This window comes from Changchengzhania lutea, assembly GCF_006974145.1.
GTDB classification, from domain to species: Bacteria; Bacteroidota; Bacteroidia; order Flavobacteriales; family Flavobacteriaceae; genus Changchengzhania; species Changchengzhania lutea.
Window position 1 is genome coordinate 1,536,715 of the sequence record NZ_CP039456.1, and the last position, 57,671, is coordinate 1,594,385.

Here is a 57,671-nt window from a genome sequence, read left to right on the forward strand (position 1 = left end):
CAAGGCTTTTTCCAAAACTAGCCGATCTAAAAAACTGTTTCCACTCTAAGCTTAAAAAATGTTTAATCATAGTTCGGATTAGTTATGTTTTTGTGCAATCCCTTGAACTTCCATTCCCCAGGATTGTCCAAACATCATTGCCTTTTGTGTTAATTCCAGTTGTTTGCTTGCAAGCTTTTTGCCTAAATCGGTATTATAAAAATCTACTAATTCATGAATTTCATCTTGAGTAAAAGCCTCCATGTATAAAGCAGCCATTTTTTCGTATAACGGCGGCAATGTGGCTCGAGCTTCTTTTGAAAAGGCCTCTTTATTAACCTCTGGAACCATAGCGCCTATTTGACCTATGGCTTTTTCAAAAGCATCACCAGCGCCAGTAAGCTTAAGAAATTCAATGGTCTCATTTTTAAAATTGGTCTCTTCTTGCGCTTGAGCTTGGGCTGATATAACAACTATAAATAGGCATACAAGTAATACTTTTTTCATTCTTATTGTTTTTTGATGGTTATTATTTGTGTTAATCGGATGATATTATTGGATTAGTAAACTTTTTGTTCCATTTGTTACATGCAAAATAAAAAATAACAAATCTACTTTACTATTTTTGTCAAAAATATTTACATGTCATCATTTCACAAACTTACAGTAAAAGCCATTGAAAAGGAAGCTCTAAAGGCCATTAGCATCAGTTTTAATTTGCCTGAAAACCTCAAAGACACCTTTTGTTTTAAAGCAGGACAATACATCACTTTAAAGAAAGAAGTTAATGACCAGGAAGTTAGACGCGATTACTCCTTATGTTCTTCACCAAAAAGTGGTGAATTAAAAGTTGCCGTAAAAGAAGTTCGTGATGGTACGTTTTCATCCTTTGCAAATAAGGAATTAAAGGAAGGCGATACTCTTGAGGTAGCGCCGCCAAAGGGGCGTTTTGTGTTTGAACCTAATGATTCTAAAACAAAAAACATTGCTGCTTTTGCTGCAGGTAGCGGTATTACACCCATTTTAAGCATTATTAAATGTGCTTTAGAAGAAGAAGTTTATAGCAAAGTCATTCTGGTTTATGGAAATAAAACTACTGAAGAAACGATGTTTTTAAATGAACTTTTAGAACTTCAGCATCAATATAAAGACCGATTTTCCATTCAGTTTGTATTTAGTCAAAAAGATGAAGACGATGCTATTTTTGGTCGTATAGAAAAGAGCACCGTTAACTACGTAATGAAAAACAAGCACAAGCATGTGGATGTGGACGCATTTTATCTTTGTGGTCCCGAGGCTATGATTCACTTGGTTAAGGACGTACTTACAGGTCATGGTGTTGATGCAGCGCGTATTCACTTTGAACTTTTTAAAGCTGCAAAAACGGCTGATATCCATACGGATTCTATTGCAGATGGTAAAACCAAAATTACGGTAACGGTTGATGATGAAACGACCACGTTCGAAATGTCTCAAAAACAAACTATTCTTGAAGCAGCTTTAGATGAAGATTTAGATGCGCCATACTCCTGCCAAGGTGGTATTTGCAGTAGTTGTATAGCCCGCGTTACGGAAGGTGAAGCGACCATGAGACAAAACAATATTTTAACAGATAGCGAAGTTGCTGAGGGATTAATATTAACCTGTCAAGCGCATCCAACAACCTCAACTGTGGTTGTAGATTATGATGATGTTTAGTTCCTAAAACCTATTAAATATGGTTCAGGTATTTCATACGATAACAAAACGCTTTTAGAGAATTGATATAACTTTATTCACGATTGTTTCTGGTGAAATACTTCCAGCAGCGCCTTGGTAATTTTCTGGACATTTATTTCCGTAAACTGAAGTGGGTATTTTTGGAAAGGCATCTCTATCTGCTAATAAGGCATAATGGTTTGGTTGATTGAATGGCGCAAAACCTGCATAAGGATGCGTAACACCCCAGATAGTAACCACCTTTTTACCTAACATTGCCGCCATATGAGCATTACCGGAATCCATTGAAATTATAACATCCAGATTGGACATTAAATCTAATTCTTCATCTAAATTTAATTTTCCGGCGATATTAATGGTGTTTTCAAATTCATTTTGAAAATCATCTAGAATCTCTATTTCTTTTATGCCGCCGCCAAAGAGAATGAGTTTATAGGTTTTAGATAGTATGCCAATAAGGTCTTTCATTAAATGTAACGGATACATTTTACCTTGGTGAGCCGCAAACGGGGCAATCCCAATCCATTGCTGTTGACTTGACCCAATTAGAGCAGAAATTTTTGGACTCAAATTAGCTTTATCAGGAAATGTGGGCTTACTTAAATCTAAAGGAAATCCTAAGGTCTCAAATACGTCCGCATAACGCTGATGCGTTGTTTTTAGTTGACTAAATCGTTTCCCATTTATTAGATTTTGTTTTTCCTTCCGACCCTTATCAATAGAGATGAACCGTTTACATTTTAAAAACCGCCTTAAAACTTTACTCCTCAAAACATTGTGTAAATCTGCTGTAGCATAAAACTGATTTTCTTTATTTAATTGGCGTGCCAATTTGTAAAGTCCAGAAACACCTTCATGTTTTCCTTTAAGGTGCGCAGGACATACAGAGACACGTTCTAAGTTTCTAAAAAAAGGCGCAAAAAAAGGCCTAGTAAGTACGGTGACTTTTATGTTGGTATATTGATTAGTTAGTGCACGTAACACTGGAACTACTATAGCCACATCGCCCATGGCAGAAAGACGAATAACTAAAATATGTTTAGGGTTTTCCGGCATGCAAAGGGAACTGATAAAATTCTAAAAAAGTAATCGCAGAAGCTTATTTTTGAGAACGCAAAATAGGATTTAGCTCGTCATCATTATACATTTTCATCTGCTTATATACCTTCATGTATTTGTCTCCATTTTCAATATCAGTCAATAAGGTATCGATAGCTGTAGATAAATCATTGCGCTGCTCTAACAAAATGTTAAGCTTTGTATTACAAGCCGCTCTATGTGCATCTGAAGCATCAAGTCGCGTCGCTTCCTCATTCATATGATAGATCTTTAAAGCTAAAATAGACAGCCTGTCTACTCCCCATGCTGGACTCTCGGTATTAATTGTTGCATCTGTTTTTGGAGTAACATGTTTGTACTTCTCAAGAAAGTAACTGTCAATATACTCCACCATATCGGTTCTATCTTGATTGGAGGCGTCAATTTGTCTTTTTAATGTTAGCGCTGCTACTGGATCTATCTGCGGGTCACGAATAATATCTTCGTAATGCCACTGCACGGTATCAATCCAACTTTTTCTATACAAAAGGTGGTCTATCAAACTGTCTTTTGGGTAAGCATTTTCAAAAGCTTGATCCACCGTATTGATGTCATGGTATTTTGCTATAACTTCTTGAAAAATTTTATTGGCTTTATCTGTAAACATATTCTATAATTTAAAGTGTAAATATACTTCATATTTCGTTAACTTTACTACTCAAAACTTTGACAATAACCTATGCATATTCATAATCTATCGAATCAAAATTCCATATTAAACACCTTCATTTCAGAAATAAGAAACATTGATATTCAAAAAGATAGCATGCGTTTTAGAAGAAATATTGAACGTATTGGTGAGATTTTAGGATACGAAATGAGCAAAAACCTAAGCTATAAAAGTGCTTCTATTAAAACCCCTTTAGGCACTTCTACGAGTAATATGTTGAATAATGACATCGTTCTTTGCTCCATATTAAGAGCTGGAGTCCCTCTGCATAATGGCTTGCTAAATTATTTTGATACTGCCGAAAATGCCTTTATTTCGGCCTATAGACACCATAAGCATGACCCTGAAAGTTTTGAAATTATTGTTGAATATTTAGCATGCCCCAATCTGGAAAACAAAACACTTGTTTTGGCAGATCCTATGTTGGCCACAGGGCAATCTATGTTGGCGACTTTTGAAGCTTTAAAGCCATTTGGAACACCAAAGGAAGTGCACTTAATTAGCATAGTTGGTGCTCAAGAAGGCGTTGATTTTATAAATGAAACCTTTAATGAAAATACCCATTTGTGGATTGCGGCTATAGACGAGAAGCTTAATGACAAAGGCTATATTGTTCCTGGATTAGGCGATGCTGGCGATTTAGCTTTTGGGGAAAAATTACAGCATTAATAAAACAAAAGGCACTATAATCAATACTGCTAAAAAAAATTCCTTAAACCATTTATCGTCAATGCTTTCTATATAATTGGTTATAATGATTGCTAGTGGCCCAAGCAGGAATAAAAATTCGGAACCGTTCTTTTCTGGGGCAAGAATCATAAGTATAAAGGCTAAAAAAGCAGCTATTAAAATAATATAATAGGATGGCCTTAACCCCTTCTTTTTCTGTTTAATATTCTTAATGTAAAATAGCGAAGACCAAATGCCAAATGAAAACAGTAAGGTTATCGCAATTATAAATTGTGTTGTATTATATGTGCTAAAATTGAAACTCCATTGAGGCAAACTTCTAAAGACCTCAAAAAAACCATCATACCAAATGATTGAAATAGCTACACCTATAACAAAAACACACAATATGCCTGTAAAAGGAATAACCCAATGATTGACTTTATTATCTGTGTACAAGAAGAGAGACACTATAATGAGTACAAAAAATAGAATAGACCAAAAATAAAATAGCGTTGCAAGAGCTATCCAGAAGGCAGCATCAAATAATTTCTTTTTTACATCTATTTGAGACCGTAAGCTAATCATTCGTCTTATTCCCAATAGCACGAAAAAGTTAGAAATAATGATATAATTATTGGTAGTAACCTGTACTATGACCAGTAAAAACAAACTGTACAACAACATCTCATAATTGCTTTTTTTTGTTAATTCATTTTTTCCAACAATAAAGTTGAGCAGTAAAACAGAAAGGTAGCATAAGCCAAATAAGGCCATTTGCTTAAAAACAAATAGTATAGTAACGCCATTAATACCTAAATTAAATCTTCCGATTACGAAAGCCATCAGCGTAATAAAAAAAACTACGATAAAATTTATTGGCTTAGATTTACTAAAAATGCTTGTAATCATTAATGGTTTTTGTATTTTTGCTTTGTAAATATACTAACTATGAAAGATTTCTTTTACGCTATAGAAGATTTATTTGTTGATGTGCTTTTTGCGCCGTTTGATGCCTTACGCGCTTTAGAACTAGAGAGCTGGTTTGCTGCTAACATCGTATCTTGGCTTTTCATAATTGTTGGTTTTTTAGCCATGCTTTATTGGATGAAGCAGCTTAAAACTTCCGATGACAATAATGAAGAGGATAAAAGTATCTCTGCGCACAGTTACTTATAAATCATACCCTATATCTTTACGATAATACATCTTATCAAAATGTAGTTTTTCTATATTTTGATAGGATTTTTTTATGGCCTCTTGATACGCATTCCCATAAGAGGTTATCGCCATAACACGTCCGCCAGAGCTCACTATTTTTCCATCATGCCATTGTGCACCGGCATGGAAAACAATAGAATCTTTAATAGTATCTACTCCTGAAATTTCCTTTCCTTTTTCGTAAGCTTCTGGATAACCTCCAGATACTAACATAATAGTTGTAGCCGTCCGATCATCAATCTCTATGTTAATTTGATCTAAGGTACTATTCGCCATGGCTTGCAGAATTTCTACAAAGTCGGTTTTAATTCTTGGCAGCACCACTTCAGTTTCGGGATCGCCCATTCTTACATTATATTCAATAACTTTAGGATCATCTCCAACTTTTATCAATCCAATAAACACAAAACCGATATAAGGTAAATTATCTTTTTTGAATCCTTCAATGGTTGGTTTTACAATGCGTTCTTCTATTTTGTTCAAAAAGTCGGGTGTAGCAAACGGTACTGGAGAAACCGCGCCCATACCGCCCGTATTTAAGCCTGTATCGCCTTCGCCAATGCGTTTATAATCTTTTGCTGTTGGAAGGATTTTATAATTTTTACCATCCGACAGCACAAAACAACTCAATTCAATACCGTCTAAAAACTCTTCAATAACCACTTTTGTACTTGCTTTTCCAAACTTGGCATCGACAAGCATACTTTTTAATTCGGCTTTAGCCTCTTCTAAATCATTCAAAATAACAACGCCTTTTCCCGCAGCCAAACCATCTGCTTTTAAAACATAAGGAGGCTTTAATGTTTCTAAAAAAACATAGCCATTGTCAACAGTTTCTTTAGTAAAACTCTTATATGCTGCTGTTGGTATATCATGACGATACAAAAACTCTTTAGCAAACTCCTTACTGCCTTCTAAGGTTGCAGCCGCCTTTTGTGGTCCAATAACCGAAACATGTTTTATGGCATCGTCATTTAAAAAGAAATCATGAACACCATTTACTAGGGGGTCTTCTGGCCCGACAACCACCATATCAATGTGCTTCTCAATAACTAGGTGTTTAATAGCTTCAAAATCTGTGACACCGATATTCACATTGGTCGCTACTTCGGCGGTACCAGAGTTTCCTGGTGCCACAAATAACTTTTTACACAAGGGGCTCTGAGCAATTTTCCATGCAAAAGTGTGTTCTCTTCCGCCTGAACCTAGAATTAAAATATTCATTATGATTGGTTTTCTTATGGATGGTAAAAATAAATGCTTTTACATTGATAACAGAATTATTTTAAATCTTTTACGGAAGAATTTCAGGGTTTTAGTTCTTAAATATTTCTTTACTTTACAGTATTAATTAAAGATTACATTTTTGAAATTCTTCACACTTTCATTAAAACTGAATGGCTTTCCTTTAAAAGAGGCTAAAGCCGAATTAAAAGCGATCCAAAGTTTAGGAGATGACAATTATTCAGAATTTATAGAGAGAAAAAAAAAAGCCATTGTAAATTATCATTTACACCATAACCCATATTATAAAAACCTTGCAAAGCTTGCAAATCCATCAGATTGGTCTAGCCTTCCAATAATGACTAAGTGTGATTTACAGGTTCCCTTGCCTGACAGGCTTTCTAAAGGGTATTATTCAAATAGTGTATACACCAATAAAACCTCCGGATCTTCTGGCCATCCTTTTATTTTTGCAAAAGATAAATTCTGCCATGCACTTACTTGGGCTGTATTTATGGATCGATACAGTTGGTTTAATTTAGATTTGGATCGGTCAAAGCAAGCTCGATTTTATGGGATTCCTCTAGATAAAAAAGGCTATTATAAAGAGCGTTTCAAGGATGTGCTAGGTAAACGGTTTCGGTTTTCGGTTTTCGATTTAAGCGCTAATCAAATGGAACGTACTCTTGAAAAATTTAAAACAACGCCATTTGATTATATGAATGGGTACACAAGCGCTGTTGTTCAACTTTCAAAATATCTAGAGGAAGAAGGCATTATTTTAAGTACTATATGTCCATCTTTGAAGGCTTGTATTGTAACCTCTGAAATGCTTTTTGATGATGATAGAGCCCTTTTAGAATCTCAATTTGGCATTCCTATTGTTAATGAATATGGTGCTGCAGAAGTAGGCCTAATCGCATTTCAAAATAAACATAACGAATGGCAGGTGAATAGTGATGATTTGTTTATTGAAATTTTAGATGAGGACAATAATGCTTTGCCTTACGGTAAAACAGGCCGTGTGGTTATCACATCACTCTACAACAAGGCAAATCCCTTTATAAGATACGACCTTGGAGATATGGGTAAACTTTCTACAGACAGCACCTTAAAAAAACCCATACTAGAATCCCTAGTTGGGAGAACCAACGATTTGGTGAAACTCCCCAGTGGTAAAACTGCAGCAGGCTTAACATTTTATTATGTTACCAAAACCGTGATTGAGAAAGACGGTAATGTCAAAGAATTTACTATTGAGCAACTAACACTCAATGAATTTATAATAAGCTATGTGAGTTTGAAAGTGCTTTCTGAAAAAGAAAAAACGAAAATAAAAACAGCTATTTCTGAATATTTAGAACCTAATTTAACCGTTACTTTTGAACAAAAGCAAAGTTTAGACCGATCAAATAGGGGCAAACTAAAGCAATTTAAGTCTTATTTGTAACATGAGTTCGATATGATATAAGGTTAAATTTAGTTTCTTGAAAACAAGACATCTAAGTTATTTACACGTGATTGGTTATCCCCTTGAGGGGATTATAGGGGTGTAATACATATCAAATAACACCTCCCTAGCCCTCCTCAAGGAGGGAATACACTTCACAAAGCTATATTCCTAATAATTATTTGGGGCTAACGTTTGTCTTAACAACCTGTTTCGATTTTACAAAAACATGTTCTTTTAAGAAAACCAGCATGCAGTAGATTGATTTTATTGTAGAAAACCCTAATCCTTTATAATATACCCAATAATTATGTTTTAATAAATTTAATTTGTTTGAGGACATGGAATTGTTTCTAATTCTGTAATATGCTAAGGATTCTTCAATTCCTTTGGCGGGTTTCCCAGACTTTTCAATAGCAGCTAACCACAATAACCAATCTTGTCTTTTAGGTAGGTTAGGCGATGTGATTTTTCCTAATGTTTTTACATGGTAGACTCCCGTTAGATTCCCTATATAATTACTTTTGAGTAATTTTTTATAACTTAAAACCGGTAGAGATTTTACGCATTTATTTAGTGTATTGCCCAACTCATCAATCAATTCATAACTGCTGAAACTCACCACACAGTTTTCGGCTCTCATAAAAGTGATTTGTGTTTCTAGCTTATGTGGTAGCCATAAATCGTCGGCATCTAAAAAAGCTATATAATCGCCTTTTGCATCGTTTATTGCCTTATTACGGGATATGGCAGCGCCTTGATTTCTTTCATTTATAAGAAGCTTTATGTTTGAATTTAGTTTTTGGAATTCCTTGATAATGTCCACCGTATTATCATCTGAACCATCATCAACTATTAGGAGTTCCCATTCCGAATAAGTTTGATTTAAAACACTATGAATAGTTTCCGAAATGAATACCTCAGAGTTATATGTTGGGATTATAATGGAAACTAAAGGATTCAATATGTATTAATAAGCCTTTTCTTCACCTTTTAGTGCATTCACAAAAGTTTGGATCATAATTTTTAAATCTAATAATAGCGACCAGTTTTCGATATAAAAGATATCGTATTTAACGCGGTTAATAATATCTTTATCTCTTTCAATCTCCCCTCTAAAACCACTTATTTGTGCCAACCCAGTAATACCTGGCTTCACAAAATGACGTACCATAAATTTATCTACTCTCTGGGCGTACAAGTTGGTATGGCTCACCATATGCGGTCGTGGGCCTACTACGGACATGTCTCCAAAAAGCACATTATAAAACTGGGGCAATTCATCGATACTCGTTTTTCTAATGAATTTGCCCACTTTGGTAATTCTTTGGTCTCCTTTTTTAGCTTGATATAAGTGGGCATTTTTATTGGGTGTCATAGATCTAAATTTATAACAATCAAACTCTTGGTAATTAAAGCCATTCCTTGATTGCTTAAAAAAGACAGGGCCTTTAGATTCCAATTTTATGAAAATTGCCAGGATTGGTGTTAACCATGATAAAATAAAAATGATAATGAACGATGAAAAGATAATATCGAACAGTCTTTTTATAAATTTATTGAAAGAGTCCTGTATTGGGATCGTTCTTAGCGATATAATAGGGATATAATCATAATATTCATATTTAAGTTTTTTAGTATAGATGTCCTTATTATCTGGTATAAATTTTAATTCCCTTAAGTTATTATCAGCAAAATCAATAAGTCTATTTATCTGTTTATTTGATAACTCCGCTACTGAGGAATAGATTTCATTAATGTCGTTATCAACTATAAAAGCAAAACACTGTTGAAGTGAAAAATTATCATCTTTCGTAGTAAATTGCTTTTTAAACCTATATCCAAATTCTGGTCTTGTTTTAAAAATTTTAATGAGCTGGCGGGTTTTTTCATTTTCTCCAATAACAATGACGTTTCTTAAATTTCCTCCCAGCTCAGACCTGTATTTTTTTAACACATAAAATAGCAAAATTTTCACAAAACTTACTAAAGCAAATACTAATAACAAATAGTTTCCTAGGGCTAATCTGCTAATTTTAGGCTGCTTAAAAAAACCGATGAACGCATAAAGAACAATGAAAAAAAAAACAATTTGAATTAAAATGAGCGTAATAATTTGGATGAGTCTAGTATGTCTTTGTATCTCATAAAAATGATTTCTAAAAGCTATAATTACCCAGCACAGTGAGACGTATAGCGTAAAGGCATAGATATTTATAATATTTATTTCAAATAGGAAAATAGCACCATTAATGATTCCCAAATCTATGATAAGTGACATGGGTTTTAAAAAACCAGAGTACCTTCCTTGTTTGAATTTATTCAATTTAATTTTTTATATGGTGTTTGAAGTCCTTGTGCTCACTCTTGTATAAATCCTCTGATGATAATGTTTTGAAATACGCAAAGGTTTTTTTAAGCCCTTCTTCTCTATGGATTTTTGGTTCCCAATTAAGTATTTTTTTTGCAAGACTAATATCGGGCTGTCGTTGAAGCGGATCATCTTTAGGCAAGTCATGGTATACCACTTTTTGTGTAGTGCCCGTGAGCCTAATAATTTCTTCTGCAAAATCTCCTATAGAAATTTCATAAGGGTTTCCAATATTAACTGGGTAGGCATAGTCACTAAATAGTAACTTATAAATACCTTCTACTTGGTCATCTACATAGCAAAAGGAACGTGTTTGGGAACCATCCCCAAAAATAGTTAAATCTTCCCCTCTTAAAGCTTGTCCCATAAATGCCGGTATAACGCGTCCGTCGTTAAGACGCATCCTTGGACCATAGGTATTGAATATACGCACAATTCGTGTTTCTAAGCCATGAAATCTGTGATATGCCATGGTTATGGATTCCTGGAATCGTTTCGCTTCGTCATATACACCTCTAGGGCCAATAGTGTTCACATTTCCATAATAATCTTCTGTTTGTGGATGTACCAAAGGATCTCCATAAACTTCAGAAGTCGATGCAATTAAAATTCTAGCATTTTTAGCTTTTGCTAATCCAAGTAAATTATGCGTTCCCAACGAGCCTACTTTTAATGTTTGTATTGGGATTTTTAAATAATCTATAGGGCTGGCGGGTGATGCAAAATGTAAAATATAATCTAACCCTCCTTCGATATTTATAAACTCTGTAACATCGTGCTCTATAAACTTAAAATTTGCATTTTCTTTTAAATGCTCTAAATTCCTTATGTCTCCAGTAATGAAATTATCCATTCCTATAACGTGAAATCCTTCAGAAATAAACTTATCACATAAATGTGACCCCAAAAATCCTGCTGCTCCTGTTATTAAAACTCTTTTCATTTTCTTTTTTTTAATCTTTAATTTTTTTAGGTATCAAGTCTAAAGGAATTACTTCAAAGTTATTACTTCTTTTTTGATAATCTTCTCCTCCATAAACAACTTTTCCTCCTTTATAACCTGTTAAATGATTCCAATATTTTAACCCTTTAAAATAATCATTAGTAATTGTTTTTCCTGACTTTATTTCAATAGGAATTAATTTATTAAAATTATCTATCACCACATCAATTTCATTCCCTTTACTGTTTCTCCAAAAATATAAATTATTAGGTTTCCCTTTATTAAATCGCTCTTTTAAAAGTTCTACAACAACCATATTTTCAAACAAATTTCCTTTAAAAGGATGTAAATCTAACTGTTTTGCATTTTGCACTCCCAGTAAAGCACTAGCTAAACCCACATCATAAAAATATAATTTAGGCATTTTAACAACACGTTTATTAAAATTACTCGAATGTGGTTGTAATCTAAATAGAATAAAACTAGCCTCTAACACCCCAATCCAAGATTCTATGGTCTTACTATCTACTCCAACTTCGAGGGCCAACGTATTCTTATTTAATAATTGGCCTATTCTACCCGCGCATAATTTTATAAACCTTTCAAAGACAACTAAATTTTCAATACCTTTTAATTGCCTCACATCTCTTTCTATATAGGTTCTAATATAATTTGAAAACCATTTTTGAATTTCAAAAGGTTTGTCATATAATGGCGGATAAAAACCCTTAAACAACTTTTCTTGAACAGTTTTTGGCGCTATATCTTTTATTTCAGCTAACGAAAAGGGTAATAAGGTTAAGTAGCCAACTCTTCCTGCTAGACTTTGTGTCATGCTTTGTTGCAATAAAAAATTGTTAGAGCCTGTTAGTATAAACTGAGCTGATTCATTGCTCTCATCTAATATTTGTTGCAAATATGAAAATAGCTTTGGCGTTCGCTGTACCTCATCTAGTATAGCACCGTTAGAATAGTGTTCCAAAAACGCCTTTGGATCTTCTAAAGCAAAGTTTCTTGTGTCCAGATTTTCTAAACTTACATAAGGCTTGTCTGGAAACGCATATTTTACCAATGTTGTTTTTCCTGACTGTCTAGGTCCAACTATTGCTATGGCCTTGTATTGTTTAGACAAATTTAAAAGCTCTTTATGTGCTTCTCTTAAAATCATATACAAAGATAAGTAAAAACGAACAGTTTAGGAATCCAATTCCGAAATTGTTCGGTTAACATGAATTGACCTTCTGATGGAAATCAATGAGTGATGAATCTTAAATAGTAAAAAAAAATATTAACAATTTGAGAGATTCTTCGCTTCACTGAGTTATACTCTGAATGACAGTACCCTTTTAATAATGAAAATGCCATGTCATTCAGAAAGAGCACAGCGATTGAAGAATCTTATATCATGGGAATTCAAACACTATAATAACACAATGCAACAGCTTTGAGATTCTTCGCTTCCCTGCCTTGAGCTCTGAATGACATTAAGACCCACTAACAATTTTATAACACACAAAACCTATTTTTTCTAAAGACTTTATATCTAAGACTCCTCTTCTATCAAAAATAAAAGCAGGTTTTTGCATATTTTTATATATGCTGTCCCAATCGTAATTTTTAAAGGCATCATAAGGATCGTTGTGAACCTTTAGTAATGTCTCATTTTCTAAAGACGTACGCGTGTTTAAATAGTCTAAATCTGCATAAATTGTTTCCTCTGAAACTTTGGGATCGTATACAGAAAGCATGGCTTTTTCGTTCAAAAGACTATCAGCTACTTTAATTGCCGGTGATTCTCGGGTATCATTAGTATCCTTTTTAAACGCCCAACCAAGACATGCTATATTTTTGCCTGAAACGGTATTATAAAGTGTACTGACTATATTATCCGAAAAACGATTTTTCTGGTGCTCATTCATTATGATGACTTGCTCCCAATAATCGGCAACTTCATTTAGCCCATAACTTTTACAGGGCAAACTCACACTTTTTTCAGCCATTTTGTTTACTTAAAAACACACTTAATTATCTGATATTTAGTTAGATAGCTGTTGTTTTTCATTTTAAATTATTGTATATTATACTGATAATCAATAATTTAAGTGTTTTAAAAACAATGAACAAATTCAAGTCTATATTCAGTAAGATAAACGATCCTAGAAGCGATATAAACAAGCTTCATAACTTAGAAGACATCCTTCTTATTGGTATAATTAGTGTGATTTGTGCGGCAGATTCATGGAAAGATATGGAAACTTATGCCAAAGCAAAAGTAGATTTTTTGCGTTCATTTCTTGATTTGCCAAATGGTACGCCCTCTGATGACACCTTTAACCGAGTGTTCTCTTCCATTGATTCAGAACAATTTGAAACCTGTTTTATAGATTGGGTCTCTAATTTGATTGATATAACGGCTGGCGAGGTTATTCCCATTGATGGTAAAACCTTGAGAGGTGCTAAATCTAATGGTAAGAAATCCCCTTTTCACATGGTAAGTGCTTGGGCAAGCAAAAACAATATGGTTTTAGGACAGGTCAAGGTTTCTGAAAAATCCAATGAAATTACGGCCATACCAAAACTACTGGAACTAATTACTGTAAAAGGATGTGTAGTTACCATTGATGCCATGGGCTGTCAAAAGGCTATTGCAGAAACTATTATTAAACAAGAAGCAGATTACATCTTAGCTGTAAAAGAAAACCAAAAGCAATTGCATCAAGATATTCTAGACGAATTTCGCTTTGGCAAGACTATAGATAGCCATACCGATGAAGATCTGGGACACGGCAGGATAGAAACACGAAAATGTAGTGTTATCAATGACTTTAAATTTATTGAAGACCAAGATAAATGGACAGGGCTGGAAAGTATAGTAAAAGTAGAAAGTATTAGAGAATTTAAAAACTCCGACAAGCCAACAGAAACAGCTACAAGATATTATATATCAAGTGTGAAAACAGATGCAAAAGCACTACAGAAAATGATACGCTTACATTGGGGAATTGAAAACAAACTACATTGGGTACTCGATGTGGCTTTCTCTGAAGACGCCTCAAGAAAAAGAGCTGGTAATGCTGCCCAAAATTTCTCTATACTAAGCAAAATTGCACTAAACTTGCTAAGAAAAGATAAACAAACCAAGCAAGGACTAAAAGGAAAAAGGCTAAAAGCGGCTTACGATAACAACTATCTTATTAAGATCTTAGGAATAAAAGTGTGAGTTTGCCCTGATAACTTTTAGCAATATACACTAAATTCAAAATATCTTTTTGAAAACATGATCCTCCAAATCCTACTGAAGTATTTAAAAATTTAGGACCTATTCTTGAATCCATCCCAATGGCCTTTGAAACCTCCCTTGCATCTGCTCCTGTTTTTTCGCATATTTCGGACATAGCATTTATGGATGATACACGCTGTGCTAAAAACGCATTGGCGGTTAATTTTGAAAGTTCTGAAGACCAAATATTTGTATTTAATATTTTTTCCTCAGGTATCCAATTTTTATAAATATCGCATAAAGCCTGCACCGCCATTTTACCTTCTGTAGTATCATTATCACCACCAATTATTAATAAGAGCATAAATTAGTTCTTATGCTGAAAATTTTACGTATCTTTATTGTATGAAAACAAAGGTGAAGAAGCGTAAGAACCAAGATGCCCAAGAGGAAACACGGTTGCGTGTGGCCGATTATCTCCGCAAGAAATTGGGCACCCAGAGACAGGCCGCCGAGATTTTCGGTATCACCGAGCGTTCGGTAAACAAGATATGGGCGCGGTACAGGGCCGGCGGCAAGCGCGCGCTGTGCAGCAGGAAACGTGGTGTGCAGGGCGGCATGAAACTCAAGAAGGACCAGGCCCATAAGGTGCGGGAACTTATCAGGGAAAAACTTCCCGAGCAGTTGAAGCTCCCCTTCGGACTTTGGACAAGGGAAGCCGTACAGCAGCTGATATCGCAGAAGTTCGGCGTCGAGCTGTCGCGCTGGCAGGTAGGGCGCTACCTGAAAAAATGGGGGTACACTCCCCAAAAGCCCATAAGAAAGGCGTTCGAGCAAAAGCCGGAAAACGTACGGAAATGGCTGGAGGAAGAATATCCGGCGATAGAAAAAAGGGCAAAGGCAGAAAGAGCGATAATATACTTTGGGGACGAGACGGGCTGCAGGAGCGACCACCAGGCAGGCAAGAGCTATGCCCCTAAAGGAAAAACGCCTATAATAAAGGCAACGGGGAAAAGATACACGGTCAATATGATCTCCGCAATAAGCAACAGGGGGCATCTGCAGTTCATGTTGATGGAGAAGGGCTTCAACAGCGAGGTCTTTAAGATGTTCTTGCTACTGATGATAAAGTATAGCAATAAAAAGATATTTTTCATTACCGATAACCATCCCGCCCACAAGACCATCAAACTTGACCAATGGCTAGAGGAGAACAATGATAAGATCGAAGTATTGTTCATCCCGCCCTATTCCCCGGAACTGAATCCCCAGGAATACGTCAACCAAGATCTGAAGACCAATATTATCGGCAAGAAAAGGGCGATCAACAAGGAACAGCTAAAGGAAAATATCAATGATTTTATGAACAAAAGAAAAAAGGACAAACCACAAGTGAAAAAATATTTTCATCACAGACACGCCAGATATGCTGCCTGACAATCTTATAAGAACTAAATAACCTAACGATTAATAACACACGATCTGGATTTAACACATCCTGAAAAGCTGTTCCTTCGGCCAAAAATTCTGGGTTTGATAGTATTTGAAACTCAACACCGTTGCCTGTGTTCTCTAAAATGCTTTTTATGGCAGATGCTGTTCGAACTGGAAGTGCTGATTTTTCAACCACAATTTTATCGCTTTTAGACACTCTTGCTATCTGGCGGGAGCATAATTCAATATATTTTAAATCGGCTGCCATTCCTTTTCCTTTACCATAGGTTTTGGTAGGTGTGTTTACGGAAATAAAAATCATTTCGGCTTTATCTATTGCTTTTTCAACATTGGTAGAGAAAAAGAGATTTTTACCGTGCGTTTCTTTTACAATGCTTTCTAGCCCTGGCTCGAATACAGGTAGTTCATCTAAATTATTTGAATTCCATGCAGCTATTCTTGCTTCATTAATATCGACTATGGTTACTTTTATACCCGGACATTGTTTAGCAATCACGGCCATGGTTGGCCCACCAACGTAACCTGCGCCAATGCAACATATATTTTTTACTATCATATTATTTAAATTATTTATGCAAAAAAATTAAAGAACATCTATGAAGGTTGCTTTTTTATTAATTGTATGTTAACAAAAATCATTTGTATTAAATTTAGTTTCAAGAGACAATTATGTCAAGTTCCTTGAAGCCTTTCCTCTGTTGAATAATCAGAAATGAACAAACAATAAAAAAACACAAAAAAAGAAATTCCAGAATATCGTTCAAACATCGATTCAAACAAAAAATTTATTATAATAATTAAGGCAAAATTAATCGCAATCAATTTTAAGTTTTCATTGTTGTATTTGAAAACCTTACATAAAAAAGAAATAAGTAAAAAAATAAAAACAGAAAAACCAATAATGCCTAAATCTAAAAGTATTTGTAAATATTGATTGTGAGCGTGGTACTTTTCAGTTTTATCATACCATTGCCTTTTTACTGCGAATACTTCATAAAGCCTATTATGTGAGCCTCCTGCCCCAATACCAATTAATGGGTTTTCTTTTATTAAATCCAATGCAGATGCCCATAACATCACTCTAAAATTATAATCATTGGATTTTATGTTTCTAATTTTTTTGAAATCTTTTACCTTTAGATCAGATTGATTTATAATGAATCTTTTTTGTTGGAAATTCTTAAATCGTGGATTCAAAATGAATATAGGAACAGAAAATATAAAAAATAAAAGGATATAAATTCGAGCATTCCTCTTATTTTTTATGACAGTATAAACTTTTATCATTAAAATAGGAAAAAGTATGATAAATGAAGCTTTATTCAAGACCTGAAAAATGCCAAAAAATAAAAAAATAAGAAAAGCATTTTGTATTATACTGCTTTTAAAAATCTTGTAATAAAATAAGATGGCAATAGCAAGCAGAAAATACATTGAAAAATAGACTGCTTGATGTATAAAAGAAAAATTATAGCTGAAGAAAAAATTTTGGTCATAAACTAGAGAATCATAGAAAGTCATACTTTTATCTATTCTCGAATCAAATATAAAATTGGAAAAATCCATTGAAGAATAAAAGGCATTTATTTCACAAATAATCAAGGCAGATATACATCCCAATACAAAATATTTTAAAATTAAATTGAAATGATTTTTGTAACTTTTATTTAACATAAAAATAATTGGGAAGACCAATAAAGAAGCTTTCTGTTCAATAATCCCTAACTGCATTTCCGAAGAATATAATAACGATATACAATAAAGAACATAAAGACAAATGGGAAGAACAAGCCCTGTTTTAAAATAAAAAGAAGAAAATTTAAAACTGATTATGGTAACAATTAATAAAAGTCCAATATTAATTGTTGAAATCTTTTGACTTATAGGAAAAAAAAAAGCAAAAGATAAAAATAAAAACGTCTTTATCAAACCAATTCGATAATTATACTTTTTATTTACAACGGTTAAATTATTACTTTCAACTGAGCATACATAATTTTTTTCTTTTTTAAAAATTGCGTCTCGTATTATAGAATAAGCTGTATTTTGATTAAACTCAGAATTTATATTAAAATATGACATCTTTAATTAAAACTATTTATATATTCCTAATCATTCATAATCCTGTAATATGTGAATTACGAGCCTATAAAAGATTCTCTCTCTCCAAAATTCTTCTATTAAGTTTATAAACAAAAATCACTTAGATCTAATTATAAGTGTTTTTTCTTTATTTTATGATAATTACCTACAAAATTCCGTTTTACATTATCCTCTTAATGAAAATTCATGATTGAATAAAATTCCCATTATCTACATAAGCCTTTTGAGATTTTATGTTTTAATTTTATAATTATTTAGAGTCTGTTCAAGATTTCGTCAATTATTTTTTATGCCTCTTTTTGCGCATTATTTCGTTAAAATTTTGAACCGTAACTAGGCTATGTTTAAAAATTTTGCCTCATACTGCAACAAAAATAGCCTATAAAAATTCTAATCACAAATTCTTAAACAGACTCTTAGTATGTAAGAAAATTATTCTTTCCATTAAATACAATTTTTTTATTAAGTTGTAAAACTAATAAATTTTATTGCTAATTTTTTTCATTTTTAATTAAGAATGGCAGCAATTTAACAAAACTCCAATAACGCGGAATATTTTTTTTAGGTTCTTCAAAAGCACGGTATAACCATTCAAGTTTCAAATTTAAGAACAATTTAGGCGCTCTATTTACAGAACCTACACTTGAATTAAAATTAAATATTGCACCAAACCCAAACATCACACCTTTCTCTAAATACGGCAAAAGCATACTCATAAAAATCTCTTGCTTTGGTGCCCCTAATGAAACCCATATAATATCAGGTTTATCTTTATTTATTTTTTCGGCTATTCCTCTATAATCAAACTCTTCCACTTTTCTAAATGGCAACTCTTGAAAAATCATAGAATTTATTTTAGGATCTATTTTAGAAAGATTATTTTTTAGTCCATCAAGTACTTCTTGTGTATTACCTAAAAAATATTGTCTATACTTGCACATATTTACATACTTAATAAATAAATCTGCTCCAATATATGATTTAAAAGGTTTCTTGTGTATAAAACCTAATATTTTTGCTAAAATAGATCCATCACAAATATTAACTAGTGCACTATTCAAGACTTTTAAAAACTTTTCATCTCTATTTGCAACTGTTAAATTATTTGATTCGACAGAACAAACATATCCCTTTTTATTAGTTACAATAGTTTCCTGAATTATTGAATCGACTCTTTTTGAATCAAATTCAATTTTTATATTAAAATATTTTTTTTTTGTATTCATAAATTAAATAGCAACCCCCCAATAAATAAATTGTACATCTTTAATGGCTTTTAAAGAATGTATTGCATTTACTGGAACTTTAACAAAAGTATCTGATGTACAAAAAATTTCTTTTTTTTCAATAGTTAAAATGGCTTCCCCTTTTTTAAAAAAGTAAAACTCTTCCATTGTTTCATGTTTATGTAAGTCAATCATTTCCCCAGAATCTAACTTACCTATAGCCGCTTGCATTAAATTTGATTCACATTGAGCATTTATTATTAGAATTTTCTTTTCTCCAATGTTATGATTTGTTTTAACAGAGTCAATCTCGTTTAAAACTTTAGTGACAATATTACTTTTCATTTTCAATTTGATCCAATATCCATTTATATTGTTTTTTCAACCCTTCTTCTAAATCTACTTTTGGTTCCCATCCTAAAATAGATTTTGCTTTTGAAAAGTCTGCACTACGCGCCTTATCACCCTCTGGTTTTGTAACATCATAAAAAATGTTAATGTCTTTACCTGAAATTTTAACAACACTTTCTGCTATTTGTTTAATAGAAGTACATACTGAAGGTCCTAACTGGATATGTCCATGTCCCCATCCCTTTTCTAAAGCCAAAACAAGACCATTAACAACATCATCAACATGTATAAATGCACGTCCTTGCTCTCCACTTCCCCATACATTAAACTCTTCAGTAGGATAATTAATAGCTTTTCTAATTAACGCTGGGATAACCTGACTTCTTTCTCCATAATCACAAGGTGAACCATAAACATTATGAAACATTAACGTACAGGTTGGTATTTCTGTTTCTTTTTCTAACAACTCTGTTTCATACTGCCCCATTAGTTTGCTCCACCCATAAGCTGACTCAGGCAGTGCTGGGTATAATTCTTCTTCTCTTAAAGGTATTACATCTAATGAATTTTGTCTTGTTAAAGGAAAAGAACAAGCTGTACCAACATATATAAAACCTTTCAGTTTTTTACTCGACTTTCTAACGGAGTCAATAATATTTGAGTTTATTAAATTGTTTTGCCTAAATAAACTTCCTTGATTTGCAAAAACATAATCAATGCCTGCCACTATATCTGCTAAATGGTAAACGTAATCAAATTTTGCAATTAAAGAATCACAAATATTAGGAATAGAAAGATCTAAATTATAAAAATTGGTATCTAAATCAATTACTGGTTCTCCATTATTACTGTTTAAATAATCTAACTTTCCACGCCACAAGTTATCTACAACTCCTACTTCATGACCTTCATCAACTAATTTTTTAACCAGATTAGAACCAATCATTCCTGCTCCTCCTGTAACTAATATTTTTTTCATATTTTAATTATTTTCTAAATTTTATTAAAACAGCTGGATTTCCTCCAACTATGCTATAAGGCTCAACATCTTTCACTACTACAGAACCCGCTGCAACAATAGCACCTTTACCAATTCGTCTACCGGGTAATATTATTGTTCTTGCTCCTATCCAAACATTATCTTCAATATTCGTTTTAGGATAAAATGTCTCTCCCTGCTCTATTATAGGCAAATCAATTTTATCATAAACATGTCCTGAATGTAAAACATATACTTCAGGTGCAATTAAGACATCATTACCTATTGATACATTACGTAAACGTGAACGCTCACTTATCTGTGTATTGTTTCCAATTGATACATCGTCAAACTTACCAAATAGTACTTTTCCCTGAATCAAAATATTTGAACCACATTTTTCTTTTAAAACTTTTTTTATTAAAAAGGCTCTAACTTTAGAAAAAAACATTCCAGCAGGAAAGTACCAGTGTGGAGTAGTATACCCTATGAAATAATAAAAAAAAATCCAAATTGTTTTCATTATAATTTAATTAATAATTCCTTTTAAAATTCTTAAAGGTGTAAAATATTTTTTTATTAACAAACACCTAAATCATCTATTCGATACTTTTCTTAAAATAATTGGATTACGTTTTTATAGTTAACGCTTTATTCATTTTATCAATCATGTTTTCAATATTACCTTCATTTTGAACTACTAAAAACGCATTTTGAGCAAATGAGAGTCTTGCTTTATCATTTACTAATAAATATGATATTTTCTCTGCCAATTCTTCAATATTATTTTCAGCCACCATATAACCATTTACTTCATTTTTAAGAAAATGGATTTCAGGACTATGATAGGATAATTTTTCTGTAATAAAAGGCAATCCATAAGAAAAGGCATGGATAATTGCTAACCCTACATAACCTGGCATTATATATAGCTGAGCTACTGAAAACCATTTTGCTAAAATAAGATCATCAAATAAATCACCTAAAAAAACAGAATTATTAGGTATACGCTGTCTAGCTATATCAGTTAAGTGATTATATTCTGAACCACCCCCAATCACAACCAATTTTATAGAAGGTATATGTTGAGCTACCAATTCAGTAGCATAAATTGCATTCTCAACTTTTTTGTTTTTATTCAATTGACCACTAAATAAAATAATCTTGTCATCTTTTTTTAAATTTAATTCAACTAAAATATCTTCATAACTCATTTGCTGCTTTAAAGTTTCTTTTTGCTCAATTAGTTTTGAAGTATCAAGCGTGTTAGGTGCTACAAAAATTTTTTTTGAAGATATTCCATTGGAAATTAAATAATCTCTTCCCTTGTCTGCAAAGACTATTATAGAATCTCCTTTATTTAAAAAAAATAAAACGTATTTCCTTTTTAAATATTTTATAAAATTAGGGAGCTTACTTATTCCATGATCATAACCATGAGTCCACCAAACAAATCGGATGCCTAAAATTTTACAAAGAAATATTGCTAAATATTCTGTTAACTGAGTTGAATTATTAACACATAATACTGTATTGGGTCTATTTTTAATTATATACCATAAAATCCCTGGCATAAGACTAAATTTATAATTTTGTGGGAATATCGATTTAAATAATTTATAAATGACTCGGTCATTTCCTTTTAAATAAGGTTTAATTTTCCCTGTTGTAAGAATTTCAACTTTACAATCATAAGTTTGAGCATATTTTGTTAGTACTTCTAACCTATACTTTTGCCAATTTGCCCATTTTGAAATAAAATAAATATTCCCGTTTTTATCTTTTTGCATATTTGAATTGAATATTGAATTGATGAAATATTTTAAACTAAACTTAAATATTATTAATTTGAAACGGAAACTTAGATATATTTTTTAAGGCCCTTTCGAAAATGACACAATACTATTTGACAATAATTCCAATAATGGAGCATAAGTCCATGTGCCATAGACTAATTTATATAAAAAATAAAAACTTAAACCAATACACATAACATAAACAAAAAATGTATTAATGACATTTTCTTTTTTAAACATTAAAGGAATAATAAATGGTAAAAAGAAAATCAAATAATAAAACATTCTAAGACTTAGTTCTGACTGATGCGTATTGAAAAGAATAAAAATGGATAAAAACCAACTTATAGCAAAAAAATGTCTAACACTTTTTTTTTCGGAAGAATTTACATAAAATGAATTATAGAGAACTGTAATAACCATCATTATTAAGATAATTATTATATTAATAATAGGAAATTCTCCAAGATCATATGTGGTATCTCCACTCGCTCTTTTTAAAATATATGACAGCATTGGATATTTACCATCTAAAATTTCGTATAATATACTAGCGATAAATTGATAAGATGTTAATATTATTAACAATGATATATTTAATGCTTTTTTATTTTTAAAATCTCCTAAAAAACTTAAATAAACTAAAGGAAACATTAAAGCAGATGAAGAATGAGTAAATACACCTATAATTATTAACCACCACTTATTTTTATTATAAAATATTTTATTTACTGCAAAATAAATAAATATTGAACTTGCAATAAATTGCCTAATCAAATGGGCTGATAAACTAAATATTAGAGGGAAAAAAGCAGCAATCATTAAACCTAAAATTATTTGAATTCTAGAGGCTTTAATTTTTCTAAAAAATAAAAGAATTGATTTAAATATGAAAAAATATGAAAAAAAAGTAAATGAGATTACCCAAGCATTAAGGCTGCCGTTTGATAAATGATATAAAATATAATCAAAAATATAATAAATAGGTTCTTTCCTTTGATGAATAAGATATGCCGGAAAATTAAAATCACCAGATTGCAAATACCTTAATCCATGATTTAACAAATCTGATTCTGGAACTTTAGTTATATTTATTAGAGACAATAAAATTGATAAAAAAATGATTAATAAATTATAAAATTTATCGTTTTTATATTTTATTATAAATAATAAGTTCACTAAAGCAAATACACCAAAAAACGGATTTAAAGAAAAAAGGATAATTAAAATAAGATAAATTGATTGATTATTTTTCATCATTTTTAAGTGTAATATGTTTTATATTGCAATTTTTTATCATATAACACAATATTAAAAAAATCCAATTAAATGAACTTTCTATTTCTACTTTATTAACTTATTATTTTAATAAGAATTTTAGTTCTTTAATATTAAGATTCATTCAATATATCTAGATGTTTTTTTATGTTTATAATTGCATTTCTTTCAAAATAATCACTTGTCTTATTTTCAATATTTATATTGTAAGTTCTCTTTAGTATTTCAACAACTTCAATGTCGTTATTCGTAAAATGTATTTGTTCACTTTCTTTCAAATCTTCAAAATACTCCCAACCTGATAATTTTAAAATAACCACTTTACAATTAAAATATAAAGCTTCAATTAAAGCAGTTGAATTAATTCCAATCACAAAAGTACTTTGTTTAAATAATTCATATAATTGAATATTATCATTATCAATTATTTCTACATTTTGAGCAGTAAAATTATTTTTATATTTCAATTTTGCATTAGAATATTCACCCGGATGAGCTTTGAATATAATTTTGTAAGATGGCATTTGTAATGCTATTTTGTTGGAAAAATTAGCCAGATCAGTCCTTAACTGTGAAAGTATGACAATTTGCTTTGGATTTTTGTTTACATTAATATTAGACTCTTCTATTTCAATATTTGCAAATCCCACTACTTTAACATGTTCTTTTTTTATTGGAAAACTTACCCCATTTATCCAAGCCTTCCCCCAAGCTAAAAAAGCATCTGGAAACGAAGGCACTTCAATCCCTTTAGGAAAATTGTAACCGATATGATACCCACTTATGGTTCCGTGTTGCAATTCAGCAACTGGTACCCCCCTCTCTTTTGCAATAATGGTAATTAGTTGGTTTAAAAAACTGTAAGAAACAACCATTAATATCTTCTTTGGATTTATTATAGTAATTAATTTTTCAAGTTTAGGAATTAAGTAGTTGTATCTTTTAACTTTTCTATAAGCCAACTTACTAATGGAAAATGAATTTAATTTCCATTCTTTACAAATTAACAACTCAAGAGATTTAATTTTATTAAAATCATATTCACTTAATCCTTTCTGGAATGGCAAATAATCTACAATTCTTGATGGAAACTCTATCATGTCTAAATAATACATTTTTTTTGTTTTAGTAGGTCTCAAATGCTTTAAATTGAAAAACTGCTCTAAAACAATGTAGTCCGGATTTAATTCACACAAAAAAGGATCTGTATATATATCAAGAAAATGTTCTCCGTTAAATTTTCTTCTGGGGTGATTTAAAATGAGTAAATCGGTCTGTTGTTTTTTAATTTTGAAAGGATTATTGAATATGCTATTTACTGCAAATTCTTTTAAACCATTTAATATAGTTTTTGAATTTTTATCTGTTTGTTCAGAATATTTGGTAACAAGTTCCTTTTCTAATAGGAAACATACTTCAAATCTAATGAATTGCCATAGATTAATGTTTTCTATTTTTAAATCAAATAAACTATGCTGTGTTTCAAAATCAATAAATTCTTTTATAAGATCTTTCTGGGTTTTCATTTTATTATTGACTTTATTTAAAACTTGAGGCTGTTTCTATCTGTTAAGAAGACTACTCCTCTTTTGTATCCTTCAAAAAGATTCTTCTTGTTCATAAAAATGAATATTATGAAACTAATATATGGCGTAAAAATATTTTCCTTTATTAAAACACTAATGACCAAAACTAAAAAAGGAATCAAATAATAAATTGGAAATAACTCTTGGAACATCTTTTTAATTCCAAGCTTCTGATTCATTTCTATATAAGCTTTTTGCGTAATACTAACACAATAATATGTTAAGCCAATTGCTACTGAAAGAGCAACAAATAAGAATGAAAGATCAATCTTTATAAATAATAATGAAATCACAGTAATAATAAAGATTCCTATTAGCGCATAATAAGTCATAAATCTTTCTTTCTTTTTAGCAATAAGCAAAATACTATATCCGAAGTTATTATTTAAAATTAATTGTGCTAACAGCAAAATTTTAAATGCAGGCATTGCCTGTTTGTATTGGGGTAACAATAATTCTAATAATGGTATGGCAAAAAAACCAAGGTAAGTTAATAAATAACAACTAGCTATATAGATTGATCGGATATTGTTTAATAACTTTTGTGCTTCAGTTGGACAAGTATTGTGAAATTTATTTAGCAATTTTGGAAACAGAACAAATGAAAATGAGCCAACAATCATAAAAACAGCATTCGACAGATTTACTGCTAGTGTATAAAAGCCTAATTCCTCTGCAGAATAGTAAATTGAAACTACTGTTCTGGAAGAAAGTAATATTAGATAAAAACTCACATTATAGAGCAATAAGTTCACCCCCCTTGTAAGCAATTCACTAAATATCGGTTTTTTAAATTGTAGTCCAACTTTCAAAGGTGGATTTGTGCTATATACTATAAAAGAAAAAACGTTTGCTACAATAGTTCCCATTAAAAGATAATATAACAACTCTTCTTCCTTGGCAAAAAATAAAACCAGAAATTGAAAGAAGGGAATCACGAATTGATTTAAATTTATTTTTCCCAATAAGCCATAAGTACGGTATAGATTCGTGTAAAGACTATTTAAACTTGAAAAAACAAAAATAATAAGGACTAATATATAAAAGTCATGGAACTGATATTTTGAAAACGTATTAGGGGAGAAAATAAATAATGTAATCCATGATGCCGTGACTATACCAACAATAAGCAATAGAATTAAAACTGAATTTCTCCACAAATCAACACTATTAGTTTTGTCATTCTTTCTTACCGACAACAGGGCATTTAAAGAATAGGCCGGTGCCATGGCTGTATAGGCCAAATATTGATTTATCAATGAAATAAAGCTGTAAATTCCAAAATAATAAACGCCAAGGTATTTTGCAATCAGAACTGAATTTATGAACTGAATACCAAAAGTTAAATACCGTGTTCCTATATATTGAATAATAGGAGAACGAAAAAACCTCATCACTAATTGGTTGAAATCCAAAATTATATTTTATGTGAATTAAACATATACTCTTTTCCCAATTGCTATTTGAGAACAACCTACCGCATACGCACCAGATTTAAAATCTGTTGAATCACTAAAATGATTGCCAATGAGTTCCCAACATATCAGACCTATTCGATCAGCATTTTTCCAAAATTTTATTTTATCTGATATCTCTTTAATCATTATTAATCCTCTAACCCCGTTTGAGCACATTTGACCTAAAATAAACGTTTGAAATGGATGTGATAAATTTTCTGTAGACAACTTTGTTAATAATTTCATTACTTTATCATTAAGAGAAAAAGAGACATTATCAAAACCGCTATCTAACCAATTTTTCCAGTTTTTCAACCCATAGTCTGTATAGAAAATTGGAGGCCAAGTAACCGTTAATGGATTCATACCATATTTACACTTTAAAACATGTGCTTGATAAGCACTATCCTTACCTCCACTTCCTGACACCAAGCAATCATAAGAGCCATCATTTTTCCTATGTTTATCAAGTAATTTCACAAATTCTTCTTCTCTCATTCCCCAATCAATATTATCTTTGATTTCAGCAGCTCTACAAGCATCAAACACCCCCTCTTGATCAAAGTTAAGTGTTGTTTTTTTACTATCCTTTGTGTGTTTAAACTCAATAACTGACGCTAGTCGCTGATTCGACATAATACACTTCGTGCAAAATTTCACTTCTTGAGGTAAGTCGTAAAAAGTTTGATGTTTTTGTTTTCTGACATTATAATAAACTGTTAATTGTAGCCCAGTTTCTATAAATTGATATTCCTTTTTCCATTTCTTTATATTATGATTATCACTTCGAAAAGTAATTCCTTCTCTCAAAATAACAACCTTTACAGTACAATCTTGTTCCTTTATTAATCTATTCATCACACCCTTCCTCCAACCCCAAGTAATTCACCATCTGGATGAGCCACAATCAACAACATTATTTTATTATTAAAATCCATTATTTTTGATTTATCATCTCTATTGATAGTGGAGTACCTCTTAACACTTCTTGATTAAATAATTTTCCTAGTATTTTACTATAATACTTAGGGTGCAATCCATAACCTGGTCTAATAGATCTTATGTTTTCTTTAGTAATAATATCTCCTTCTTTAACATCTTGGGTTACAAATAAAGAGCGAGAAAACTCACGACTTTTGTTTTTTTTATCCGTCATTTCATAGTCTACTTTTCCCATTAGTTTTTCGGTTAAACGAACAGCATCTACCATTTGCTTAAATTCTGATTCGTCTAAAGAGAAATGAGCATCTGCTCCTCCAATATTCTTATTTAATATAAAATGTTTTTCTATCATCTTAGCACCTAAAGCTACAGCAATCATTGGAGTTTCTATGCCCATGGTATGATCTGATAAGCCTGAATTCAATCCAAATCTTTGAGCAATATCCTCAATAGTTCGCAAATTGGCATCTTCTGGGACAGCTGGATATGCTGATGTGCATTTTAAAATAGTTATATCATTATTCCCAACCGATTTACAGGCTTCAATGGCGAGTTCAATATCTTCAATGGTTGCAATGCCTGTTGAAATGATCATGGGTTTCATCTTTGAAGCCATGTATGTAATTAATGGAATATCCGTGATTTCAAAAGAAGCTACTTTATAAATTGGCGTGTTTAAATCTTCCAAAAAATCAACGGCCGTTTTATCAAATGGTGACGAAAAACAAACCAGTCCTTCTTCTTTTGCTAAACTGTACAACTCTTTATGCCATTCCCATGGCAAGGATGCCTCTTTATACAAATCGTATAAATATTGGCCATCCCAAGCGGTACCTTGTTTAATCTTAAAATCATCTGTTTTAACATTTAACGTGATCGTATCTGCTGTGTAGGTTTGCAATTTTATGGCATCGGCTCCTGCGCGTTTAGCGGCTCTTACCGTTTCTTTTGCTATTTCTAATTTGCCACCATGGTTTGCAGATAGTTCTGCAATAATAAAGCACTTATTCTTTGACATCTTTTTTTTCCAATTTATAAACAAAACTTGGCATTTCTTTTACGGGTTCTTTTTTATAAAAATCGTAGCCTGCACTTTCAAATGCTTTTATTGATGCTTTGTTCCCTTCTTTAATATAGGCAAAAATAGGAAGATGATTTTGTTTAAAATAATATTTAGCCGATTCACTTAAAAATGAAGGCGACAATTTTTTTCCTCTAAATTTTTCGGAAACCAAAACCCCAATTATGGTATGGTCTTCTTTAATTTCATAGCGAACAACACCTGCTGGTTGATTATCAAATAAAGCAATTAAAAAAAGTGTTTTGTCCCCATTTATTTTTTGGTTAAACCACTTTTCGTGATTAGCCAAATCAATTTCTTTAGTATTGTATGAATTTTGTCTGACTAACGGATCGTTAGACCAGTTATAAACCAATAGCATATCTTCTTTTGTGGCTTTTCTGAAAGTAACCAAAAAGTCGTTTAGGAGTTTTATAAACCTGTTTGAACTCTGTCCGTCAAACAATTTTTGCTGTGCTTTTAAATAATGGCCAAGCTGCTTTTGATTAATAATGATATTGAGTTTAGTTTTAAAATCCTGAACCGTAGAGGTTGATAAATCTCCAGCTCCTTCAATTGCTCCTTTTTGCAAAAGCGCGTTATACATACTTATTTGGTTATCTACGAAATAACCAGACAATATGGGCATTTTCACAGTACACAGTTCGTAAACTATGGTGCTTGAGGGTGCAACGGCCAAATCGCAAGACTTCATTAAATTACAAAGCGCATGTTCATCTAAGTTTCTATATAATTTAATTTGCGTATTTTGGGTTGCTAATGCTTCAATATCTGAATGTTTATACGCTGCTCCCAAAACCACATGAATGCTTTTTATTTTTTCTGTTTCAAGCAATGCTTTAGTTGCTTTATAACTTAAATCTAAGGCATCGGCACCACCAAAACATACAAAAGCATTGGTTGTACCATTAATGTGCCTTTCTGATTGAGCTGCTTTAACAAATAATGGTCTTAAAATAGCATATTCTGTACCTAATGCGAAACGTGTATATGGCTGTACTTGATAGTTTGATGGCTCTACATTGGCAGCATGATTAACTATTACATCTGCATATAATTTGCCTTCAACTAAATCATCAATATAGATTAAATGATATCCATAATCTTTTAATTGCTTATGATAGTCGCTTTTAAATTGATAACCATCAGCAATAATTAAGTGTTCTGAAGGGTTGAAATTTTGATGAAGCCATAATGGTTCATCGTTTATAGTTATGTCTTCAGGAACTAAGAAAATGTGGTAATCTTTAGGAAAAATAGTTTTAGTTGAAGATGCCTTGGTAACAAATATAAATTGGAACTGTTTTTTGTAAATCTCAACTAGAGCAAAGAGTCTGTATAAATGTCCTAAGCCAGTATTGCCGTCCCCATCTGCTCTAAACAATATCTTTTTTTGACCGGGCATTTTTACTAATTTTTAGGAATAAACATTTTTTCTACAATACGCACAGGTTTTCCAACACTGGCAATTGCTAATTTAATATCACGCGGCGTGTATTGCGTAAAATGAAAAATACTTGCTGCGGCCACAGCTTCAATATGGCTTTTTGAAAATAACTCTTTAAAATGATCTAAATTTCCAGCACCTCCTGCAACGACTATAGGTACGTGTATAATTTTTTCAACTTTATTAACCAGTTCAATATCAAAACCGTTCATCATTCCATCGTTATTGACTGAGGTTAAAATAATTTCTCCGAAGTTATATGATTTTATATCCTCGAGGAATACAAATAAATCTATGGTTTTTTTTAATCTATTGTATAAATAATACTTACCATCATCTTGTTTAAAAGCATCTATAGCTAATGTTATGCATTGATTTCCGAATACCTGAGACGCTTTATTAATAAATTCGGGGTCTTCTATAATTTTGCTTTTAAGAACCACTTTATCGGCACCTATTGCCAATAAATCATGTATGTCTTCAATAGTTTTTATACCACCACCTAATGCAACAGGCATAAAACACTCGTTAATGATAAGTTTTGCTAACTGCAAATTCATTTTACGGTTTTTGTCGGAAGCATAAATATCTAGAAAGACTAATTCGTCAACATTTCGAGAGTTATAAACTTTAGTAGCTTGTACAGCATTTCCAACCATTCTTGGGTTTCGTGCAAAACCTTTGGTTTTTACTAATCCGAAACCATTAAAAGTTAAAATGGGTATCACTCTACACTTTAGCATACTTCTCTAAAATTTTTCTTAATAAAATCATGCCTTCATCTTGGCTTTTTTCTGGATGAAACTGCATCGCGTACATATTATCCTTTTGAAGTCCTGCAACCAATTCACCATCATAATTTACCCACATGGTAACATCCTTTGGGTTTTTAGCATTGAAATGATAACTATGAATAAAATAATAATCAAGATTATCAAATTCACTATAAAACGCATCCGATACATCCGTTTTTATAGTGTTCCACCCTAAATGAGGCACTCTATGTCCGTTTTTAGGAACAATTTTAATAACATCACCTTCTATCCAGCCCAATCCCTTTATGTGCTCAGGTTCGTTTCCATAAGATGCTATTAACTGCATTCCTAAACAAATGCCTAAAAATGGTTTTTTATTCACAAGCACTTCGTTAGTTAAAAACTCTACCAAACCTAACTCGTTAAGGTTTTCCATCCCTTTCTTAAAAGAGCCAACTCCTGGGAGCAAAATAAAATCTGCTTTTTTTAATTCATCTTGGTCATTTGTTATAATACTTTGGTAACCGAGCTTTTTCAATACTTTTTGTACTGATGCCACATTACCCATTCCGTATTTTACAATTGCTATTACCATTATTCTATTTGGAAATTTCTTATCAAGTTTCCTTTGCTGTCTTTTTCAAAAACGCCATCATCATTCATTTTGAATAATACTGGATTGGTGTAAGAATCAATAACTGCATCAATCTCTTGTTTGGACATTCCAGAATATTCCTGAAATGCTTGGATGGCAATTTTTGGGTATTTTCCATCATATTGATTTACCAAATTCTTGGCTTCCTCTCTAGTAAGTCGTTTGTTTCTGATATCAATATTTGCATGATCAGTGGCGCGACCAAATCCATATTTTACAAATTTGAGATAATCGTGCAAGCTGCACAACTGTTCATCAATATTTTCGTAATCGGTATAAGTGCCTTCAACCGGCCCATCTTCTTTAACTTTAAAACCATGTTGCTTGACAATTTTCAACTGTTTTCTTGCGTCCCAAAAGAAATAGTGGCCTAAAAATAAACTTGTTACGCCTACTTTTTCCAATTCTTCTTCAGATGGATAAAAATAAGGTGTTAATTCCTTTGCTGTCAATCCTTCCACACCGATCATGTCTTGAATCCTATTCCCTAATAGTCCTCCAAACTCTTCTAACCATCTTCTAGTCAATTTATTATTCTCTATACTTTCTAATGGGCCACCATATTCTTGCTGTGAATTTTCTCCCCAGATAATTAAAGGAATTTTGAATTTTACGGCGATGTTTATTGGAATGGTAAAAATGCCTATGTGGTTTGGCCACATCTCATCTCCAACTCTTATAAAGCCTTCTTTTACCATTGCTTTATATGCTTTATGGTTCTTCTTGAAGTGAATGACATCAATTCCCATTTTAGAAATATTGTCAAGATTTTGATGCCCAACTTCAGTAACCATGGTGGTTTCAAAACACACACAAAGCGGATTCATCCCACACACTTCTTTCATAAAGTACGCCTGGTAAGTAGAATCCTTTCCGCCACTTACTGGCACCAAGCAATCGTAACCAATTTCGTCGTTGTTTAATTTAAAGTGATCAATAATTGTAAAAAAATCTTTTTTACGTTGTTCCCAGTCTATGCCAACATCTTTCGCTTCAGCAGCGATACAGGCTGAACACACGCCTTCTTCATTAAAATGTAAATCTGGTTTTGTTTCTGGAAATAGACAACGCTTGCAATATTTTACTTCTATACTCATTATTCTTTTCTTTTACTTTATAAATTTGAGTTGATATTTTAATTCGGCCAACTGCCAATCAATTTCATTATCAATATCTTGACCTTCGCTTTCAGAAATCTCTATAATTCCCGAGTTTGTAGTCCATAATTTTCTATGCTGGAACAGTTCGTTGGTTTTAAAAAAATAAAACTGCCCTGCGTCATGATAAGCTGTTTCCATGTCTTGAGAACGTGTTAGTTCATGCTCTGGTTGTAGCAGGGTCATTCGTTGATTCTTATCCATTATTAAGGCCTTTTGTATCGCCGTACCATAACGGATTACTGGAAATACAGTAGCAAACTTCTTTGCATTGAGCAATTTATTAGCTTCTTTTAATTTTTCAACAGTCGTTAAAGGTGATGTAGCATAAAAACAGCAACCTTCATCAAAACTCATTCCCAACTTCTCATAGTCTCCAATGACTTCTTCAATGACTTCAAATGTTGTCGCAAAATCATTTGAGTTCTTTTCGCTTCTCATAAAAGGTACTTTTGCACCATGATTCAAGGCTATATTGGCAATTTCCTTATCATCGGTTGACACCATTACCTCATCAAATAAATTTGAATCCAATGCTGTTTGGATAGAATAGGTTATGATGGGTTTTCCTAAAAAGTCTTTACTGTTTTTTTTAGGAATCCGTTTACTTCCTCCTCTAGCTGGTATGATGCAAACTCTTTTCATTAAATTGTTCTCCGTTTATATTTTTTCCATTAAAAACCATGTAATGTCATCTTGAGGGAAGGCTGGATCGCGACGATATGCAAATCCATAATCTATCAACTTCACGTCTTTGTAGGTATCTAAAAATTCTCCTGCAAAATCTCTTTTAAACAATCTATCAGAATGTCCTCTGTAAGGTATTGCGACAGGTGAAGGGTTATAGTATTCTGCAATTAATATGTACTTTGAAGACGACTTATAGAGTTTATCATAAACTGTTGGTAACATATCTGGGTTGATGTGAATCAAAACACCTTTGATCAAGGACAATTCCACTTTTTCACCCACTGGAGCGTCATAAATTGACCCATTAAATACATTTTCTTGTCCAATAATCGTAGCCAATTGCTTGCTTGCTGTTTCGTTGATTTCAACCCCTTTTAGTTGAATTGAAGGGTATAAAAGTTTGAATGCTTTCATATTCATCCCAATATTGGCACCAAATTCTCTACAAGAATTAATCTTATCTGCCTTTTGTAGGCACTTTGTGAAAAATACAAGGTTTGATGCTAATAGTTGCGCTCCTTTATTTCTATCAATATAGTCATTCCCAAATTCTGTGGCCCAAAATTTTTCTTGCTCCGTTTTAAAATCTCCCATGGTATTAAAATATTAATTTGTTATTTAGATAAAAATTCTATAACCTTATGTATTACTATTTCTTGTTCAACATTGGTTAAACTAGGATACATAGGCAAACTTATACATTTAGAATAATAGGCTTCTGAATTTCTTAAGCTGGCACTTCCATATCCAATCTCTTTATAATATGGCAGTGTATGTACTGGTATATAATGTATTTGAGCAAAAATATTATGGGCTTTTAAAAAATCATAAAGCCCTTTTCTGTCATTAACTTCTATTACAAATAAATGATGCGCATTACAAGTTCCGTTTGGTAAGCTTTGGTATTTTAATTTGTTCTGAAACGCTTTTTTGTAATTATCTGCGATCTCATTTCTTTTTTTTACACCTGCCTCATTCTTGGCAAGTTGCGTAATACCCAGAGCAGACTGTATATCGGTTAATCTATAATTAAAACCAAGATCTTGCATTTCGTAATACCATCCACCATGATTTTCTTCCATATTATCTTTAGTAATACCATGGGTTCTTAGCAAAGAAATTTTCTTATATAATTTTTCAGAATTTGTAGTTATCATACCGCCTTCTCCGCAAGCAATATGTTTTACTGGATGAAATGAAAATATGCCAATATCTGCATAATTACCATTGCCGCACATTTGCTTATTGCTTTTTGAGTCTGTAAAATAGCCCCCTGGAGCATGGCAAGCATCTTCAATTATCCATAAATCATTTTCATCCGCCAAGGCTCTAAATGCCTCTAGATTTACTGGTAAACCGGCAAAATCTACTGGAATTATTCCTTTAAAAAATCCTTTTGGTTTGCTTTCAATAAGTTTTCTGGTTTTTTCTAGAGATAACAAATAAGTATCTGTATCGATATCTGCAAACCAAACTTCTCCACCTGCATATCTAATACAGTTAGCCGATGCCGCAAATGTAATAGGCGTGGTTATAACACGTTCTTCTTCCTTTAATCCTAAAGCTAATACGGCAAGATGTAAACCGGAAGTAGCATTGTTTACAGCTACTGCATATTTAGACCCAACGTATGTTGCAAAGGCATCTTCAAATTCCTTAACTTTTGGTCCTTGAGTTAAAAAATCGGCAGAAAGCGTTTTTACAACCGCATCAATATCGTCTTGCTCTATATTTTGTTTTCCGTAAGGTATTACTTTCATTATACTATGAAGTTAGAATCGACATGTTCTTTTATCAAATTTCTAAGGCTTTCAATGGTCTCCCATTCATCGTTATCTCCAGAATTATAACTAAATCCTAATGGTGCTTTTTTAGCATTAAAGGTTTTAACGAAATCTTCTATGCTCCATTTGTGAGTTGCAGGAAGTATGGTATAGTATTTCCCAAGATCATAAGTATAAAAAGAATCTGAAGGAGTAATCATCTCCTCATGCACTTTTTCACCTGGTCTTATTCCTATAACTGGCTTTTCACAATTTGGTCCAATTGCTTCAGCTACGTCCATGATTTTATATGATGGGATTTTAGGAACAAATAACTCACCTCCCCATGCATGTTCTAAGGCATGCATAACCATATCTACCCCACCTTGTAATGAAATATTAAAACGTGTCATGTTAGGGTCGGTTATAGGCAACGTGTTTTCTTCCTTCTTTTTATTGATGAAAAAGGGGATAACAGAACCATTAGACCCCATTACATTTCCATATCTAACAACCGAAAACCTTATTGGGTTTTCTCCTTTAATGTTATTGGCAGCAATAAACAATTTATCTGATGTTAGTTTGGTAGCTCCATAAAGATTTATTGGCGCACAAGCTTTGTCTGTTGATAAGGCAACCACACGTTCTACTTTGGTCTTAAAGCAAGCATCCACAACATTTTCTGCCCCTCCTATATTAGTTTTAATACATTCATCTGGATTATATTCAGCAATGTGCACATGCTTCATTGCTGCTGCATGTATTACATAATCAACACTTTGAAATGCTCTTACCAATCTTTCTTTATCTCTAACATCTCCAATAAAATAACGTATTTGAGGATATTGGTTACTTGGATACTCTTGAGCCATTTGGAACTGTTTTTGCTCGTCTCTTGAGTAAATTATTAATCTTTTTACTTCTGGGTACTTTGTTAAAATATGAGAAGTGAGTGCTTTTCCTAGAGAACCTGTTCCTCCTGTTATTAAAATAGATTTTCCTTTTAAGTTAAACATAAATATGTGTTTTCAAATATATTTAGTAAGTCGTGTTTCGTCGTCGTGCGAAAGTAATATAATTCTTTGTTTTATAAAGTTTTAATTTACCAACAATTTTTATTTTTTACTTTTTAAACACTCCTTGTTTCCTTTATAAAAACACAAACATCAGTTAAATCTTATATCGAAATAAATTTCCTAAACAACATAAGTTCCATATAATCAATTAAAAATCGATAATTTATGTTTTATTTCAGGTTAAGCGCAGTCGAAACCTTTAAAATTTATCACTATTGTCCGATAAACATTTTTAAAAGCGGGATTTACTTAAACCAATTTGATTTTTGAAATTTTCTAATTTTAGTTGGTCGAAGCCTGCTTCATTTTTTATAATACCTAGATTTTCAAAACAATCTATATCTAATATCTCATTATCGGTATAAAACTCCTCAAAATCTTTTTCTCCTGTAGTATCACTGGCTGTAAATAAACAAGGCCATTTCTTTTGCGCCATCAAGTCTTCCACGCTATTTGGCTTCTTCTTCGGTTTCACACAAATAAGTTTAATATCATTTGGCGCCACAATAGGTTGTTTCTTTAAAATTCTTTGATTAAAACCGTGTAATAAAGAGCCATCTGAAAAAGCAACATTGGCAAAACGAGCAGTGGAAATTATTATTTGTTCACTTTTACGCATCAAATACATTTCCATAATTCTCTCGGAAGCTCCCATCATATTGACTGGATTGGCCGCTTTATCGGTAGAAACACAAAAATATTTTTTGGACCCGTTTTTCAATAGATTGTTGTAAAGTTTTTTCGGTATTGAAAACATTCACATCAATCATTCGCATTAAAGTAAAGGGGTCTTTTAGAACTTCTCAAATCCCGAACCAATTCCACCATGTTATTCTCACTAATATCGACAATATGTAACTTAGGTGAATTACGCTTGAATATTTCTTTAGTAACGGCCTGACCTATAGAGCCAGCTCCGCCAAGCACCAAAAAAGAAGAGTTTGACAGAATACTTTTAAGTTCATTTTCATACTTATTAATATCAAACAATCTATTTTTTCTACCAATTAAGTTTAACATATTTACAATCTATATCGTTTTATACATAGTCACATTTATTCTAATTGTATACAGGATAATCAGCTAACTTATAGAACTACCATTGACATTATTATTAAGTAACTGATTTACAAATTATTAACTACTGTCTGGTCGAGCGCAGTCGAGACCTTTTTAAAACCTCTCGACTGCGCTCGAGGAGACATTACGTCATTCCCTCCGCTTGAGATTTTTTTTGGTCTCAGGTCTCAGACTGACACTTAACTTAATGACATTGAAATAAGCTATCCTTATACTTTTCTATGTCATCCAAAGAAAATGTAATTCAAATGTATTGTCAATCATTTTGAAATTCATTTGATATTAAAAATATAAACATCTTTTATATGAGTTCTAAAAAAACTCCCATAAATATAATGATATGGATAATAAAAGCAACGAAATATGGACGAATTTCAGCCGTTTTTTAGGAAATAGAAAAAGTCAAGATGAGTTCATAGTTTATTCTAATGTCTATTAACCGTTCATCAATTATTTTTAATTTAATATCACTCTACATCATTACTTTTATCAAACTTCATAAACCCTAATTTATAATCCTAACCTAATTTTGTTTATATTTTTGTTGAATTATCAATTAACAAATAAATTTCAGTAGGTCTAAAATATTTAACATCAACGGCAAGTTTTTCTGTTCCTATTTCTATTTGGCATTCAGTATTCAGGCAAGCTCTTTCATACTCTCTTTTATTAATTATTCTCTATATTTAAGTACCAATCATATATTTTTATCACTCCATCTTCTAAACTAACTGTATATTTCCATCCTAATGCATTTAGTTTAGAAACATCTGTCAATTTTCGCATGGCCCCATCGGGTTTTTCAGTATTAAAAACCAAAGTTCCTTTAAACCCAATTGTTTGTTTTATTGTTTCAGCTAATTCTTTTATTGAAATATCTTTTCCTGTACCAATATTAATATGAGTATTTCTAATTTCTTGCTGATCATCAGAGAATGTTTCATTAAAATCTCTATTTTCCATTAAAAATACACAGGCATCTGCCATATCTTCACTCCAAAGAAATTCTCGTTTTGGTCTCCCAGACCCCCAAATTTCAACAGCCCCCTCTGCGCTCGCATCTCCCCCAAAAGGGGAGAAATATATTCCGTATTTAGCTAAAACAATAACAATTTCTTTTTCGCTACTATTAACATCTATACCAGATATCGGATTTTTATTTAAATCTTCTTTTATCAATTTCCAGTTATTCTCAGATAATAACTTTGCCAAATGGATTTTTCTAATTAAGGCAGGTAAGACGTGTGATCTTTCAAGGTCAAAATTATCATTAGGTCCATACAGATTAGTAGGCATCACCGAGATAAAATTAGTACCATATTGCAAATTATAGCTTTCACACATCTTGATCCCTGCTATTTTGGCAATAGCATAAGGCTCATTGGTATATTCTAAAGTTCCTGTTAACAGATACTCTTCCTTCATTGGTTGAGGTGCGTTTTTAGGGTAAATACATGTGCTTCCTAAAAACAATAACTTTTTCACGTTGTGAGTATAGCTTTGATGAATCACGTTATTTTGAATCATGATATTTTCATAAATAAAATCTCCTCTATACAAATTATTAGCGACAATGCCTCCCACTTTTGCTGCTGCTAAAAACACATAGTCTGGTTTTTCGTCTTCGAAAAAAGTAGCCACCGTTGTTTGATTTGTTAAGTCTAATTCCTTGTGTGTGCGAGTAACAATGTTATTGTAGCCCTTGCTTTGAAGGTTTTTTAAAATTGCACTTCCAACGAGTCCTCTGTGTCCAGCTATATAGATTTTAGAATCCTTATCCATAAATGTATTCCTGTATCATCTTAATTTTTAAATTCTTCACATCTATAAACAGATTGCTTCAGTCATTCTTCCTTCGCAATGACATTGATTATTTATTCGAAATAATTTTCAATTCTATAACCCCCATCCTTCAGGTACTGCTGTTTTTCCATAAGGTTTATATCACTTTCCATCATGTCTTCAATCAAACCGGCTAAATCATATTTTGGAATCCACCCTAATTTTTCTTTTGCTTTACTGGCATCTCCAATCAACAAATCTACTTCTGTTGGTCTAAAATATTTTTCATCAACAGCCACAACTTCTTTTCCCATTTCTATCTGATATTTAGGGCTCATACATGTTTTAATATATCCTTTCTCATTAACGCCTTTCCCCTTAAAATCAAGTTCTATGCCTACGTGAGCAAAACACATTTTAACAAAATCACGTACAGTTGTTGTTTTACCTGTTGCAATTACCCAATCTTCTGGTGCATCGGCCTGAAGAATCATCCACATCATTCTAATATAATCTTTAGCATGCCCCCAGTCTCTTTGAGCATCTAAGTTTCCTAAAAATATCTTTTCTTGTAGTCCTAAAGCAATTTTAGCTGTGGCTCTAGTAATTTTACGTGTTACAAAGGTTTCTCCACGTATTGGTGATTCGTGATTAAATAAAATGCCATTACACGCATACATGCCATAAGCTTCTCTGTAATTTACCGTAATCCAATAAGCATACATTTTTGCAACTGCATATGGACTTCTAGGGTAAAAAGGAGTCGTTTCTGTTTGTGGGACTTCTTGCACCTTGCCGTAAAGTTCTGAGGTTGAAGCTTGGTAAATTCTAACTTTTTTTTCTAAACCTAATAATCTAATGGCTTCCAATAGTCTTAATGTTCCAATCCCATCGGCATTAGCAGTATATTCTGGCATTTCAAAAGATACATACACATGACTCATGGCTGCCAAATTATATATTTCATCTGGTCTTACTTCTTGAATAATTCTAGTCAGGTTTGTACTATCCGTCATATCGCCATAATGAAGAAAAAAACTTTGGTTTTCCACATGGGGATCTTGATACAAATGATCTATCCGATCTGTATTAAACATTGAAGATCTTCTTTTAAGACCATGAACTTCATACCCTTTTTTTAAGAGGAATTCACTTAGATAAGCTCCATCTTGTCCTGTTACACCAGTAATTAATGCTACTTTTTTCTTCATTCTATATATGAATTAATACGATAAAACTGAGTTCTTAGGTCGCTTTGCAAAAGTACTATAATTGCTAGCTTTGACAAGAATTGTTTTGTTTTTTAAATTATTCTCTGACAGAATTTGTTTTGCAAATTCGTACCAAGTCATTTCTCTAGAATCGCAATAGTGCTTAATTCCAAAATCTATTGATTTACTCGTAATTAAATTAATGATGTAATTAGCTAAGTTCTCAGTATTTGTTGGACACCCTACCTGTTCTGTTGTAATTGAAAGCTCCTTCTTAGTTTCTGCTAAGTTCAATATCGTGCGGTAAAAATTTTTACCATATTTCTTGCTATACAACCAAGAGGTTCTAACAATAAAAAAGGATTCCATTATTTCTTGAATATGTTGCTCTCCTAACAATTTCGATTTGCCATATTCACTAATTGGATTTGGTATATCATCTATTGTATAAGGTGTTTTCTTTTCTCCATCAAATACATAATCTGTTGAAATGTGGATTATAATAACATTGTTTTCTTTACAAGCCCTAGCTAAGTTTTTTACAGCTTCTGCATTAACCTTAAAGGCAATTTCTGGAGTTTTCTCTGCTTGTTCTACATTTGTATATGCCGCACAATTTATACAATAATCAAACTTGTTCTCTTTAAAAAATGATTCTACAAGGTCTTCGCTGGTAATATCTAATTCTGATTTGGAGACAAATTTAAAATCCAAACCTGATGTATTTTCAGAATAAAGCTCTTGAATGGTTTTTCCTAGTTGACCATTAGCTCCAGTAACTAGTATAGTTGTTGGTTGTTGGTTGTTGGTTGTTGGTTGTATATAGTCGTCTTTAATCATTTACAGAAATCTAGTCAAAATTTAAATTTTGAAATAAAGGAAGTTTTAAATCTTTATCTGAAATAATAAGTTTATCATTCGGGAAATCCCAATCTATATTCAGTTCTTTATCATTAAAAATGACGCCAGACTCAGATGCTTTATTGTAATAATTATCACATTTGTAAAAAAAAATGGTATTATCCTCTAAAGTCAAAAAGCCATGAGCAAAACCCTTTGGTATATAGAGCTGTTTTTTACTTAAATCGTCTAGAATGAGGGAAAAGTGTTTACCAAATGTTGGAGACTCTTCTCTAATGTCGACACAAACATCTAAAACTTTACCTTTTATGACACCAACTAATTTTGATTGCGCACTTTTACCTGTTTGAAAATGTAAACCTCTTAAAACACCCTTCGATGATTTTGATATATTATCTTGAACAAAACTGGTCTGAACCCCTGTTTCTTTTTCAAATTCACGTTTATTAAAATTTTCTAAAAAAAAACCTCTTTCGTCTTCAAAAACGTTTGGTTTAATCACAAAACTCCCTTTCAAGTATGTTTCTTCAACTATCATTTTATTATATTAATTGTTGAAGATAGTCTCCATAACCGCTCTTAAGTAATGGCTCAGCGAGTCTGATAAGTTGTACCTTATCTATAAAGCCCATATTGTAGGCGACCTCTTCAATACATCCGATTTTCTGACCTTGACGCTCCTCTATAACTTGAACAAACTGAGATGCTTGCATCAAGGACTTGAACGTTCCAGTATCTAACCATGCCGTACCTTTATCTAAAATTTCAACGCTCAGTAATCCTTTATCGAGGTATACTTTGTTTATATCTGTTATTTCTAATTCCCCTCTTGAACTTGGTTGAATACCTTTAGCAATTTCGACTACTGAATTATCATAAAAATAAATACCAGGAACTGCATAATTGGATTTTGGCTGCTTAGGCTTTTCTTCAATTGATATTGCTTTTTTGAAGGAATCGAATTCCACTACACCGTAGCGCTGCGGATCCTGAACATGGTAAGCATAAATTATCCCCCCATCTGGATTTATATTCGATTGCAAAATTTCATTTAGACCTGAACCATAAAAAATATTATCTCCTAAAATTAGAGCCACACTATCTTGTCCTATAAAATCTTCTCCAATAATGAAAGCTTCTGCTAAACCTTTTGGTTCTTCTTGTACTGCGTACTCAAACCGACACCCATAATCATCCCCATTTCCTAAAAGCTCTTTAAATAAGTGTAAATCTTTTGATGTAGAAATAATTAGCACCTCTTGTATTCCTACCGACATTAAAGTTGTTAAGGGATAATATATCATGGGCTTATCATAAATAGGCATGAGTTGTTTGCTAACCACTTTTGTAAGTGGAAACAACCTAGTTCCTGAACCGCCTGCTAGTATAATTCCTTTCATTATTGTTTGAATTGCCTTAATTGTATTGTTTCTCGTAGTAAGACTGGTATTGTCCGCTTATAACATTATTTAACCATTCTTCATTACTTAAGTACCATTTTACTGTTTTTTCTAAACCCTGTTCGAATGTAACCGAAGGCATCCAACCTAACTCATTTTTTATTTTAGAGGCATCAATAGCGTATCTCAAATCATGTCCTGGCCGATCTTTTACAAAAGTTATCAATTCCTCCGAAGCTCCGTTTTTTCTTCCTAATTCGACATCCATTTTGCGGCAAAGCAACTTGACCAAATCTATATTCTTCCATTCGTTAAAGCCTCCAATATTATATGTCTCTTTATTTTTTCCTTTATGAAAAACTAAATCTATGGCTATGGCGTGGTCTTGCACATATAACCAATCTCTCGTATAATTTCCATCACCATAAACCGGTAAGGCTTTATTATTAATAATGTTATTAATAAAAAGCGGAATTAATTTTTCTGGAAATTGGTTTTGCCCATAATTATTTGAGCAATTGGTTATAACATAAGGCATTCCATAAGTTTCTCCGTAGGCCCGAACAAAATGATCTGAACTTGCTTTTGAAGCTGAATATGGTGAATTTGGATCATAAGATGTGGTTTCGATAAACAAACCTGTTTGCCCTAAACTTCCATAAACCTCATCGGTACTTATATGATAAAATAATTTATTATCAAAATCGTCTTTCCAAGTATTCTTGAAGGCATTTAAAAGTACCATCGTACCAATAACATTCGTTTTTACAAAAGCCAAAGGGTCTTCTATTGACCTGTCTACATGAGACTCTGCAGCAAGATGAATAACACTATCAAATTTATGTTTTTTAAAAACACTATTCACAAACTCACTATCATTAATATCTCCTTTTATAAAAGAATAATTGGGCTTATTTTCTATATCCTTTAAATTCTCTAGATTACCAGCATAGGTTAAGGAGTCTAAGTTATAAATGTCATAATTTGGGTATTTATTCACGAATAGTCTAACTACGTGTGACCCTATAAATCCTGCGCCTCCTGTTATTAAAATATTCATAATATTATTTTCTATAATTCAAATGAGTCTGTTGGTGCTTTAAATAGTTGCCTAAATCTTTAAGCCCAAAGACCACAAGTGTTATGCTAAATAAAAGCATAGGCAATATATATGTCTTTTTTTCATGCCATTCCGTTATATCGTAGCCTGTTGAAGGGAAACCAGAGACAACATTCACAATGTTTTGTTGTTTTACTAAAGCACTATCTATTTCCCTTCTTTGGTCTTCATATCGCAAGCGCTGTTGAAGAATTTTTGATTCATCTACAATCAGGCTATTTTGTTCTGCATTGCCCATGTATAAATTAGTCCCCGCCCCGGACAGAGGTGTCTTATTAGATTCATTAATCCGAATTTTTAAATACTGAGACGCTAAGGAATCTGTTTTTTGTACTTGCTGAAGCAAGACTGTATCTCGTTTTTTTAAAATCTGTTGATTGACCTTTGCCAGTTCCTTTAAATACTCATTGTCTGAAATTTCTTTAACAAATACGTCTTGAATTTTTTTATATATAAATTTATCGGTGGAGGCTACACCTATAATGTGTGTTTTGTAATTATATGAATTTAATGATTTTTTATAATCATCATATACCATAGTTAATTGTGAAATCGAATCTAAACTGTTATAAAATTTAGAATACAATTCCATGATATAGTTTTCATCAACATCGGGTTGAACATAAAACCCTTTTAATTTTGCAGCTTCATTTGGACTTATCTTTAAATACTCAGCAAGTTGCAGAGTGTCTTTATCTATCTTTGCCAGTTGATGAAATTGCCGGATATTTTCATACACTTGGCGTGCTGAATCGAAATTGGTTTCTATATACATATTAGCCCCGTACAATTGATCAGATTTACGATCTAGAATGACACCAATAACAAGACCTAAGAAGACGGCACCTACGTACCATATAAAGCGTTTGTAAAAGTGAAGCATCAAGATTAAAATAAGTTTGTAAATTCCTATAAAAACACTTCCTATAAACTTAAAAAGCCTATCAAAGGCATTACCAATAAGCTTAAATAATTGTCCTAAATCTACTTCTTCAGATTGCTGTGGTTGTGGCAATTCTTTACTCATAATTATAATTATTAATTAAATATCTGTTCTAATATCGTTCGCGTGATTAAATAGGTTGGTCTGACGCCTGAGGTTCCCAGACCTCCTGATGCTAAAGTACCCCCCGTTTCTAGCGGATTATCACTAGCGTAATAGGCATACCTAACTTTAACATCTGGACTAATACTGCCTCTAACCTTTGAGGCGGCTTGTATAGCCTTTTGGTAATGTGCTCCCTCCATTTCTAAACCTATAACACTCCATGTTGAATTGTGGAAAAATTTTAGTATGTCCTTATTCTGTAATGATGTCCCTAAAACCGTAATCATCGAGCCCTCATAAACATTTACACCTTGATTTTCTAAATCTTCTTTTTTTAATTCGTTATGAAACGGGTAATTATCTGCGGTTCCTTCAAAAATATGGGCCGAAGGAATCATAATGTCCCCTTTTCCGCCTTCAAGTATACCTGCTTTTCCCATAATGGAAACAGACTCCACATTCAAATGTAGTTTCTTTCCTTTCTTTTTATAAGGCTTCAGCAATTCATCAATGGTTTCATAAGCCTGCTCACCAAAAGCATAATCCATGACTAAAATTATGGGCTTCTTTTCTTTAATTATAGTTTCATTAACCTTGATATCGAGCTTTTTAATATCAATTAGATCTGTGTCAAATATTTGAACATCAATATTAGTTCCAGACGCATCCTTTATATAAATCATGCCGCTTCCTAGGGCTTCCTTATTTACTTTGTGTCTTAAATCGTTGTTCTTATTCGAACTTAAGGCCTCATACACCTGAAAGATATCTTTTTTCGTGGTTAACGCTTTAAGGGCATTGGGCGAATATAACGTGTTCATCACACTATGCATATTAGCACTTATAATGTGGATTGGACGATCTAGAAGGTCATTATTGAATAAGGTTTCCTTTATCGCATCTGCCCAAATTTCACCATGAATGTGATGCCCTAATCTTTCGCGTAATACAGGGCTAAAAGTTATAGTTCGTTTATTATTACTAATTTGCTCTTCAATAGCCAGTTTACCCAACCAATACACGATATGTAATAGACGCTCAGTCTGTGTTGGTGTAGAAAAATCGGCATAAACACTTGATAGTTCATTAAAGGTTCTCCCTAAAATATTGGCCGTATGTGTTATGGCTACTTCACGCTCTTGCTGCGTTAATTTCTTTTTAGATAAAACGGCCTTTTCCAGTTTAATCCAATCTCTTGTAGTGGCACCATCTTCATTAATGATAACACGTTTACTAATTTTATGGGACTCTACAAAAAGAAAGGTAAGGTGGGTTAAAATATCGTAAATCTCAGATCGTCCACGAGTGATCTCAATATTCATTTGCTCATCATCAATTCGATAACAATTACGACGCCTTTTTTCTGGAATAATAGGTTTGAAATGCGAATTAGAATACCCTTCATCACTTGTTAAATTAATAAAAGTGCATTCTTCAATACCAGTGGGCAGTCTATCAATAACGTAAAGCAAACCCTCTAATTCAGCTTTTTCATCCCCTATAGACCCATATATTTCAGGGCGCAAGAGCAGGAGGGACTCTCTCAGGGTTTCGCCCGAAATACCCATAGGTTTATAAAATCCTCTATTGAATAAATGACGCATGGTAATGTACATTCTTTCAATGGCATTTGTACTCTCTTGCGCTCTCGTTCTTCCATGATGTTTTATACGACCCATACACTAATTTTAATCGCTCAAAGATAGTATTATTTGATTTAATATACGTGTGAAAAACCTTCGGCGATTTTTCTGTCATTAGACAGTCTTGGCATTTTATTTTGTCCTCCTAATTTTCCAATAGATTTCATGTAATTTTGAAAACCTCCATTTTGGACTTTAGTTATTTTAAGTGGTTGGAGCACCTTGCCCTCAATTAAATCTAAATAATAACTGTTTTGGTTTTGGAGTGATTCGTCTATTTTTTTCGCTAAAGCGGAAAGGTTTTTAGGTTCATTTTCAAATTCTATAAACCACTCATGATACGGCAGACCTTCTACTGGATTAATTTGAGGTGCTACGGTAAACTCTGAAACCCTGACATCTGAATTCAATGTGGCTTCGTGCATCGCCTGCTCGACTTCTTTACCAATAACATGTTCGCCAAAAGCTGAAATAAAATGTTTTATTCGTCCTGAAACGATAACACGATATGGTTTTGTTGAAGTGAACTGAATGGTATCGCCTATATTATAGGCCCAAAGACCGGCATTTGATGATATAATCATGACATAATTGACTCCTATTTCTACATCTTCAATGGTCATCCGTTTTGGCTTGTCGTTAAAAAACTCATCTGCCTTTACAAATTCGTAAAATATGCCAGATTTCAATTGGAGTAACATGCCTTTTTTATCTTGCTTATCTTGAAAAGCAAAGAAACCTTCACTGGCAGGATATAATTCAAGACTATCCACCTTTCGTCCTATGAGGTTTTCAAACTTTGCTCGATACGGTTCGTAATTAACACCCCCGAAAATAAACAGGTTGAAATTTTTGAATACTTCTCCAACTTTTTTACCCGTTTTCTCATTAATTTTTTCAAAATACATTTGGACCCAGGATGGGATTCCTGAAATGACAGTCATGTTTTCTGGCACTGTTTCTTCAACAATAGCATCTACTTTAGTTTCCCAATCTTCAATACAATTCGTCTTCCAAGATGGCAACCTGTTTTTTTGAAGATATTTGGGTACATAATGTGCCACAATTCCCGAAAGTCGCCCCAATTGAATACCATGTTCTTCTTTTAAAATCGGACTTCCCTGTAAAAAAATCATTTTCCCACTTACAAACTTAGCTTTACCAGTTTCATGAATGTATAGTAGAATGGCATTCCGTGCCGCTTCAATATGACTGGGCATACTTGCACTAGTAATAGGGATGTATTTTGACCCAGAAGTGGTTCCAGAAGTTTTGGCAAAATATAGCGGTTTCTCAGGCCAAAGTATATCCGCTTCTCCAGCAACCATACGCTCAACATAAGGTTTAAGCGCTTCATAATCTCTTATGGGTACACGTTTTACAAAATCCTCATAACTATTGATACTGATAAAATCGTGGTCTTTTCCAAACTGCGTACTTGCTGCTTTACTAATTAAATCCTGAAAAACGGCTTTTTGGGTTTTATGCGGATTATTAGCCCATTTGTACGTGCGCTTATAAATACGTCGTGCAAATAATTTTGCAATTATCGGTTTTAGTAATATCATTATTTGAAATCTATAAAATTAGTTGGGTTAATAGGATAACCATCGTTCCATAACTCAAAATGCAAATGTGGCCCTGTACTAAGTTCTCCTGTATTCCCTGCCGTGGCAATCACTTCGCCAGCCTTTACTAAGTCACCTTGCTCTTTTGTCAAAGCTGCATTGTGCTTATAAACCGATATTAAACCATAACTATGTTCTAAAATGATAACATAGCCCGTGCTTGCCGTCCATTCTGAAAATATAACGATGCCATCTGCTGTGGCTTTGATTGGTGTATCCTCTGCTACAATAATATCAACTGCATAATGCCTGTCTTTCACATTATAGGTTTCACTTATAGTGCCGTTTACAGGTGGGAATAAAATAAAATTAGTTGATGAGGTAGCCGATTCAAATAAATTGTATTTATCTTCTTTATCAATCTTATCGCGTAATAGCGAGTCTTCGGCAATGGGCCTTAAATCTACTTGACTCGCTTCAAGTTTAACGGCTTCAATAATGGAATCCTTATTAATATCTGTGGCGCTAACATTTCCTTTTAGGACTTGCTTAATAGAATTGTAATATAAATCATTAACATTTATAACTTGTTGTAACGAATCTGTTTTGTAGCTTAACTCTGTGGCTTGTCTCTTAAGCGCTGTAGATGAGTAGCCTGGAATATATTCTCTAAGGGGAGTTAAAGCAATAATGGCGTAGGTTATACCTACCAAAATTAAGGCCGATAATGAGACCAGTACAAAAACATTAAGTCTGGTAAGTTTAAAAGACAAGCGTTCTTCAAATGTGTTTTCATTAAGTATTACTAATCGGTACTTATCTAGTAGCTTTCGCTTTATTTTCTTTGGTTCTTTTTTTTTGTCCTTCATGTTGAAACAAAATTAAATAAAAATATGGCAAGACGTATTTGTCTTAACGCTAAAGTTACGCCTAAAACGGTATTATTAAAGTTTAATTATTAACTTTGCTTTTTAAATATGTTGATTATGAGTTTATATATGTTACCATTAGCAATTGGTCCTTGGCAAATAGCTTTAATTGTTGTTATTGTACTGCTTTTATTTGGTGGTAAAAAAATTCCGGAATTAATGCGAGGCTTAGGAAGTGGCATCAAAGAATTTAAAGATGCAAGTAAAGAAGAAGACATTAAAGAAGATAAAAAAGATTAATTTCTTTTCCTTTTGAAAACAAAAAAACCAACGCCAGGCGTTGGTTTTTTTGTTTGTAAATTTACCTATCTGCTATTCAATTTTAATAGATTTGATAATAGATTCCAGTTCGAATATATGATTGCGCTTTTCAACAGAAGGGGCAAAGGCAAAACCTTCAACTACGACCCACCTGTTGTTTATTTTATCTTCAATAGCATAATTAATAAAAGGCCCAGACATAAATGCATTTTTTATATCCCAAAGCCCTTTGGTTTCTAAAGTCGGTTTATTGTCCAAAATAATTTCAGAATGAAACGGGGTATAAGCGTTCTCGGTAATCATGTAAGACCCTTCCGTTGGTCCCGCGATATGCATTTTACCAATAGAGTCTCTAATTTTAATGATTTGACGTACCGTACTGTCAGTCTTTGTAATGGCATCGAAAGGTAACTCATAAATCATCAAGTTTAAAGTACCCGTATTAATATCTCTTCTAATCCAAATGAAATCATCTTCCTCTTTGGCAACCCTGTAGCCGGAATGAAAGTTGATTTTAAGGCCTAATTTTTCTGTTAGCGTTTTAGAATTATATAAGGTTTTTTTAATTAAGCGCTGCTTCTCATAAATTTCAATATTCTTAAATACGTCTACAATTTTAGAAGCATTATCAGAAACTTGCTGAATAATTTCATCTTTATTTTGGCCACTCACAATCACAACGCGTTGGGGTTTGGCATATACATTGTTCTTATACGTTACTCCGGCAGGTTTTCCCATTTCAACTTTTAAAATGGTCCTGCTTTTAGTAATAAATCCATCAAATACACTTGATGGGATTTGATTTATTGAAAAAATGGGTTCGTCTTGTGGCAATCCATAAATAGGCGAGGAGAGTACATTTCTGATAGCTTCACCCACGCGGCCGTCCCACATGGTGTTGTCAATAACGACGGATACATCATTTATTTTACCTGCAGAATCAAAAATAATTCTATCGTTTTTTCCATCGCCGCAAGAGATTAAAGTAAACACAGTAAATACTAGTAAAAGAGTACGTCTCATAATATGATAAGGTTTTTGGAACTTAGCCTTTGGAAATTTTAAGTTTCATTCCTGGTTTTAATTTAGTGCCACTAATATCGTTCCAATCTTTAATATTTTGTACAGAAACTCCAGGAAATTTTTGAGAAATGCTCCATAAAGAATCCCCGTTTTTTACAATGTAGGTCGTTATATTGCCCGCTAACGCTTTTGAAGTTGTTCTTTTGCTTGATGATGATTTAGCGGTAACATGTGGGGTTCTCGGATAAATAGTTAAACGTTGCCCTATTTTCAGATTATTACTTCTAAGGCCATTCCACTTTTTTATTTGGCTTACCCTTACACCATATTTTCTAGAAATTTTCCCCAAGTAGTCACCAGATCTTACTTTATATCTTATTCGGCTTGAAGCGTTAAAAAATTGAGGTAATGGCTTTTCGCGTTTATCAAATTCCGCTTTGGCGTAAGCATAAATTTTTTCTTCATTATTAACAAAACTACCAATCGCTGCATTTGGAAGTCTCAACGTATAGTTTTCTTTTTTAATAAAAGGAATGATATCCAGTTTATAGGAAGGATTTAGAAACTGCAATTCTTCAATAGTCACACCAGTAACTTCTGAAACTTGATCTAAGGTAATCATTTGTTTAACCCTGAGCGTATCCGTTTCAAAAAAGGCCACTTCTGGTTTATACTTTTTAAATCCGTGCGCTTCGGCATATTCAAAAATATACATATTTGCTAAAAACGCTGGTAAATATCCCGCGGTTTCACGCGGTAAATTAGGTCTTATATTCCAATAATTTTGATAACCTCCAGAGCGACGAATGGCCTTTGTAACATTTCCAGGCCCAGAATTGTAGGCGGCTAATGCTAAATCCCAATCGCCAAAAATTTTATAGAGTCTCGCTAAATACTTACTGGCAGCTTCGGTAGATTTGATGGGGTCACTGCGTTCGTCAACATAACTGCTTACATCAAGCCCATACATTTTACCCGTACTGAACATAAACTGCCACAAGCCAGTTGCACCAACCCTTGACTTCGCCCTTGGTTTAAGTGCAGATTCTACAATAGCTAGATATTTTATTTCTAAAGGAATATTATAATTATCCAGTTCACTTTCAAACATTGGGAAGTAAAAAGCGCTTAAGGTCATGAGTTTTTGTAGCGACTTCCTTCTGTGTTTTAAATAGGATTTAATCACGCTTTCTAAAGCAGGGTTATATTCTACATTAAAAGGGGTTCTGGCATCGAGTTCTTTTAACCTAGCTTTAAGTGTGTCTGTGGGTAATTCTGGATAATCAACGGGTTCAAAGGAAAGCTCTGTTACAGATTTGTAAATCGTGTCGAATAAGGTGCTGTTATAAACTTCTAATCGCCATTTCTCGTCAAAAAGCGCTGCCATCTCAAGATCTTTTAAATCTTTTACAGAAGCACTATCTATTTTTGCCCTTATCGTTTGAACAAACGCCGGTTTCCCATCTATTAAAGAATCAGTAATAACGTCATTGACTCCAGGAGTAGGCTCTTTCTCCTGAGAAATACAAACATTAGAAAATAAATAAAATACTATTATTAAAAATCGGAAAACCATAAAATCAATATATTTGGATATTGAACGCTCTTATGGCTAAAATCGTATTTTTTAAGGTAATTTGAAAACTTAATAGGGTTTATTCTAAAATAGCTGCAATTCCAGGTAGTGTTTTACCTTCTAAACTTTCAAGCATAGCACCGCCACCAGTACTTACATAACTTACTTTATCTTCGAATCCAAATTGTTTCACTGCAGCCACAGAATCACCACCACCAACTAGTGAAAACGCACCATTTTTGGTAGCTTCTGCAATGGAATTTCCTAATTCAATAGTTCCGTTTGCAAAATTTTCCATTTCAAAAACGCCTAAAGGGCCATTCCAAAGAATGGTTTTTGACTTCATCACAACATCATGGAAAAGTTTTATGGACTTTGGTCCAGCATCAACACCTTCCCATCCGTCAGGAATTTCATTTATATCAACAATTTGAGTGTTTGCATCATTACTAAAATCATCAGCAGCAATAGTATCAACAGGAATGTGAATTTGCACATTCTTTTCTTTAGCTTGTTTTAAAATGTCTAATGCCAATGGCATCTTATCGTCTTCGCAAATAGAGTTTCCTATTTTTCCGCCTTGAGCTTTTACAAAAGTAAATGCCATACCTCCACCAATTATTAAGTGATCTACTTTATCAAGAATGTTTTCTATAATCGTAATTTTTGAAGATACTTTAGCACCTCCTAAAATGGCTAAAACTGGTTTTTCTCCTGTTTCCATTACTTTTTTAATACTCTCAATTTCTTGGGCCAATAAATTTCCAAAGCACTTTTTCTCTGGAAAAAATTGTGCAATTATAGTGGTTGAAGCATGCGCTCTATGCGCTGTACCAAAAGCATCGTTAACATAAATATCTCCCAATTTTGAAAGTTGTTTAGCAAACCCTACATCGCCTGCGGTTTCTTCAGCATGGAATCGCAAGTTTTCTAATAAAAGAATTTCCCCTGGCTGTAAATTTGCTGCTGCTGCTTCGGCTTTTTCGCCAACACATGCCTCTACAAATTTAACTTCAACACCTAGGATCTCTTCAACATCATTAGTAATATGACGTAGCGAAAATTCATCTTGAACCCCTTTAGGCCTTCCTAAATGCGACATTAAAATACAACTTCCACCATCTTCTAAAATTTTTATAATCGTTGGTTTTGCCGAAACAATACGTGTTGTATCTGTTACCTCAAAATTATCGTTTAAAGGCACATTAAAGTCTACACGAATTAAGGCTTTCTTATTTTCAAAATTAAAGTCGTTAAGCGTTCTCATAGCTGATATATTAGATATTTGTTTCACAAATGTAACTAATTAATTTGCGCCATAAAATGTGTTTTTTCACGAAAACGATGTAGATAATAAATAATTATTATTGTCCAATAAAAGAATTAAGACCGCTCCGCTGCTAGAACATAGAGTAAAGACATGGTTTTAATTAATAATCATAATATATTTGTCATTTCAGACAGGATACCATTTTTTATTTGTTATAAAAGCAAGTTATAAATCTTGAAAAGACCTTTTAACCTATACCCAACATATTGTTCGGGCTGTTTTACAAATTTTAATAGGACATTATTGAATACAAAACTGAATTTTCTTGATTTTTAGTGTTTTTATTGGATTTATAAAAAATGACGTACAGACCATGTATGCCTTATCATTTCATTCTGCCAATAACAAAAAAATTATGTAGGTTTGCCACATGCTTTTCGAAGATATTCTCGGTCAGAAACATATAAAGAATCATTTAACACAAAGTGTTGATAATGGCAGAATTTCGCATGCGCAGTTATTCGTAGGTCCAGAAGGTTGTGGCACACTGCCTATGGCCATTGCTTATGCACAGTATATATTGTGTAATAACACTAAGGGTGAAAATAATTTGGGCAATACTGCCTGTAATTTAAAATTCAAAAATCTTTCTCATCCAGATCTGCATTTTGCTTACCCAGTCACGACCAGTGAAAAAGCGAAAAAGCACCCTGTATCCAGTCATTATATTGAAGATTGGCGTCAACTCATCGAACAGCAACCTTACGGGAATTTGTTTGATTTGTACAAGTTATTAGGTGTCGATAATAAACAGGGGCAAATTGGGGTTGATGAAGCCCACGATATTGTAAAAGCATTATCCTTAAAAGCGTACGAAGGTGGTTATAAAATAATGCTTGTTTGGATGGCGGAAAAAATGAATAGAGAGTGTGCCAACAAGCTTTTAAAACTCATTGAAGAACCACCAAACAAAACGGTGTTTATCCTGATTGCCGAAAACGAAGAACAAATTATTTCTACCATTAGGTCTCGTTGTCAGGTCTTGCATTTTCCGCCGTTAGCTGAAGATGTCATTGAACATGGATTGATAAAAAAGTACGGATTAGAATCTTCAATTGCTAAAAAAATAGCGCACCAATCAAACGGGAATTATAATAAAGCCTGCGATTTGGTGTATCAAGATTCTGAAGATTTACAGTTTGAAACCTGGTTTATCTTCTGGATTAGAAGTGCTTTTAAGGCGAAAGGGAATAAGGCCGCCATACACGATCTTATTTCTTGGAGTGAAGAAATTGCCAAAACTGGGCGCGAAACACAAAAACAGTTTTTGCACTTTTGTATAGATTTTTTCAGACAAGCTTTATTGCTAAACTATAATGCTTCAGATTTGGTTTATTTAGAGACGAAAACTGAAAAATTCAAACTTGAAAATTTTGCGCCGTTTATTCACAACAATAATATTCTGGAAATTAATAATGAGCTACAAGACGCTATATATCATATTGAGCGTAACGGAAATTCTAAAATTATCTTGACAGATTTATCAATTAAACTCACGCGTTTACTTCATAAAAAATCCACCTAAATGAATAGGATGACCAAATCTTGGTTTGCCATCATTAATCCAACCTCAGGAAATGGTCCTAGCCGGAAAAAATGGTTTTTCATTTTATTATAAAAAAAAGTCCTTTTTAAAACAAAAAAGGACTTAATCATCTTATTTTTAAACACTTACACCTATTCTTCCTTCTTGTATTTGGCATTCAACGCCTCAGTAATAACCGCTGTTAAATCATGTGTTTCGTCACCGTACATGACGGTAGCGGCAGCGTCACTCGTTCCTAAAATGAAGTTATAACCATTCTCTTTTCCGTAAGTTTTTACGAATGTTTTCACTTGGGAGATTACTGAATCAATTTCCACTTGAAAAGCCTGTTGTATTTCCTGTTGCTCAACCTGCATGGTTTGTTGAAGTTGTTGTTGTTTTTGTTGTAGACCGCCCATTAACTCTTGCGCTCGCTTTTGAGATGATTTTTGGGCCGTAGCTTGAGTCTGTTGAACTTCTGCCTGAAAGGCTTGTCCGACACTATCTGCTCTTTTTCTAAAAGCTTCATTTTTTATCTGATATTGTGCTTCAACATCTTTCTTTTGCTGAAAATCATTAATGACAGATCCGTTATCAACAAATCCGATTTTTTGTGGTTGCTGGCAGGCAACAAATAACATTAATATAAAAGCTGAATAAATAATTTTTTTCATTTGATTGATTTTTTAATCCGAACAAAAGTAATAAAGTAAACCTTAAGTATTATAAAGAAACATCTTGTGATTTTGTTAAATAGTAAAAATTTATAATAACTGGCAACGTCGATAATTATTAATTATAGAAATACGCTTCAAATAAAGCGATTTAAGAAGCTTAAAGAAAATGATAAACTAATTGCACATTTGCGTTTAAGTTTGGGTCGCTGTGTTATTAAAATGCGCTTTTGTTCTTTTTTATAACATATATTAAGGATGAAGCTTGCTTGGACCGGATTGATTTTATATTTGAAATACTGGCTACCCAAAATGCCCTAATCGGATTCATAAAACCCGATTTATACTTTTCAGAAAGTAGGCTTACATAAAAAGCATCAAATAACATGGGTTTAATATGCTCCACCTCAAAACCATGTTTAATACATAGTTTGTTTATAGCATCTCTATTAAAGTGCCAAAGATGTCTGGGCACGTCGTAAGCTGCCCAATATTGTTTATAGTATGCAGCGTCGTAACTTTTATAATTAGGCACCGCAATAATCAATCGCCCATTGGGTTTTAAAAGGGTATTAAAAAGAACAAGTTGCTGTTCTATATTTGGCAGATGCTCTAATACATGCCAAAGGGTAATTATATCAAAACTATGGGGCTCAAATTTTGAGAGTTCCTCTGTACCGAAAACAGCATTAGTTGTTTTTTTATTTGCGATTGCTCTAGCTGTTGGGTTGGGTTCTATGCCAGAAACCATCCAGTCATTATGCTTTGCAACTTGCAAAAAATCTCCAGTACCACAACCAACATCTAAAAGCCTTTTACTTTCGGAAGCATGAGAATCAATTAGTCTTATTTTTTTTTTAAGCGAAAACTTCCTAACGACATGATATGCTTTTTCAAAAAGATTTCGTTGGGCATCTGTGTGTGAAATATAATCTTCACTCTTATAATAATTTGGTAATTTATCTAATGACGGTTTTGGCCTTGTCTCCAAAAAGCCAAATTCTGAATTTTCAATTAATCGAAATTCCTCTCCTGAAACCGAATGATCTATTACTTTCAAGTATGTACGATTTGAATTTGTTTTAGACACTTATCAAAAACTTTTTTAAATCAATTCTCTTAATTCTTGGTTTATAAACAGCGTATTTTAGAACACTAGTTATTCAATAAAGCGAGTTCAAGATTAGTCCTATTTTTTGTTGTTTCCAATTGCATTCTCAAAATTGATTGCAAAGCGTGTTCGCTTTCCACTTGAAATTATTTTAAATTGATAGCCAAAATTTTTATCATGTTCCACGTGGAACCTTTTACAAAAATCTCAACTTATCGTCCCATATAAACCAATAAAACAGAAACATCATTTGGAGACACACCGCTAATTCTTGATGCTTGGGATACTGTAGTTGGTTGAATGTTTTTAAGCTTTTCGCGTGCTTCGAAACTCATGGATTTTATCTGTGAATAGTCAAAATTCTCAGGGATTTTTACATATTCCAAGCGACTTAATTTATCTGCATTGTTTTTTTCCTTTGCAATATACCCAGCATATTTTACTTGGATTTCGGTTTGTTCTATAACTTCATTGTCTAAGTCATTCTCGATTATATAATCTTCAACAGCCTTAAATTTTCTTATGTCATCTATATCAATATTAGGACGAGAAAATATCTTAAACATCTTATCAGATTGTTTTACCATGGCAGATCCTTTTGCTTCCAATACCGGATTCGCTTCTTCTGGTTTTACACTAGTATCCGCAAAAAACTTAACGAATTTTTCTGCTGCCTCATGCTTTTCCTCCATCCTTTTAAGTCGTTTTTCACTTGCTAAACCAAGTGCATAGCCTTTTGGAGTTAATCTTATATCGGCATTATCCTGTCTTAGCAAGGTTCTATATTCAGCCCGCGACGTAAACATTCTATAAGGCTCTTCAGTTCCTTTAGTAATTAAATCATCAATAAGAACGCCTATATAGGCTTCGTCTCTTTTTAAGGTAAATGAATCTTTTTCATCCACTTTTAAACTGGCATTAATCCCAGCCATTAAACCTTGAGATGCCGCCTCTTCATACCCCGTGGTTCCGTTAATCTGACCTGCAAAATACAAGCCTTCAATCAACTTCGTTTCTAAGGTATGCTTCAATTGGGTTGGTGGAAAATAATCATATTCTATAGCATAACCAGGTCTGAAAAATTTCACGTTCTCAAATCCAACCACCGAACGCAACGCTTTAAATTGAACGTCTTCAGGAAGCGATGTAGAAAACCCATTCACATAAA

54 protein-coding genes and 5 pseudogenes (2 of these 59 only partly in view) are annotated in these 57,671 nt (G+C 32.8%); 8 read left to right on the top strand and 51 right to left on the bottom strand.

The window, feature by feature from the left end:
* Both FAF07_RS07145 and FAF07_RS07150 read right to left on the bottom strand, forming a co-directional pair.
* Positions 1–70 carry the 5' portion of a DUF5687 family protein gene (locus FAF07_RS07145; RefSeq protein WP_142784450.1) on the bottom strand. 1,409 nt of this gene lie to the left of the window's left edge, so only the first 70 of its 1,479 coding nucleotides appear in the window; it begins with the start codon at positions 68–70; its stop codon lies off the left edge, out of view.
* Between the two features lie 8 nt (positions 71–78).
* The gene (locus tag FAF07_RS07150) at positions 79–486 is read right to left on the bottom strand and encodes a DUF2059 domain-containing protein (protein ID WP_142784451.1); all 408 of its coding nucleotides are present in this window, start codon (positions 484–486) and stop codon (positions 79–81) included.
* Between the two features lie 135 nt (positions 487–621).
* Between FAF07_RS07150 and FAF07_RS07155 the strand changes: the two genes are divergently transcribed.
* Positions 622–1,677, top strand: coding sequence for a ferredoxin--NADP reductase (locus tag FAF07_RS07155; RefSeq protein WP_142784452.1), 1,056 nt, complete (start codon positions 622–624; stop codon positions 1,675–1,677).
* A 54-nt stretch (positions 1,678–1,731) separates the two neighbouring features.
* Here FAF07_RS07155 and FAF07_RS07160 read toward each other — a convergent pair whose 3' ends face one another.
* Entirely contained in the window at positions 1,732–2,754 is a 1,023-nt protein-coding gene (locus FAF07_RS07160) for a glycosyltransferase family 9 protein (RefSeq protein ID WP_246067799.1), read from the bottom strand.
* Between the two features lie 43 nt (positions 2,755–2,797).
* Entirely contained in the window at positions 2,798–3,403 is a 606-nt protein-coding gene (locus tag FAF07_RS07165) for a DUF4254 domain-containing protein (protein WP_142784453.1), read from the bottom strand.
* A gap of 72 nt (positions 3,404–3,475) precedes the next feature.
* Between FAF07_RS07165 and upp the strand changes: the two genes are divergently transcribed.
* Positions 3,476–4,135: a uracil phosphoribosyltransferase gene (upp, locus tag FAF07_RS07170; RefSeq protein WP_142784454.1), complete on the top strand. Its 660-nt coding sequence runs from the start codon at positions 3,476–3,478 to the stop codon at positions 4,133–4,135.
* On the opposite strand, the gene FAF07_RS07175 is transcribed toward upp, so the two are convergent.
* On the bottom strand, positions 4,124–4,981 hold the full coding sequence (locus FAF07_RS07175; RefSeq protein ID WP_142784455.1) for a DUF6427 family protein: 858 nt from the start codon (positions 4,979–4,981) through the stop codon (positions 4,124–4,126). The two genes, upp and FAF07_RS07175, sit on opposite strands and share 12 nt — an antisense overlap.
* Before the next feature lie 105 nt (positions 4,982–5,086).
* On the opposite strand from FAF07_RS07175, the gene FAF07_RS07180 reads away from it, so the two are divergent.
* Positions 5,087–5,314 (top strand): DUF6341 family protein, encoded by a 228-nt coding sequence (locus FAF07_RS07180; RefSeq protein ID WP_142784456.1) that lies wholly within the window; start codon positions 5,087–5,089, stop codon positions 5,312–5,314.
* Here the strand turns inward: FAF07_RS07180 and purD are convergent.
* Positions 5,309–6,580, bottom strand: a complete 1,272-nt coding sequence (purD, locus tag FAF07_RS07185) for a phosphoribosylamine--glycine ligase (RefSeq protein ID WP_142784457.1) — start codon at positions 6,578–6,580, stop codon at positions 5,309–5,311. The two genes, FAF07_RS07180 and purD, sit on opposite strands and share 6 nt — an antisense overlap.
* Positions 6,581–6,722: 142 nt before the next feature.
* Here purD and FAF07_RS07190 point away from each other — a divergent pair, with 142 nt between their 5' ends.
* A complete protein-coding gene (locus tag FAF07_RS07190; RefSeq protein ID WP_142784458.1) occupies positions 6,723–8,030 on the top strand; it encodes a phenylacetate--CoA ligase family protein in 1,308 nt (435 codons plus the stop codon).
* A 178-nt stretch (positions 8,031–8,208) separates the two neighbouring features.
* Here FAF07_RS07190 and FAF07_RS07195 read toward each other — a convergent pair whose 3' ends face one another.
* The 5 genes and pseudogenes from FAF07_RS07195 to FAF07_RS07215 form a co-directional block, all read right to left on the bottom strand.
* Positions 8,209–8,994: a glycosyltransferase family 2 protein gene (locus tag FAF07_RS07195; protein WP_142784459.1), complete on the bottom strand. Its 786-nt coding sequence runs from the start codon at positions 8,992–8,994 to the stop codon at positions 8,209–8,211.
* Between the two features lie 6 nt (positions 8,995–9,000).
* Complete coding sequence (locus tag FAF07_RS07200) at positions 9,001–10,311, bottom strand: undecaprenyl-phosphate glucose phosphotransferase (protein WP_142784460.1); 1,311 nt, start codon at positions 10,309–10,311, stop codon at positions 9,001–9,003.
* A gap of 46 nt (positions 10,312–10,357) precedes the next feature.
* Positions 10,358–11,344 (bottom strand): UDP-glucuronic acid decarboxylase family protein, encoded by a 987-nt coding sequence (locus tag FAF07_RS07205; RefSeq protein WP_142784461.1) that lies wholly within the window; start codon positions 11,342–11,344, stop codon positions 10,358–10,360.
* 10 nt (positions 11,345–11,354) lie between these two features.
* A complete protein-coding gene (locus tag FAF07_RS07210) occupies positions 11,355–12,512 on the bottom strand; it encodes an ATP-binding protein (protein WP_142784462.1) in 1,158 nt (385 codons plus the stop codon).
* Between the two features lie 316 nt (positions 12,513–12,828).
* Positions 12,829–13,314, bottom strand: a pseudogene (locus FAF07_RS07215) (UDP binding domain-containing protein); the annotation flags it as partial.
* 146 nt (positions 13,315–13,460) lie between these two features.
* On the opposite strand from FAF07_RS07215, the gene FAF07_RS07220 reads away from it, so the two are divergent.
* On the top strand, positions 13,461–14,564 hold the full coding sequence (locus tag FAF07_RS07220) for an ISAs1 family transposase (RefSeq protein WP_142784254.1): 1,104 nt from the start codon (positions 13,461–13,463) through the stop codon (positions 14,562–14,564).
* Positions 14,565–14,574: 10 nt separating this feature from the next.
* On the opposite strand, the pseudogene FAF07_RS07225 reads toward FAF07_RS07220, so the two are convergent.
* Positions 14,575–14,919, bottom strand: a pseudogene (locus tag FAF07_RS07225) (nucleotide sugar dehydrogenase); the annotation flags it as partial.
* A 50-nt stretch (positions 14,920–14,969) separates the two neighbouring features.
* Between FAF07_RS07225 and FAF07_RS07230 the strand changes: the two are divergent.
* On the top strand, positions 14,970–16,001 hold the full coding sequence (locus tag FAF07_RS07230) for an IS630 family transposase (RefSeq protein ID WP_142784028.1): 1,032 nt from the start codon (positions 14,970–14,972) through the stop codon (positions 15,999–16,001).
* Between the two features lie 31 nt (positions 16,002–16,032).
* On the opposite strand, the pseudogene FAF07_RS07235 reads toward FAF07_RS07230, so the two are convergent.
* From FAF07_RS07235 to FAF07_RS07385, 33 genes and pseudogenes are all read right to left on the bottom strand, one after another.
* Positions 16,033–16,575, bottom strand: a pseudogene (locus tag FAF07_RS07235) (nucleotide sugar dehydrogenase); the annotation flags it as partial.
* A gap of 116 nt (positions 16,576–16,691) precedes the next feature.
* Positions 16,692–18,101 (bottom strand): O-antigen ligase family protein, encoded by a 1,410-nt coding sequence (locus FAF07_RS07240; RefSeq protein ID WP_142784464.1) that lies wholly within the window; start codon positions 18,099–18,101, stop codon positions 16,692–16,694.
* Positions 18,102–18,131: 30 nt separating this feature from the next.
* Positions 18,132–18,289: pseudogene (locus tag FAF07_RS19060) on the bottom strand (IS1595 family transposase); the annotation flags it as partial.
* 324 nt (positions 18,290–18,613) lie between these two features.
* Positions 18,614–19,348, bottom strand: a complete 735-nt coding sequence (locus FAF07_RS07245; protein WP_142784465.1) for a WecB/TagA/CpsF family glycosyltransferase — start codon at positions 19,346–19,348, stop codon at positions 18,614–18,616.
* Between the two features lie 3 nt (positions 19,349–19,351).
* Positions 19,352–19,693 (bottom strand): cupin domain-containing protein, encoded by a 342-nt coding sequence (locus FAF07_RS07250; RefSeq protein ID WP_142784466.1) that lies wholly within the window; start codon positions 19,691–19,693, stop codon positions 19,352–19,354.
* The gene (locus FAF07_RS07255; RefSeq protein ID WP_142784467.1) at positions 19,683–20,678 is read right to left on the bottom strand and encodes an NAD-dependent epimerase/dehydratase family protein; all 996 of its coding nucleotides are present in this window, start codon (positions 20,676–20,678) and stop codon (positions 19,683–19,685) included. Before FAF07_RS07255 ends, FAF07_RS07250 begins: the two co-directional genes overlap by 11 nt.
* 7 nt (positions 20,679–20,685) lie before the next feature.
* Positions 20,686–20,853: pseudogene (locus tag FAF07_RS19065) on the bottom strand (DapH/DapD/GlmU-related protein); the annotation flags it as partial.
* Between the two features lie 454 nt (positions 20,854–21,307).
* The gene (locus tag FAF07_RS07265; RefSeq protein ID WP_142784469.1) at positions 21,308–22,468 is read right to left on the bottom strand and encodes a glycosyltransferase family 4 protein; all 1,161 of its coding nucleotides are present in this window, start codon (positions 22,466–22,468) and stop codon (positions 21,308–21,310) included.
* An 84-nt stretch (positions 22,469–22,552) separates the two neighbouring features.
* A complete protein-coding gene (locus FAF07_RS07270; protein WP_142784470.1) occupies positions 22,553–23,734 on the bottom strand; it encodes an EpsG family protein in 1,182 nt (393 codons plus the stop codon).
* A 131-nt stretch (positions 23,735–23,865) separates the two neighbouring features.
* The gene (locus tag FAF07_RS07275; RefSeq protein ID WP_142784471.1) at positions 23,866–25,278 is read right to left on the bottom strand and encodes a hypothetical protein; all 1,413 of its coding nucleotides are present in this window, start codon (positions 25,276–25,278) and stop codon (positions 23,866–23,868) included.
* Positions 25,279–25,295: 17 nt separating this feature from the next.
* Entirely contained in the window at positions 25,296–26,753 is a 1,458-nt protein-coding gene (locus tag FAF07_RS07280) for a lipopolysaccharide biosynthesis protein (RefSeq protein WP_142784472.1), read from the bottom strand.
* An 18-nt stretch (positions 26,754–26,771) separates the two neighbouring features.
* Positions 26,772–27,653 carry an adenine nucleotide alpha hydrolase family protein gene (locus tag FAF07_RS07285; protein ID WP_142784473.1) on the bottom strand — a complete coding sequence of 294 codons (882 nt, stop codon included), beginning with the start codon at positions 27,651–27,653 and terminating at the stop codon, positions 26,772–26,774.
* A gap of 79 nt (positions 27,654–27,732) precedes the next feature.
* Positions 27,733–28,755: a pseudaminic acid synthase gene (pseI, locus tag FAF07_RS07290; protein ID WP_142784474.1), complete on the bottom strand. Its 1,023-nt coding sequence runs from the start codon at positions 28,753–28,755 to the stop codon at positions 27,733–27,735.
* The gene (pseG, locus tag FAF07_RS07295; protein WP_142784475.1) at positions 28,742–30,223 is read right to left on the bottom strand and encodes a UDP-2,4-diacetamido-2,4,6-trideoxy-beta-L-altropyranose hydrolase; all 1,482 of its coding nucleotides are present in this window, start codon (positions 30,221–30,223) and stop codon (positions 28,742–28,744) included. Before pseG ends, pseI begins: the two co-directional genes overlap by 14 nt.
* A gap of 5 nt (positions 30,224–30,228) precedes the next feature.
* Positions 30,229–31,008 (bottom strand): imidazole glycerol phosphate synthase cyclase subunit, encoded by a 780-nt coding sequence (locus FAF07_RS07300; protein ID WP_142784476.1) that lies wholly within the window; start codon positions 31,006–31,008, stop codon positions 30,229–30,231.
* Positions 30,995–31,615, bottom strand: a complete 621-nt coding sequence (gene hisH / locus FAF07_RS07305) for an imidazole glycerol phosphate synthase subunit HisH (protein WP_142784477.1) — start codon at positions 31,613–31,615, stop codon at positions 30,995–30,997. Before hisH ends, FAF07_RS07300 begins: the two co-directional genes overlap by 14 nt.
* Positions 31,615–32,772 (bottom strand): N-acetyl sugar amidotransferase, encoded by a 1,158-nt coding sequence (locus tag FAF07_RS07310; RefSeq protein WP_142784478.1) that lies wholly within the window; start codon positions 32,770–32,772, stop codon positions 31,615–31,617. Before FAF07_RS07310 ends, hisH begins: the two co-directional genes overlap by 1 nt.
* 12 nt (positions 32,773–32,784) lie before the next feature.
* A complete protein-coding gene (gene pseF / locus FAF07_RS07315; protein WP_142784479.1) occupies positions 32,785–33,477 on the bottom strand; it encodes a pseudaminic acid cytidylyltransferase in 693 nt (230 codons plus the stop codon).
* A gap of 15 nt (positions 33,478–33,492) precedes the next feature.
* Positions 33,493–34,116 carry a pseudaminic acid biosynthesis-associated methylase gene (locus tag FAF07_RS07320; RefSeq protein WP_142784480.1) on the bottom strand — a complete coding sequence of 208 codons (624 nt, stop codon included), beginning with the start codon at positions 34,114–34,116 and terminating at the stop codon, positions 33,493–33,495.
* Between the two features lie 20 nt (positions 34,117–34,136).
* Complete coding sequence (gene pseC, locus FAF07_RS07325) at positions 34,137–35,282, bottom strand: UDP-4-amino-4,6-dideoxy-N-acetyl-beta-L-altrosamine transaminase (protein ID WP_142784481.1); 1,146 nt, start codon at positions 35,280–35,282, stop codon at positions 34,137–34,139.
* On the bottom strand, positions 35,282–36,301 hold the full coding sequence (pseB, locus tag FAF07_RS07330) for a UDP-N-acetylglucosamine 4,6-dehydratase (inverting) (RefSeq protein ID WP_142784482.1): 1,020 nt from the start codon (positions 36,299–36,301) through the stop codon (positions 35,282–35,284). The genes pseC and pseB overlap by 1 nt, the downstream gene beginning before the upstream one ends.
* Positions 36,302–36,593: 292 nt before the next feature.
* Positions 36,594–37,118, bottom strand: coding sequence for a polysaccharide biosynthesis protein (locus FAF07_RS07335; protein ID WP_246067800.1), 525 nt, complete (start codon positions 37,116–37,118; stop codon positions 36,594–36,596).
* A gap of 5 nt (positions 37,119–37,123) precedes the next feature.
* Entirely contained in the window at positions 37,124–37,381 is a 258-nt protein-coding gene (locus FAF07_RS18850) for a polysaccharide biosynthesis protein (protein ID WP_246067801.1), read from the bottom strand.
* Between the two features lie 729 nt (positions 37,382–38,110).
* Complete coding sequence (locus FAF07_RS07340; RefSeq protein WP_142784483.1) at positions 38,111–39,223, bottom strand: GDP-L-fucose synthase family protein; 1,113 nt, start codon at positions 39,221–39,223, stop codon at positions 38,111–38,113.
* Between the two features lie 92 nt (positions 39,224–39,315).
* The gene (gene gmd / locus FAF07_RS07345) at positions 39,316–40,434 is read right to left on the bottom strand and encodes a GDP-mannose 4,6-dehydratase (protein WP_142784484.1); all 1,119 of its coding nucleotides are present in this window, start codon (positions 40,432–40,434) and stop codon (positions 39,316–39,318) included.
* A gap of 12 nt (positions 40,435–40,446) precedes the next feature.
* A complete protein-coding gene (rfbD, locus tag FAF07_RS07350) occupies positions 40,447–41,274 on the bottom strand; it encodes a dTDP-4-dehydrorhamnose reductase (protein ID WP_142784485.1) in 828 nt (275 codons plus the stop codon).
* 10 nt (positions 41,275–41,284) lie between these two features.
* Complete coding sequence (gene rfbC / locus FAF07_RS07355) at positions 41,285–41,833, bottom strand: dTDP-4-dehydrorhamnose 3,5-epimerase (protein WP_142784486.1); 549 nt, start codon at positions 41,831–41,833, stop codon at positions 41,285–41,287.
* Positions 41,834–41,837: 4 nt separating this feature from the next.
* The gene (gene rfbA, locus FAF07_RS07360; RefSeq protein WP_142784487.1) at positions 41,838–42,695 is read right to left on the bottom strand and encodes a glucose-1-phosphate thymidylyltransferase RfbA; all 858 of its coding nucleotides are present in this window, start codon (positions 42,693–42,695) and stop codon (positions 41,838–41,840) included.
* Positions 42,696–42,711: 16 nt separating this feature from the next.
* Positions 42,712–43,758 carry a dTDP-glucose 4,6-dehydratase gene (gene rfbB / locus FAF07_RS07365; RefSeq protein WP_142784488.1) on the bottom strand — a complete coding sequence of 349 codons (1,047 nt, stop codon included), beginning with the start codon at positions 43,756–43,758 and terminating at the stop codon, positions 42,712–42,714.
* Position 43,759: 1 nt separating this feature from the next.
* Complete coding sequence (locus FAF07_RS07370; RefSeq protein ID WP_142784489.1) at positions 43,760–44,842, bottom strand: hypothetical protein; 1,083 nt, start codon at positions 44,840–44,842, stop codon at positions 43,760–43,762.
* A gap of 11 nt (positions 44,843–44,853) precedes the next feature.
* The gene (locus FAF07_RS07375) at positions 44,854–46,542 is read right to left on the bottom strand and encodes a DUF6909 family protein (protein ID WP_142784490.1); all 1,689 of its coding nucleotides are present in this window, start codon (positions 46,540–46,542) and stop codon (positions 44,854–44,856) included.
* A 38-nt stretch (positions 46,543–46,580) separates the two neighbouring features.
* The gene (locus tag FAF07_RS07380) at positions 46,581–48,074 is read right to left on the bottom strand and encodes a GH3 auxin-responsive promoter family protein (RefSeq protein ID WP_142784491.1); all 1,494 of its coding nucleotides are present in this window, start codon (positions 48,072–48,074) and stop codon (positions 46,581–46,583) included.
* Entirely contained in the window at positions 48,074–48,943 is an 870-nt protein-coding gene (locus FAF07_RS07385) for a M23 family metallopeptidase (protein WP_142784492.1), read from the bottom strand. The genes FAF07_RS07380 and FAF07_RS07385 overlap by 1 nt, the downstream gene beginning before the upstream one ends.
* Before the next feature lie 117 nt (positions 48,944–49,060).
* On the opposite strand from FAF07_RS07385, the gene FAF07_RS07390 reads away from it, so the two are divergent.
* A complete protein-coding gene (locus tag FAF07_RS07390) occupies positions 49,061–49,243 on the top strand; it encodes a Sec-independent protein translocase subunit TatA/TatB (protein WP_142784493.1) in 183 nt (60 codons plus the stop codon).
* A gap of 72 nt (positions 49,244–49,315) precedes the next feature.
* On the opposite strand, the gene FAF07_RS07395 is transcribed toward FAF07_RS07390, so the two are convergent.
* The 3 genes from FAF07_RS07395 to FAF07_RS07405 form a co-directional block, all read right to left on the bottom strand.
* Positions 49,316–50,287 (bottom strand): DUF4837 family protein, encoded by a 972-nt coding sequence (locus FAF07_RS07395; RefSeq protein ID WP_142784494.1) that lies wholly within the window; start codon positions 50,285–50,287, stop codon positions 49,316–49,318.
* Between the two features lie 22 nt (positions 50,288–50,309).
* Positions 50,310–51,863, bottom strand: coding sequence for a LysM peptidoglycan-binding domain-containing protein (locus FAF07_RS07400; protein WP_142784495.1), 1,554 nt, complete (start codon positions 51,861–51,863; stop codon positions 50,310–50,312).
* Positions 51,864–51,942: 79 nt separating this feature from the next.
* Positions 51,943–53,130: a phosphoglycerate kinase gene (locus FAF07_RS07405; RefSeq protein ID WP_142784496.1), complete on the bottom strand. Its 1,188-nt coding sequence runs from the start codon at positions 53,128–53,130 to the stop codon at positions 51,943–51,945.
* A 433-nt stretch (positions 53,131–53,563) separates the two neighbouring features.
* Here FAF07_RS07405 and FAF07_RS07410 point away from each other — a divergent pair, with 433 nt between their 5' ends.
* Entirely contained in the window at positions 53,564–54,718 is a 1,155-nt protein-coding gene (locus FAF07_RS07410; protein ID WP_142784497.1) for a DNA polymerase III subunit, read from the top strand.
* A 152-nt stretch (positions 54,719–54,870) separates the two neighbouring features.
* Here the strand turns inward: FAF07_RS07410 and FAF07_RS07415 are convergent, their stop codons facing one another.
* The 3 genes from FAF07_RS07415 to mnmG form a co-directional block, all read right to left on the bottom strand.
* Complete coding sequence (locus tag FAF07_RS07415) at positions 54,871–55,392, bottom strand: OmpH family outer membrane protein (protein WP_142784498.1); 522 nt, start codon at positions 55,390–55,392, stop codon at positions 54,871–54,873.
* Positions 55,393–55,609: 217 nt separating this feature from the next.
* Positions 55,610–56,452 (bottom strand): class I SAM-dependent methyltransferase, encoded by an 843-nt coding sequence (locus FAF07_RS07420; protein WP_246067802.1) that lies wholly within the window; start codon positions 56,450–56,452, stop codon positions 55,610–55,612.
* Between the two features lie 263 nt (positions 56,453–56,715).
* A protein-coding gene (gene mnmG, locus FAF07_RS07425; protein ID WP_142784500.1) for a tRNA uridine-5-carboxymethylaminomethyl(34) synthesis enzyme MnmG crosses the window boundary here: on the bottom strand, positions 56,716–57,671 show its 3' portion. The gene runs 916 nt beyond the window's last position; the window shows 956 of its 1,872 coding nt (coding positions 917–1,872); its start codon lies off the right edge, out of view; the stop codon is at positions 56,716–56,718.

Excerpts from the sequence above, each read along its gene's own strand:
- pseC (WP_142784481.1), bottom strand. The coding sequence starts at position 35,282 with ATGAAAGTAATACCTTACGGAAAACAAAATATAGAGCAAGACGATATT.
- FAF07_RS07200 (WP_142784460.1), bottom strand. The coding sequence starts at position 10,311 with ATGTCACTTATCATAGATTTGGGAATCATTAATGGTGCTATTTTCCTA.
- FAF07_RS07240 (WP_142784464.1), bottom strand. The coding sequence starts at position 18,101 with ATGTCATATTTTAATATAAATTCTGAGTTTAATCAAAATACAGCTTAT.
- gmd (WP_142784484.1), bottom strand. The coding sequence starts at position 40,434 with ATGAAGAAAAAAGTAGCATTAATTACTGGTGTAACAGGACAAGATGGA.
- FAF07_RS07165 (WP_142784453.1), bottom strand. The coding sequence starts at position 3,403 with ATGTTTACAGATAAAGCCAATAAAATTTTTCAAGAAGTTATAGCAAAA.
- FAF07_RS07210 (WP_142784462.1), bottom strand. The coding sequence starts at position 12,512 with ATGATTTTAAGAGAAGCACATAAAGAGCTTTTAAATTTGTCTAAACAA.
- FAF07_RS07285 (WP_142784473.1), bottom strand. The coding sequence starts at position 27,653 with ATGAATAGATTAATAAAGGAACAAGATTGTACTGTAAAGGTTGTTATT.
- FAF07_RS07400 (WP_142784495.1), bottom strand. The coding sequence starts at position 51,863 with ATGGTTTTCCGATTTTTAATAATAGTATTTTATTTATTTTCTAATGTT.
- FAF07_RS07385 (WP_142784492.1), bottom strand. The coding sequence starts at position 48,943 with ATGAAGGACAAAAAAAAAGAACCAAAGAAAATAAAGCGAAAGCTACTA.
- FAF07_RS07245 (WP_142784465.1), bottom strand. The coding sequence starts at position 19,348 with ATGAATACAAAAAAAAAATATTTTAATATAAAAATTGAATTTGATTCA.
- FAF07_RS07370 (WP_142784489.1), bottom strand. The coding sequence starts at position 44,842 with ATGAGTAAAGAATTGCCACAACCACAGCAATCTGAAGAAGTAGATTTA.
- FAF07_RS07310 (WP_142784478.1), bottom strand. The coding sequence starts at position 32,772 with ATGAGTATAGAAGTAAAATATTGCAAGCGTTGTCTATTTCCAGAAACA.
- pseF (WP_142784479.1), bottom strand. The coding sequence starts at position 33,477 with ATGAAAAGAGTTTGCATCATACCAGCTAGAGGAGGAAGTAAACGGATT.
- FAF07_RS07300 (WP_142784476.1), bottom strand. The coding sequence starts at position 31,008 with ATGCTAAAGTGTAGAGTGATACCCATTTTAACTTTTAATGGTTTCGGA.
- pseB (WP_142784482.1), bottom strand. The coding sequence starts at position 36,301 with ATGTTTAACTTAAAAGGAAAATCTATTTTAATAACAGGAGGAACAGGT.
- FAF07_RS07155 (WP_142784452.1), top strand. The coding sequence starts at position 622 with ATGTCATCATTTCACAAACTTACAGTAAAAGCCATTGAAAAGGAAGCT.
- upp (WP_142784454.1), top strand. The coding sequence starts at position 3,476 with ATGCATATTCATAATCTATCGAATCAAAATTCCATATTAAACACCTTC.
- FAF07_RS07395 (WP_142784494.1), bottom strand. The coding sequence starts at position 50,287 with ATGAGACGTACTCTTTTACTAGTATTTACTGTGTTTACTTTAATCTCT.
- pseG (WP_142784475.1), bottom strand. The coding sequence starts at position 30,223 with ATGCCCGGTCAAAAAAAGATATTGTTTAGAGCAGATGGGGACGGCAAT.
- FAF07_RS07390 (WP_142784493.1), top strand. The coding sequence starts at position 49,061 with ATGAGTTTATATATGTTACCATTAGCAATTGGTCCTTGGCAAATAGCT.
- rfbA (WP_142784487.1), bottom strand. The coding sequence starts at position 42,695 with ATGAAAGGAATTATACTAGCAGGCGGTTCAGGAACTAGGTTGTTTCCA.
- FAF07_RS07270 (WP_142784470.1), bottom strand. The coding sequence starts at position 23,734 with ATGATGAAAAATAATCAATCAATTTATCTTATTTTAATTATCCTTTTT.
- FAF07_RS07150 (WP_142784451.1), bottom strand. The coding sequence starts at position 486 with ATGAAAAAAGTATTACTTGTATGCCTATTTATAGTTGTTATATCAGCC.
- FAF07_RS07255 (WP_142784467.1), bottom strand. The coding sequence starts at position 20,678 with ATGAAAAAAATATTAGTTACAGGAGGAGCAGGAATGATTGGTTCTAAT.
- FAF07_RS07405 (WP_142784496.1), bottom strand. The coding sequence starts at position 53,130 with ATGAGAACGCTTAACGACTTTAATTTTGAAAATAAGAAAGCCTTAATT.
- FAF07_RS07265 (WP_142784469.1), bottom strand. The coding sequence starts at position 22,468 with ATGCAAAAAGATAAAAACGGGAATATTTATTTTATTTCAAAATGGGCA.
- FAF07_RS07380 (WP_142784491.1), bottom strand. The coding sequence starts at position 48,074 with ATGATATTACTAAAACCGATAATTGCAAAATTATTTGCACGACGTATT.
- pseI (WP_142784474.1), bottom strand. The coding sequence starts at position 28,755 with ATGTCAAAGAATAAGTGCTTTATTATTGCAGAACTATCTGCAAACCAT.
- rfbD (WP_142784485.1), bottom strand. The coding sequence starts at position 41,274 with ATGATTAAAGACGACTATATACAACCAACAACCAACAACCAACAACCA.
- FAF07_RS07275 (WP_142784471.1), bottom strand. The coding sequence starts at position 25,278 with ATGAAAACCCAGAAAGATCTTATAAAAGAATTTATTGATTTTGAAACA.
- FAF07_RS07340 (WP_142784483.1), bottom strand. The coding sequence starts at position 39,223 with ATGGATAAGGATTCTAAAATCTATATAGCTGGACACAGAGGACTCGTT.
- FAF07_RS07250 (WP_142784466.1), bottom strand. The coding sequence starts at position 19,693 with ATGAAAAGTAATATTGTCACTAAAGTTTTAAACGAGATTGACTCTGTT.
- rfbC (WP_142784486.1), bottom strand. The coding sequence starts at position 41,833 with ATGATAGTTGAAGAAACATACTTGAAAGGGAGTTTTGTGATTAAACCA.
- FAF07_RS07175 (WP_142784455.1), bottom strand. The coding sequence starts at position 4,981 with ATGGCTTTCGTAATCGGAAGATTTAATTTAGGTATTAATGGCGTTACT.
- FAF07_RS07410 (WP_142784497.1), top strand. The coding sequence starts at position 53,564 with ATGCTTTTCGAAGATATTCTCGGTCAGAAACATATAAAGAATCATTTA.
- FAF07_RS18850 (WP_246067801.1), bottom strand. The coding sequence starts at position 37,381 with ATGTTAAACTTAATTGGTAGAAAAAATAGATTGTTTGATATTAATAAG.
- FAF07_RS07160 (WP_246067799.1), bottom strand. The coding sequence starts at position 2,754 with ATGCCGGAAAACCCTAAACATATTTTAGTTATTCGTCTTTCTGCCATG.
- FAF07_RS07375 (WP_142784490.1), bottom strand. The coding sequence starts at position 46,542 with ATGGGTCGTATAAAACATCATGGAAGAACGAGAGCGCAAGAGAGTACA.
- FAF07_RS07415 (WP_142784498.1), bottom strand. The coding sequence starts at position 55,392 with ATGAAAAAAATTATTTATTCAGCTTTTATATTAATGTTATTTGTTGCC.
- FAF07_RS07205 (WP_142784461.1), bottom strand. The coding sequence starts at position 11,344 with ATGAAAAGAGTTTTAATAACAGGAGCAGCAGGATTTTTGGGGTCACAT.
- FAF07_RS07180 (WP_142784456.1), top strand. The coding sequence starts at position 5,087 with ATGAAAGATTTCTTTTACGCTATAGAAGATTTATTTGTTGATGTGCTT.
- FAF07_RS07335 (WP_246067800.1), bottom strand. The coding sequence starts at position 37,118 with ATGTTTTCAATACCGAAAAAACTTTACAACAATCTATTGAAAAACGGG.
- hisH (WP_142784477.1), bottom strand. The coding sequence starts at position 31,615 with ATGGTAATAGCAATTGTAAAATACGGAATGGGTAATGTGGCATCAGTA.
- FAF07_RS07320 (WP_142784480.1), bottom strand. The coding sequence starts at position 34,116 with ATGGGAGATTTTAAAACGGAGCAAGAAAAATTTTGGGCCACAGAATTT.
- FAF07_RS07220 (WP_142784254.1), top strand. The coding sequence starts at position 13,461 with ATGAACAAATTCAAGTCTATATTCAGTAAGATAAACGATCCTAGAAGC.
- FAF07_RS07230 (WP_142784028.1), top strand. The coding sequence starts at position 14,970 with ATGAAAACAAAGGTGAAGAAGCGTAAGAACCAAGATGCCCAAGAGGAA.
- purD (WP_142784457.1), bottom strand. The coding sequence starts at position 6,580 with ATGAATATTTTAATTCTAGGTTCAGGCGGAAGAGAACACACTTTTGCA.